Genomic DNA, 57,671 nt, shown 5'->3' with positions numbered 1-57,671 from the left:
GGCTCCTCGACTTCGGCCCCGGCAACCGAACTCCACACGATGGTGTCACCCTCCCGCCAGAGCTCCCGCTGGCCGTGCGAGTCGCGGTGCATGCGCAGCACCGCCGGGTTGGTGAGCAGGGCCAGGGTCTGGGATGGGGTGGACGGCAGGTCGCCGCCGAACATCAACGGGGACCGGGCCAGGCACCACAGCGTGAGCATGGTGCGCTGTTCGTCCGGCGTGAGCCGGCTCATCCGGTCGTCGCCGCGTTCGGCCCGGATGCCGATGCGCCCCAACGGCAGCATGTCGGCGTCGGCCCAGGCTCCGGGGCGCTGGTGCGGTGCCCAGCGCGCGAGCCGGCCGAACTGGTCGAGGATGTCCTCCCAGCGGTCCCAGAGATCGTCGGACACCCGCCAGAGCTCGGCGTTTGCGGCCAGGTGCTCGCGGTGGGCCTGGGAGAGATCGGTGCCGGGGGAGAGGCTGAGGGTGATCGGGCGTCCGGAGCGGGCGATGGCCAGGGCGTAGGCCGCAATTTCGCGGGAGTGGTACGGCGCGAGCATGTCGTCGGCCTTGATGAAGTCCACGCCCCAGGTCGCGAACTGGGCCACCTGGGCGTCGTAGTAGGCCTGCGCGCCGGGGTGGTCGTGGTTCAGGCCCACGTTGTCCGGGTTCCAGGTGCAGGCCGAGGCCGGGTCGGCGATGTCGGCGGCGGTCACCCCGGCACGCTCGAAGACGGGCAGGGCCCGCTCCACCGCGGCGCGCGGGATCCCGCGCATGATGTGCAGCCCGAAACGCAGGCCGAGCGCGTGCACCCGGGCGGCGAGCGGGGCGAAGCCGGCGCCGGCGGCCGCCGACGGGAACCGGTTGGTGGCGGGCAGCTGGCGGCCCCAGGCATCCATCTCGATGCCGGGCTTCTCGTTGTAACCGCCCGCGCGGGCGGCGGGGTCGTACCAGGCGATGTCGACCACGATGGTGTCCCAGCCGAAGCGCAGAAGGTGTTCGGCCATGAACTCGGCGTTGGCCAGCACCTCGGCCTCGGTGACGGTGGTGCCGTAACAATCCCAGGAGTTCCAGCCCATCGGAGGCCGGTCGGCGAGTGGGGCGACGGTGTCGTGCATGGCCAGGTCAGCGGGGAATTCGAGGGACATCGGGAGGCTCCGGTTCGGTGGGCCGCCCCGGCCACGGCCGGTAACGGGACGATAACATTTATTGCAACGTTGGAATTTTTTACCGGGATTCGTTGCGTATGCACCGAGCCTGTCATACTGTTACAACGTTGTAAAACACTCAGGACGCGGATGTCCGACCCGACGGGCCGTGGCATCCACCACTCACAGCACAGCCAATCGGGAAGGAACTACGTGATGAAGAGGTCACGTTTTATCGCCGCCTCCGTAGCAATGATCGCTACGACCGGCCTTCTGCTCAGCGGATGCTCGGCAGGAGCAGCAGACACCGGTGAGAAGCAGCTCACATTCATGTTCCGCGGCGGCGAAGACGAGAAGGCCGCATACACGACGGCCATCAAGGCCTTCGAAGAAGCCAACGACGTCAAGGTCAAGATCATCTCGACCACCGCAGACGACTACGCCACCAAGCTCAAGGCGGCCATCGCCGGCAAGCAGATCCCGGACGTGTTCTACATCGCGCAGGGCGACATCCAGGCCTACGTGAACAACGGTGTCGTCCTCGACATCACCGAGTACGTCGAAGGGTCGGACACCCTCGACCTCGACAACATCTGGGAATACGGCGTCGACAGCTACCGCTTCGACGGCAGCCTGGTCGGCGAAGGCGCCATCTACGCTCTGCCGAAGGACGTCGGACCGTTCTCGTTCGGGTACAACAAGACCATGTTCGAGGCCGCCGGTATTCCGCTGCCCGACGTGGACGTTCCCCTGACGCTCGAGGAGTTCGTCAACATCTCCAAGCAGCTCACCAAGGACCTCAACGGTGACGGCGAGCTGGACCAGTGGGGCACCGGCCTCAACGTGCAGTGGAGCCTGCAGTCGTTCGCATGGTCGAACGGCGCCGACTTCCTCAACGAGGACCGCACCAAGGTCACCGTTGACACGCCCGAGTTCGCCGAGGCGCTGCAGTGGTTCGCGGACCTGTCCAACGTGGAGGGCGTCACCCCCTCCACCGCGCAGGCGCAGACCCTTGACACCTACCAGCGTTGGATGAGTGGCCAGATCGCGTTCTTCCCGGTGGGCCCGTGGGACGTCTCCACGTACGCCGAGCTCGACTTCGACTGGGACCTGATTCCCTACCCGGCCGGGAAGACCGGTGAGTCCGCCACCTGGGTCGGCTCGCTCGGCATCGCCGTCGGCAGCACCACCGAGGACCCTGAGCTGTCCGCCAAGCTTGTCGAGTACCTCTCTGCCGACGTCACGGCGCAGCAGACCTTGGTCGACGCCGGGGTGCAGATCCCGAACCTCAAGGACATGGCCGACACCTGGGTGGCCGACTCGACCACCAAGCCGGCCAACAAGCAGGAATTCCTCGACATCGTCAACGACTACGGTCGTGCGCTGCCGGCGAACAACACCTACAACGCCGAGTGGTACGACGAGCTGTTCACCAACATCCAGCCGGTCCTCGACGGCAAGCAGACCGCCGCCGACTACCTCAAGGAGGCGCAGCCCAAGATGCAGGCCTTCCTGGACGACGCCAACGCCCAGGCCGGTATCGGCTAACACCGCCCGGATGCCGCGGCCGCGCTCTCTACGCGTGGCCGCGGCATCCGCCCCCGGCCCCGGCCGGCCCCCCGCTCATGGAATCACGTCAAGGAAGATCACTGATGTCCACCACAGCTCTTCGCACCAAGCCGCGCCGCTCTCGACTGCACAGGCGCGAGCACCAGGTTGCCCTCGCGTTCATCGCGATCCCCCTGATCGGCTTCCTGCTTTTCACGCTCTACCCGCTGCTGTTCTCCGTCTACGCCTCCTTCACGGCCTGGAATGGGCTGGCCGCTCCGAAGTTCAACGGGATCGACAACTACATCAAGATGTGGAACGACCCGTATTTCGCCAAGGCCATGTGGAACACCTTCTTCATGATGATCGGTATCCCGATCGGCCTGGTGCTCTCGATGGCGTTGGCCCTCGGGCTCAACCGTAAGATGCGCGGCACCACGTTCTTCCGCACCGTCTACTACGTGCCGGTGATCTCTTCGATCGCCGCAATCGCCATCCTCTGGCAGTGGGCCTACAACGGCGACTTCGGCCTGGTCAACCAGGTTCTGGACCTGTTCGGCATTCAGGGACCCAACTGGCTGGCGAACAAGGACACCGTCAAGCCGGCACTGATCATCATGGCCACCTGGAAGGGGCTCGGCTACTCGATGCTGCTCTACCTGGCTGCCCTGCAATCGGTGCCGCGCTACCTCTACGAGGCCGCAGCGCTCGACGGCGCCGGCACCTGGGCTCAGTTCCGCCACATCACCCTCCCGATGGTTCGACCGGTCACCTTCTTCCTCGTGGTGACGAGCATCATCGGCGGCTCGCAGATCTTCATCGAGGTCAACATCATGACCCCGACGGGCGGTCCGGAATTCAGCTCGGCGACCATCGTCTGGTACATCTGGCGGCAGGCCTTCAACAACCTGCACATGGGCTACGCGTCATCGATGTCGATCGTGCTCGGTCTGATCATCTTCGTGATCACCGTCATCCAATTCAGGCTCAACCGCCGCAACCAGTTCTCGATCGACTGAGGCCGCCACCGTGACTACATCAACCTCCCTGCCCGGCTCCATTCCGAGCGCAGCTCCCCTCCTGGCCCCCGACGGGGCACTCCCACCGACCTCAGGTGGCCGCCGTCTCCCGGCGCCGAACCGCAAGCGCGGCGTCTCGCGCACCACCAGCTATTCGATCGGCAATGTGATCGTCACGATCATCCTGTCCATCGGCGCTGTGGTCATGATCGGCCCGTTGCTCTGGACGTTCTCCACCTCCATCAAGACCCAGGAAGCGATCTTCTCGCTGCCGCCGCAGTGGATCCCCGACCCGATGGTGTGGGAGAACTACCTGCGGGTCTGGTCGGCCGGTCCGCTGCTCAGCGGCATCCGGAACAGCCTGATCGTGGCGGGCACCGTCACCGTGGTCGGATCGGTCACCTCCTCGATCGCCGCGTTCGCTTTCGCGAAGATGCGGATGCCGTTCAAGAACGCCGCATTCCTGATGCTGCTGGCCGGCCTGATGATCCCGTTCCCGACCATCATGATTCCGCAGTTCATGGTCTTCGCCGAGATCGGTTGGGTCGACACCCTGCTGCCGTTGATCGTGCCCGGCCTGTTCGGCAACATCATCATGATCTTCTTCCTCAAGCAGTACCTCGAGAACGTGCCGGACTCGATCATCGAGGCCGCCAAGCTCGACGGCGCTTCCTACCTGCAGATCTTCTTCAAGCTGATCTTCCCGGCCATCCGGCCCGCCATGGCGGCGCAGTTCATCCTCTGGTTCATGGCCGTCTGGAACGACTACCTGGCCCCGATCATCTACCTGAACACGCCGGAGAAGCAGACCCTGCAGCTGGTGATCGCGAGCTTCAACGCCCAGTACGCCAGCCAGACCGACTACCCGCTGATCATGGCGGCGTCCTTCATCGCCCTGCTGCCCGTGCTGATCGTGTTCATCATCTTCCAGCGCCAGATCATCGAATCCGTCGCCCTCACCGGCGGGAAGGGCTGATCATGTCGGTTCTCGACCAGACCCTGCCCGGCCAAGCGCGACCCGGCCAGGCGCTGCGCAGCCTGACCCCGGCGCCCGCCGGCGACCCGGCCGACTGGGGCACCCGCAACGCCCACGACCCCACCGTCGTGCGCGACACCGACGGCACCTGGTACATGTTCTCCACGGATGCCGCCGCCGGCGCCGATGCGGTGGCGGCCGGCGTGCACGTGCGCCGGTCGCCCGACCTCGTGCACTGGTCCTTCGTGGGCACCGCCCTGGACGGCGTGCCCGGGCCCGCTTTCGAGTGGAGCCAGGCGCCCGGGCTCTGGGCTCCGGAGGTCGTGCGCTGGCCGACGGGCGGCGCCTCGACCGCCGCCGCATCCGATGTGAAGTGGCACATGTACTACTCGGCCTCCACCTTCGGTTCGAGCACGTCCGCCATCGGCCTGGCCGTGGCGAGCCGGCTGGCCGGACCGTGGGAGGACCGCGGCATCGTCGTGGCCACCCGCGCCGGAACCGACAGCCAGAACGCGATCGACGCGGCCGTCACCGTCGACAGGTCCGGCACCCCGTGGCTGACCTACGGGTCGTTCTTCTCCGGCATCTACACGCTGCCGCTGAACCCGGCGACCGGCCGACCACAGACGCCGGGCGACCTGGGCACCGTCATCGCCCGCCGGCCGGTGTCGGTGGACCGGGCGATCGAAGGCGCCTTCATCGTCTACCGCCGAGAGGAGGACCGCTACGTGCTGTTCTCCTCCTACGACTCGCTCTTCGACAGCTACAACGTACGGGTGGCCGTGGCCGAGGAGATCACCGGCCCGTACACCGACCTGCTCGGCCACTCGATGACCGACCTCGACACCGATCCGGCCCTGATCGGCACCAAGGTGCTCGGCAGCCACCGGTTCGGCGACGACACCGGCTGGCTCGCCCCCGGGCACAACTCGATCCTGACCGAGCCGGGCCTGCCCGGCACGAGCCCTGCCGCCGATGCAACAGCGTCAGCCTGCCGCGCCGACGAGTACTTCATGGTGCACCACGTGCGCTTCGCCGACGACCCCAGCCAGCACGTTGTGCAACTGCGGCGCACCTTCTTCACCGAAGCGGGGTGGCCCGTCGTCTCGCCGCAGCCGTTCGCCGGCGCCGATGCGGAGCGCCTGGCCGCGCCGGTGAGCCTGGCCGGCCCGTGGCGCGCGGTGCGTCTGGTTCCGGAGTCGACCGCGCTGGTGAATGCCGACCCGGTCACCGTCGCAGTGGCGCCCACGGTTCTGGTTCCCACGGATGCGCCTGAGCGGCTCTTCGACGGGCGCACCGAACGCGTGCGGCTGGTGGTCGGGGGCGCATCCGGCACCGAACTCGACGCCGTGGTCTTCACCAGCTGGGACTGGGCGAACGCCCGGCCCGCCCTCTCCTTCAGCGGTCTCACCGCCGACGGGGTGGCCTGGTTCGGCACGAGTGGCGCCTGAGATGGACGACTACGCCATCGGCTGGGCCGGGAAGGTGATGCACTGGCTGCGGTTCGCGATCGCGCTCGTGGTGATCAACCTGCTCTTCCTCGCGGGCACTCTCGCCGGGCTGATCGTGCTGGGCGTGTTCCCGGCGGCCACGGCCGCGGCGATCCTGCTCGGCCGGCTGCGCGCCGGCCAGCCCAGCGACAGGCTGGTGCGGGACTTCATCACCGCCTACCGCGCCCAGTTCTGGCACCTCGCGGTCGTCGCGATCCCGTTCCAGCTCGCCACGGTACTGGTGTTCCTCGACCTGGTGGCTTTCCAGACCACTGCGGTGGCGGGCAGCCCGGTCAGCGCAGTGCTGCTCGTGCTGCTGGTCGTGGTCTCGGTCGGCACCCTGCTGGCGGCGTTCTCCGCGATCATCATCTGCACCCGCTACCGCGACTCGGCCCGCTCGATCTGGCGGTACGCGTTTGTGCTGCCGTTCGTGTCCCCGCTGCTGAGCCTGTCGCTGATCCTGGCGCTGGGCGCGCTCACGCTGGCCCTGTTCCAGTTCGGCGTGCTGGTGCCGCTGATCGGCGCCTCGGCGCCGCTGTTCGTGGCGGGCTGGCTCATCGACCACCGGCTCGCCGCCCTCGACGCGGCGCACCCCGCGCACGGCGCGGTGCGCAACGAAGACGGCGCACTGTCACTCGCGCCCAGCCGGCGTGCGTCGCCGGCCTGAACAGCCCACCCCACCGCCTTTTCTCGTTTCACTCGACTTCGCCCCACCTCGTCAACGCTGCACAGATAGGACACGATCTCCATGACCACCGCACGAATCAGTATCGACCGCACCAATGTGGTCGCCACCATCAACCGGCGCATCTTCGGCTCCTTCGTGGAGCACCTCGGTCGCTGCGTCTATGACGGGATCTACGAGCCCGACCACCCCACCGCCAACGAGGACGGCTTCCGCCTCGACGTGGTCGACCTGGTCAAGGAGCTGGGCTCCACCACCATTCGCTACCCCGGCGGAAACTTCGTCTCCGGCTACAAGTGGGAAGACGGCGTCGGACCCCGCGACCGGCGCCCGGTGCGCCGCGACCTGGCCTGGCACTCGCTGGAAAGCAACCAGGTGGGCCTGGAAGAGTTCGGCCGCTGGTGCGAACTGACCGGCTCCGAACTGATGATGGCCGTGAACCTCGGTACCCGCGGCATCGAGTCGGCGCTCGACCTGCTCGAATACGCCAACGGTGAGGCCGGCACCGCCCTGGCCGACGAGCGCGTCGCCAACGGCAAGACCGAACCGTACGACATCCGCATGTGGTGCCTCGGCAACGAGATGGACGGCCCCTGGCAGGTCGGCCACATGTCCTCCGACGACTACGGCAAGATCGCGGCCCGCACCGCCTCGGCAATGAAGACCGCCGACCCGTCGCTGGAGCTCGTGGTCTGCGGATCCTCCGGCTCGGCGATGCCCACCTTCGGCGAGTGGGAGCGGGTCGTGCTCGAGCACAGCTACGAGTCGGTCGACTACATCTCCTGCCACGCCTACTACCAGGAACGCAACGGCGACCTGGCCTCCTACCTGGCGTCGTCGCTGGAGATGAAGTACTTCATCGACACCGTCGTGGCCACCGCCGACCACGTCAAGCACAAGCTGCGCAGCAAGAAGACCATCCAGCTCTCCTTCGACGAGTGGAACATCTGGTACCTCGACGAGCACCAGGCCTCCGAGGAGGTCAACGACGAGTGGCGTTTCGCGCCGCGTCAGCTCGAGGACGTCTACTCGGTGGCGGATGCCGTCGTGCTCGGCAACCTGCTGATCACCCTGCTGCAGAACCACGACAGGGTCGGCTCGGCCTCTCTGGCACAGCTGGTGAACGTGATCGCCCCGATCATGACCGAACCAGGCGGAGACTCCTGGCGCCAGAGCACATTCTTCCCCTTCTCGGTGACCTCCAGGCTCGCCCGCGGCGAGGTGCTCACGCCCCGCATCACCGTCGACACCTACGACACCGCGGTGTACGGCGCCGCACCGCTGGTGGACTCGGTCGTGACCGCTGACGCCGAGACCGGCACGAGCGCGGTGTTCCTGGTGAACCGCAGCCAGACCGAGTCGATCGAGGTGGCCATCGACGTGTCCGGGCTCGGCGCATCCGCCATCACGGAAGCCGTCACCCTGAACGACGCCGACCCGTACGCGAAGAACACGCTGGCCGACCAGAACCGGGTGGGCCTGAAGGACCTCACCGGTTCGGTCCTCGCCGACGGCACGCTCACCGTGACGTTGCCGCCCGTCTCATGGTCGGCGATCGCGCTCGGTTAGGACGAGCGGGTCAGGCGGGCACGCCCGCGGGCCTGTTCGTCCTGACCCTGGCCGCGGTCGTCCTGTTCGTGCTGAGCGGATGCTCGGCCGAGCAGGGCGCCCGCGAGCTCAGCGGTGACATCGCCACTCACGACCCCGCCTACGTGGCCGGGGTCGAGGGGGACGCGTCGTACGTGTACTCGACCGGCAACGGGCAGGTCGCGGACGGCAACATCCAGATCCGCCGGTCCATGGACGGGCTGGATTGGGAATACGTCGGCGAGGTCTGGCAGGAGAAGCCGGACTGGCTGGTGGAGGCGGTGCCCGGGGTGGACAACCTGTGGGCGCCGGAGCTCTACCAGCACGACGGCACCTGGTACCTCTACTACTCGGCGTCGCTATTCGGCACGAACACCTCGGTGATCGCGCTGGCGACCAACAGCACCCTCGATCCGGATGCGGCCGACTACGCCTGGGTGGACCGGGGCGAGGTGATCACCTCCGTGGGCACCGACTACAACGCGATCGACGCCGGGGTGGTCGAGGATGCCGAGGGCACGCCCTGGCTGAGCTTCGGCTCGTTCTCGTCCGGGCTGCACCTCGTCGAACTCGACTGGCCGAGCGGGCTGCGCGCCGACGACGCCGACCCGGTGCTGATCGCGGACCGCAACTTGGCCGTGAACGCTCTCGAGGCGCCGTTCCTGCTCGCGCACGACGGCTTCTACTACCTGTTCTTCTCGCGGGATTTCTGCTGCCGCGGCGTGGACAGCAGTTACAACATCGCCGTCGGACGGTCCGAGACCGTGGACGGACCGTACTTGGACGCCAACGGCGCCGCGCTGCTGGCTGACGGCGGCACCCCGGTGCTCTCCGGCGACGGGGACCGGGTCGGCCCCGGTGGCCAGTCGGTGTCCGGCGGCACCCTCGCGTTCCACTACTACGACGCCAGCCTGGACGGCGCCTTTCAACTCGGCCTCATCCCGCTGCGCTGGGACGACGGCTGGCCGGTCGTGGCCTGGGAATAGCCGCCCATTTCTTCCGAACTAGCCACAGGAGTCCTCATGCCCATCACCGGACCCGTCAGCCCCCTCGCCAGGGCACACAGCGTCCTCCGTCCGCTGCCCCTCGACGCGGTGAGCCTCACTGGAACCGGGCAGCTCGCCAGCTGGCAGCGGGTGAACCGGGACGCCACCCTGGCGCACTGCGTGCGGCAGCTCGAGGAGTCGGGGGCGCTGGCCAACCTGCGGATCGCGGCCGGCTTGGAGAGCGGGGTCTTCCGCGGCTTCGTCTTCGCCGACTCCGACGTCTATAAGGTGCTCGAGGCCATCGGCTGGGAGGCCGGGCGGGCCGGTGGCGGCGCCGAGGTGTTCGTCTCCTTCGTCGATGACACCGTGGCGCTGCTGCAGGCGGCGCAGCAGGACGACGGTTACCTGGACTCGTTCTTCCAGGTGGCCAAGCCCGACGAGAAGTTCGCCGACCTTCGTTGGGGCCACGAGCTGTACTGCCTCGGGCACCTGCTGCAGGCCGGGGTGGCGTGGCAGCGCACCCGTGCCCGCACCGACCTGCTCGAGGTGGGGCTGCGGTTCGCCGGCCTGGTCGAGCAGCGCTTCGGCGCCGGCGGCGTGGACGCGGTCTGCGGGCATCCGGAAATCGAGACAGCCCTGGTCGAGGTGTACAGGGTGACCGGGCAGCGGCGCTGGCTTGAGCTGGCCCAGCGCTTCATCGACCTCCGCGGCCACCGGAGCGTGGGCGAGGACCGGTTCGGCTACGGGTACTTCCAGGACCACGAACCCGTGCGCACGGTGCCCGGCGCCACCGGGCACTCGGTGCGCCAGCTGTACCTGGCCGCCGGCGTGGCCGACGTCTATGCCGAGAACGGGGAGCCGGAGCTGCTCGCCGCCCTCGAACGCATCTGGTCCGATGTGCACCGGAGCAAGATGTACGTCACCGGCGGGCTCGGCTCCCGGCACCGCGACGAGGCCTTCGGCGACCCGTTCGAGCTGCCGCCGGATCGGGCATACTCCGAAACCTGCGCCGCGATCTCCAGCGTGCAGTTCAACTGGCGGATGCTGCTGCTCACCGGCGAGGGCCGGTTCGCCGACGAGATCGAACGCGCGATGTACAACGCCGTCGCCGGGTCGACCACGAGCGACGGCACCGCGTTCTTCTACTCCAACCCGCTGCAGGTGCGCACCCACCGGGACGGCGCACACGAGCAGGCTCCGGCCCGCCGGGTGGGCTGGTACGACTGCGCCTGCTGCCCGCCCAACCTGGCCCGACTGGTCTCGTCGCTGCAGCACTACGCGGCGACGACGGCTGCGGGCTCCCTGCAGCTGCACCTCTACGAAACCGGCACCATCGACCTCGGCGGGGTCGGCGGGGCGGCCACCGTGGCCCGGATCCGCACGGGTTACCCGGTCGACGGTGTCGTGGCGATCGAGTTCGACGCGCCGTTCACCGGTGGCGAGGTGGCGCTGCGGGTGCCCGCCTGGGCGGAGTCCTGGCGGCTGACCGTGAACGGGGAGGCGGCTTCTGGGGCGGTGTCGGCCGGCTACCTGCGGGTGCCGGGGGCGGGCATCCGCTCGATCGAGCTGGTGCTGGACATGCCCGTGCGGCTGCGGCGGGCACATCCGCAGGTGGATGCGGTGCGCGGCTGCGTCGTGGTGACGCGCGGGCCGCTGGTCTACGCGCTCGAACAGGCCGACCTACCCGGGTCGCTGGTGCTCGAGGACTTCGTCGTGGATGCCGCCGCCGCCGCCGAGCTGGGCCCGGTCGACGCGGATCTGGGCGTGCCGCTGGTGCGAATCACCGGGGCGCGGCGGGCGCCGGACGCGGGGGAGCTCTACCCGGTGGCCTCTGGCGACCGCTCTCCCGGCGGCGATGCCATCACCGTGACCGCGGTGCCGTACTACCGGTGGGGCAACCGCGCGCCCGGGGGCATGCGCGTCTGGATCCCCACCAGCTAGCCGTACCCCGCCATCCGCGCACTCGGCCCACCTCGCGAAAGCGGTGATGTGGTTGCTTCAGCTCGCGCGAGCTGACCGTTTCCCCGCTTTCGCGAAACAACCGCACCCTGCCCTCGGCCAATGAGACCCCAAGTAGGTCGCGAAAGCGGTGATGTGGTTGCTTCGGGTCGCGCGAAGTGACCGTTTCCCCGCTTTCGCGACACAGCGAACGGACGAAAGCGGGGTGCGGAGCTAGGCGCGGTGCGCGGCGTACTGGGCGCGGATGACCGGGCGGAAGTCCGGGGTGGGGTGCGCCTCGACCGCCACCGACCAGGCCGGGCGGGTGCCCGTGAGCGACCAGGCCGCCTGGGCGGCACCGCCGTCGGCGACGTACTCGCCGGGGGTGGGCACGGCCACCGGTGCATCGAACACCTGCGCGGCGATGAACTGCACGGCCGGGTTCTGCGCCGCTCCGCCGATCAGCAGGATGCGTTCGACGCTGACTCCCTGCGCGCGCACGGCGTCCAGCCCGTCGGCGAGGCCGCACAGCAGCCCCTCGATCGCAGCCCTGGCCAGGTTCGGCCGGGTGGTCGAGGTCAGGGTCATCCCGAACAGGGAGGCCGTGGCGTCGGGCAGGTTGGGGGTGCGTTCGCCCTCGAAGTACGGCTGCAGGACCAGGCCCTGCGCGCCGGGCTCGGCCTCCAGCGCGAGCCGGCCCAGTTCGTGGTGGTCGACGCCGAGCAGGCCGGCAATGGAGTCCAGGATGCGGGCGGCGTTGAGCGTGGCGATCAGCGGCAAGTGCAGCCCGCTGGCGTCGGCGAACCCGGCGACGGCGCCGGAGGCATCCTCGCTGGGCACCGCGGTAACGGCGAAGACCGTGCCGCTGGTGCCGATCGACACGATCACGTCGCCGGCCGTAGCGCCCAGGCCCAGGGCGGCTCCGGCGTTGTCGCCGGCTCCCACACCCACGACGAGACCGGCGGGAACCCCGGGCAGGGCCACCGTGGTGCCTGCGGTCTCACCAGGGCCGAGCACCCGGGGGAGCACGGCGTCGTGGCCGAGCCCGCGCACGAGCAGCTCACGGTCGTAGTCATCGAGGGCGGCCGAGAAGTAGCCGGTGCCGCTGGCATCCGACCGGTCGGTGGTCAGCGCGGTCAGCACGGGGCCGAGCTCGCTCTCACCGGCCGGGCCGTAACCGCGCAGCCGCCAGCTGAGCCAGTCGTGCGGGAGGGCGACGGCGGCGACCCTGGCGGCGTTGGCCGGTTCGGCATCCCGCAGCCAGCGCAGTTTGGTGACGGTGAACGAGGCCACCGGCACGAGGCCGGTGCGGCGGGCGTATTCGGCGGCGCCGACCTCATCGATCAGGTCGGCGGCGGCCTGCGCGCTGCGGGTGTCGTTCCAGAGCAGGGCCGGGCGGATGACGCGGCCGTCCTCATCGAGCACGACCATGCCGTGCTGCTGCGCGGCCACCGACACGGCGGCGACGTCGTCGAGACCGCCGGCCTTCTCGACGGCGGCCAGCAGGGCATCCCACCAGGCGGCCGGATCGACCTCGGTGCCCACGGGATGACTCGCCTTGCCGGTGCGCACCAGCGCGCCCGTCTCGGCATCCCGCACCACAATCTTGCAACTCTGCGTCGACGAGTCGACTCCGGCAACCAGCGCCATGGCGCACTCCAAACCTCAAAAATCCGCGGTGGGTCGGCGGCGTCCTCGCCGTCGCCCGGGGGCTCACACATAAAATGTTCTGGGTCTAAACATATTCGGTCTAGCGGGGATGTTCAAACGCTTGCGGGCCCCCGCGGCATCACGCAAGGGGCTCCGTGCCGCCCGCAGCGGGCGGGCGGCAACCTCAGGACAGGGTGAGCAGTCGGCAGACGGTGGCGACCGCGCGCTCCAAATTTGCCGCGCCATCGGCGAGGGCGCTGGGCAGGTCGGAGACACCCGGCAGGATGGGCACCAGGGCGGCGAAGCCGTGGTCGTAGAGCACCTCGGCGCCGGGGCCGATCCGGCCCGCGAAGGCGACGACCGGGACACCGTGCACGCCGGCGGCCTCCGCAACACCCAGCGGGGTCTTTCCGCTCAGGGTTTGGGCGTCGAGGCTGCCCTCGCCCGTGAACACGAAATCGGCACCGGCGATCCGGTCGGCCAGGTGCACGGCATCCATCACGACATCCACACCGCGGCGCAGCTCGGCCGGGAAGAACGCCAGAAAGGCGGCCCCGAGTCCACCGGCAGCTCCGGCGCCGGGCTGGTTGGACACATCCGTGCCGGTCAGGGCGACGATCACGGTGGCGTACACGCCCAACGCGGCGTCGAGCTGGTGCACGGTGGCGGGGTCGGCGCCCTTCTGCGGGCCGAAGACGGCGCTGGCGCCGGCGGCTCCGAGCAGCGGATTCGTGACGTCACTGGCGATCTGGAACGTGCTGCCGGCCAACCGCGGGTCGACGGCGGACAGGTCGATCCGGTGCAGCCGCGCCAGGGCCGCACCGCCGCGCGGCAAGTCCGCACCGGCCTCATCGAGCAGGCGGGCGCCGAGGGCCTCGAGCATCCCGGCGCCACCGTCGTTGGTCACCGAGCCGCCCAGACCCACGATGAACCGCGTCGCACCACGGTCCAGGGCGTGGCGGATCAACTCGCCGACCCCGTAGGAGCTGGTGATCTTCGGGTCCCGGTCGGCGACGGCGACCAGGTCGATCCCGGCGGCGGCGGCGATTTCGATGATGGCGAGGTGCTCGGAGCCGACGTAGCCGTACCGGGCCCGAACGGAACGTCCGAGGGCGTCGTGCACCGGGGCGCTGACGAGCACACCGTCGAGGGCATCGGTGAGGGCCTCCGTGGTGCCTTCCCCACCGTCGGCCATCGGCGCGGCCACGCAGTCGGCGTCGGGAAACACCGACAGCACACCGCGTCGCATGGCGGCGACGGCCTCGGGCGCGGTCATCGATTCCTTGAACGAGTCGGGGGCCAGAACGAATTTCATGGGATCGATCCTCTGTGGAAGCGACGAACGCAGGGACGAGGGCGACCCTCTTCCCGCCCGGACGCCCGGTTCTCGACACGGTACCGCATGCCGATCCCCGGTTCGTCAGTGGGTTGTCGCTCCACGCCCCTCGGCAGAAACGGACTAGCCTCGCCTCATGGTTTCCCTTGATCCCCGGCCCACCGGCTCGCAGGCGCTCCTCCTGTCTCCTCTCACCCTCGGCACGTCCGGCTGGTCGCCGCGGAGTGCTGCCGAGACCAGCGCCACGGATGCCCTGGCCGCGTCCTGGGCGGCCGGCCGGCTCAGCACGAACGTCATCGACACCTCCAACATCTACGGCGACTCACACTCGGAAGGGGTCATCGGCAAGGCGCTGGCCGGCACTGTCGGCCCGGGACTGGTCGTGCAGACCAAGCTCGACCGCGACGTGGCGCGCAACGACTTCTCGGCGGCGCAGATGGAGAGATCTCTGCAGCAGTCGCTCGACCGGCTCGGCCTCGAATCCGTCGACATCCTTTTCCTGCACGATCCCGAAAACGTCGGCTTCGAGAGCGTCATGCAGCCCGGCGGTGCCGTGGATGCGCTCGTCGCCATGCGGGACCGCGGTGTGGCCCGGTACATCGGTATCTCGGGCGGACCTGTCGCGATGATGCGCCGCTTCGTGGACACCGGCCTCTTCGACGTCCTGATCAATCACAACCGCTTCACCCTGGTGGACCGCTCGGCGCTGGGCCTGTACCAGGCGGCCAGGGACCGGGGCATGATCGTGGAGAACGCGGCCCCGTTCGGCGCCGGGATCCTCACCGGCGACCCCCGGTTCGCCGGCACCTACGCCTACGGCCCGATCCGGCCGGAGACCCAGGCCGCCGTGGACGCCGTCACCCGCATCGCGGCCGACGCCGGGATCCCGCTGGCCGCGCTCGCCTTGCAATTCAGCCTGCGGCATCCGCTCGTCGACACGACCGTGCTGGGCGTGCGCACGAGGGCGCGCTTCGACGAGGCCGTCGCCCACGCCGCGATCGACGTGCCGGATGCGGTCTGGGCCGAGCTGGACACCATCCTCGCGAACTGAGAGAAAAGCACCCACAACTCGCGCGAAGGTGCTTACCTCACGGTTCGCGGGTGGGGGATGCGAGAAAGCCCCGGCCGGGAGAACCCGGCCGGGGCAGATGGTGCGGGTGGAACGGTCGAACGAACCTGCTGGTTAGCGGGCGCCGAGCAGGTGCTCGAGGGCCAGCTGCTGCAGGCGAACGAAGCCGAAGCCCTTGCCGCCGAAGTACTCCTCCGGAGCGAAGTCCTCGTAGGCGCTCTTGTCGGCCAGGAAGTCGTCGTAGCTCTCGCCGTCGGACAGAGTGGTCTGCGACAGTTCCGGCACGCGCGATGCGGCCAGCTGCTCCTGCACCTCGGGGTCGGCGCGGAAGGCCGCGGCACGCTCCTTGAGCAGCAGGTAGGTGCGCATGTTCGCGGCGGCGGAGTCCCAGACGCCGCTGATGTCCTCGGTGCGGCTCGGCTTGTAGTCGAAGTGACGCGGGCCGTCGTAGGACGGGCCACCGTTCGGGCCGCCGTTTTCGAGCAGGTCCACCAGCGAGAACGCGTTCTGCAGGTCGCCGTGGCCGAAGACCAGGTCCTGGTCGTACTTGATGCCGCGCTGACCGTTGAGGTCGATGTGGAACAGCTTGCCCTGGTAGAGCGCCTGGGCGATGCCGGCGGTGAAGTTCAGCCCGGCCATCTGCTCGTGACCGACCTCGGGGTTGACGCCGACGAGTTCGGGGCGCTCGAGGGTGGTGATGAACGCCATGGCGTGGCCGACCGTGGGCAGCAGGATGTCGCCGCGCGGTTCGTTGGGCTTGGGCTCGATGGCGAAACGGATGTCGTAACCCTTGTCGGTGACGTAGTCGCCGAGCAGGTTGACAGCCTCGCGGTAGCGGTCGAGGGCGGCGCGGATGTCCTTGGCCGCGTCGTACTCTGCGCCCTCACGGCCGCCCCACATGACGAAAGTCTTGGCGCCGAGCTCAGCGGCGAGGTCGAGGTTGCGCATGACCTTGCGCAGGGCGAACCGGCGCACGGCGCGGTCGTTGGAGGTGAAGCCGCCGTCTTTGAAGACCGGGGCGCTGAACAGGTTGGTGGTGATCATCGGCACGATCATGCCGGTGTCGGCGAGGACCTGCTTGAGACGGTCGATCTCCTTCTGGCGGGCGGCATCCGTGGAGCCGAAGGCGAAGAGGTCGTCGTCGTGGAAGGTGAGGCCGTATGCGCCGAGCTGAGCGAGGCGGGTGACGGCTTCGACGGTGTCCAGCTGCGGGCGAGTGGGTCCGCCGAACGGGTCAGACCCGTTGTATCCGATGGTCCACAGGCCGAATGAGAACTTGTCGGCGGGGGTGGGGGTGAGTGACATGACTGTGCTCCGATTCAGCTTCATTGGCGATTTGTTGCTATGACCAACATATTACACACCCGCGGCCCATCCGTACAGTTGCCCGCACGGGCCGCAGGAAAACCCCCGGCCACAACATATTCGCCGGAAGTCCGTTTTTGCGCCTCCTCCCGCCACTGACCCTGTCGAACGGTTTCGACGATTCCCGTCGCAATTAGAGCCCTCGAGGGGGTGCGTCATCATGCCAACCCCCCAAACAGGGGCATTTCCTGTTTTGCCCCTAGGCAAACCGAGAAGGTACGAGATAAGTTCTGTCCGTCAACAAAGGCCGCATTTGCGCGGTGGGTCAATCACAGCGATGTCCCGTTACAAGGAGGTAACCCTGACACGCGTTCGCCCAGTGCTGGGGGAGCGGGCGACAAGATTTCCTCCTCTGGCAGTCCACCGGCATACCGGTGACTGCGGTGACTGGCAGCTCTCAGAGAGGAAAGCTCCAACTATGTCCAAGACCAAGAAAATTCTCGCCCTCGCGGCCACAGGCATTTTCGCCCTGTCGCTCGCGTCCTGCGCCAGCGACGGTGAAACCACCGGAGGCGGCGATGCAGCCGCCGGCGGTACCGAGTGCAACGTCGGCATCTCGATGCCGACCCGCAGCCTGGAACGCTGGATCAACGACGGTGAGCAGCTCAAGGCGCTGCTCGAAGAGGCCGACTGCACCGTCGACCTGCAGTACGCCGACAACAAGACCGACCAGCAGATCAGCCAGATCCAGAACCAGGTCGCCGGCGGATCGAAGATCCTCGTTGTGGCCGCCGTCGACGGCCAGGTGCTCGCGCCGGTGCTCGCCGAGGCCAAGAAGCAGGACGCCACCGTCATCGCCTACGACCGCCTGATCAACGGCACCCCTGACGTCGACTACTACGCCACCTTCGACAACTACAAGGTCGGCCAGCTGCAGGGCCAGTTCCTGGAGACCCAGCTCGACCTGGCCAACGCGACCGGGCCGATCTCGATCGAACCGTTCGCCGGCAGCCCCGACGACAACAACGCCAAGTTCTTCTTCTCCGGCGCCTGGGACGTTCTGCTGCCCTACGTGGAGAGCGGCGTCCTCGTCGTTCCGAGCGGCCAGTCACCCGCCTCCAACGACGACTGGGCCTCGATCGGCATCCAGGGCTGGGCCAGCGACAAGGCGCAGTCCGAAATGGACAACCGTCTGTCGTCGTTCTACACCGGCGGCGACAAGGTCGACGTGGTGCTCTCCCCGAACGACAGCCTGGCCATCGGCATCATCGCCTCGCTGAAATCGGCCGGCTACGCACCGGGCACCGACTACCCGCTGATCACCGGACAGGATGCCGACAAGGCCAACGTCAAGGCGATCCTCGACGGTGAGCAGTCCATGACGGTCTGGAAGGACACCCGCACGCTCGGCGAGCAGGTGTTCACCATGATCGAGGAGATCGTGGCCGGCGACGAGGTCACCGTCAACGACACCGAGACCTACGACAACGGCGAGAAGGTCGTGCCGTCGTTCCTGCTCGACCCCGAGGTCGTCGTCAAGGACGATGTGCAGACCAAGCTCGTCGACTCCGGTTTCATCAAGGCATCGGATGTCGGCCTCTAACGAGCCGACCCTGGCCGGCCTGTTCGTTCCGAGCAGGCCGACCTCCTAGCCGGGCACCCGGGAAACCGGGTGCCCGGCCCATCAGCAAACAGGAGAGCGCAGTGGAGCATTCGATCATCCTCAGGATGAACAACATCGTGAAGGACTTCAATGGGGTGAAGGCCCTCGACGGTGTTTCCCTCGAGGTCACGAGGGGGCAGGTGCACGGCATCTGCGGGGAGAACGGCGCCGGCAAGTCCACGCTGATGAAGGTCCTCAGCGGGGTGTACCCGGCCGGCAGCTTCGACGGCAGCATCGAGTTCGAGGACCACGAGGTGGCCTACAAGACCATCAACGACAGCGAGCACGACGGTATCGTCATCATCCACCAGGAGCTGGCGCTGAGCCCGTACCTGTCAATCGCGGAGAACATCTTCCTCGGCAACGAGAACGCCACCCGCGGGGTGATCGACTGGAACAAGACCAACCGTGAGGCCGCCCTGCTGCTGGCCCGGGTGGGCCTGGACGAGAACCCGGCCACCAAGATCCTCGAGCTCGGCGTGGGCAAGCAGCAGCTCGTGGAGATCGCCAAGGCGCTCTCCAAACGGGTCAAACTGCTCATCCTTGACGAGCCCACCGCGGCCCTGAACGACGAGGACTCCACCCATCTGCTGGGCCTGATCGACCACCTGCGCACGCAGGGCATCACCTGCATCATCATTTCCCACAAGCTCAAGGAGATCAAACGCATCGCCGACACCGTCACGGTGATCCGGGACGGCAAGACCATCGAGACCATCGACATGGCAGGGCCGGATGCCACGGAGGCTCACATCATCCGCGCCATGGTCGGCCGGGACCTGAACAACCTGTTCCCGCCGCGGGAGCCCGCCGTGGGCGCCGAGGTGCTCAGGGTGGAGAACTGGACAGTGCACCACCCCGTCGACGTGGCCCGCAAGGTCGTCGACGGCGCCTCCTTCACCGTCAACGCCGGCGAGATCGTCGGCTTCGCCGGGCTGATGGGCGCCGGCCGCACCGAATTGGCGATGAGCATCTTCGGCCGCTCCTACGGCACCAACATCTCCGGGCAGGTCTTCAAGGACGGCACCGAAATCCAGATGCGCACCGTGGGGGAGGCCATCGAGCACGGCTTCGCGTACGCCACCGAGGACCGCAAACGCTACGGCCTCAACCTGATCGGCGACATCACCGTCAACGTGTCCGCGGCCGCCCTGGCCAAGCTGGCCAAGTACGGCGTGATCGACAAGCACCGCGAGTACAAGGTCGCCGACTCCTACCGGCAGAAGATGAACATCAAGGCGCCGTCGGTCACCTCGATCACCGGCAAGCTCTCCGGCGGTAACCAGCAGAAGGTGGTGCTGTCGAAGTGGATCTTCTCCGGCCCCGACGTGTTGATCCTGGACGAGCCGACCCGCGGCATCGACGTGGGGGCCAAGTACGAGATCTACGGAATCATCAACGAGCTCGCGGCGCAGGGCAAGGCGGTCATTGTGATCTCCTCCGAACTGCCCGAGCTGATCGGCATCTGTGATCGCATCTACGCGATCTCGGAAGGAAAACTCACCGGCGAGGTCGCCAAGGCCGACGCGTCGCAGGAAACACTCATGCACTACATGACCGCAGGAAAGGACTGAGCGCGATGACCACCACCACGCCAGCGAGCAAGGCGCCCACAGAACCACCCGTCAAGCGCCGGATGCCCAAGCTCTCGATCAACCTTCGCCAGTACGGCATCGTCGCCGCCCTGGCCGTGATCGTCATCCTGTTCCAGATCCTCACCGACGGGCGCCTGTTGCTGCCCGGCAACGTGAACAACCTCATCCAGCAGAACGCCTACGTGCTGATCCTCGCGATCGGCATGGTCATCGTGATCATCGCCGGCCACATCGACCTGTCCGTCGGCTCTGTCGTGGCCATGGTCGGCGCTGTCGCCGCGATCAGCATGAACAACTGGGGTCTGCCCTGGTGGGGCGCGGTCCTCGTGTCGCTGCTGGTCGGCGCCCTGGTCGGCGCCTGGCAGGGCTACTGGGTGGCGTTCGTCGGCATCCCGGCGTTCATCGTCACCCTGGCCGGCATGCTCATCTTCCGCGGCCTCACCCTGGTACTGCTCACCGGCGGAACCATCAGTGGCCTGCCCGCCGAATTCACCGCGATCGGCGCCGGCTGGCTACCGTCGTACCTGGGCGAACTGGCCGGGCGCGACGTGCTCACCCTGGCGCTGGGCATCCTCACCGCCGTGGCCCTGATCGTCTTCCAGCTGCGCACCCGCGCTACCCTGGCCCGGCTGGACCTGCCGCGCGAACCGCTCGCCTCGATGTGGACCAAGAACGGCATCGCCGCCATCGCGATCGTCTGGTTCGCCTGGTTGCTCAGCGACTACAGCGGCACCCCGATCATCCTGATCGTGCTCGCCGCCCTGATCCTGATCTACAACTTCGTGCTCAACCGCACGGTGTTCGGCCGCCACGTCTACGCCATGGGCGGCAACCTCTTCGCCGCCGTGATGAGCGGGGTGAAGACCAAGTGGGTCAACTTCTACATCTTCGTGAACATGGGCGTGCTGGCCGGCCTGGCCGGTGTGGTCTCGACCGCGCGAGCCGGCGGCGCCGTCGCCTCGGCGGGCCAGAACTACGAGCTCGACGCCATCGCCGCCGTCTTCATCGGTGGTGCGGCCGTGCAGGGCGGCGTGGGCACCGTGGTCGGTGCCGTGGTCGGTGGTCTGGTGATGGGCGTGCTCAACATGGGCCTGTCGATTCTCTCGGTGGATGCCGCCTGGCAGATGACAATCAAGGGCCTGGTGCTGCTGCTGGCCGTCGCGTTTGATATCTTCAACAAGCGGCGCGCCGGAGGACGATAGCACTGACGCCACCCGGCGGTCCTCTGTCGGGCCCGCACCCGAAAGGACCGTGACCCACCCGTGAGCCAAGCGTCACCCACCCTGGGTGTTCGGGGCGGCACCAGCAACGACCAGCTCCGGCGGTACAACCTGTCGATGGTCATGACGATGCTGCACCACGCCGGTGGCTGCTCCCGAGCCGAGCTCACCAAGCGCACCGGACTGAACCGGTCGACGATCGCGGCCCTGGTGGCCGAACTCGTCGACCTGGGCATGGCGTTCGAGGTGGAACCGGAGAGCGTGGTGGGCCGGGTGGGCCGGCCCAGCCCGCAGGTGGTGCCGAACCCGGGGCTGGCCGCGATCGCGGTCAACCCCGATATTGACGCCATCACCGTGGGACTGGTGGGACTCGGCGGTGAGGTGATCCGGCGCATCCGTTTCGACACCACCCGGGTGCCCACCGTGGCCGAGGCCATCAACGCGGTCAAGGCCATCGTCGACGGCATGCGCGGTGAGATCGACCAGAGCTACAGCATCGCCGGGGTCGGCGTGGCGGTGCCGGCGCTGGTGAACTCCGCGGACGGCCGGGTGCTGATCGCCCCGCACCTGGGCTGGCGCGACGTCAACCTGGCCCGCGATCTGGCCCGGGTGCTGGACTACCCGGTCTTCGCCGGCAACGACGCCAGCCTCGGCGCGATCGCCGAGAGCATGTTCGGCGCGGCCCGCGGCATCAACGACCTGGTCTACCTCAACGGCAGCGCCAGCGGAATCGGCGGCGGCCTGATCATCGGCGGCACACCGCTCCGCGGCACCAGCGGCTACGCGGGGGAGCTGGGCCACACCCTGGTGAACAGCGCGGGGGTGCGTTGCCACTGCGGCCGGATCGGCTGCCTGGAGACCGAGGTGAGCATGGCCAGGCTTCTCGCGGTGCTGAAGCTGCCGCGCGCCGACCTGGACGACCTCGACATCGCGCTCGGCGTCTCCCGCGACCCGGCCGTGCTGGCCGAGGTGCGCCGGCAGATCGAGCTGCTCTCCGAGGCGATCTCCAACTTCGTGAACCTGTTCGACCCCGAGATGGTGGTGCTCGGCGGGTTCCTCGGCTCGCTGCTCTCGGTGGGCCGGGAACAGCTGACCGCGGCGATGATCGTGCGCTCCATGAGCAGCATCGGCCACACCGTGGCCATCGAGCGGGCCAGCCTGGGCTCGCACCTGATGCTCGTGGGCGCCGCCGAGCTGGCCTTCGCCGACCTGCTCGACGACCCGGCCGGCTTCGTGCGCGGTCGTGCCGCTCGTCGCTAGTTCGCTGATCTGACATTTGTCGTCAATCACCACAAACTACTTGCGGAAGCGAGGAAGTCTGCCGTAGGCTCCCTTGCGAGGCGGTCGAAACGTTTAGACACTTCGCTCGCCGCTCGGCTGCGTTTCCGCAATCGATCCCGCACTATCCGACCGACGATGGAGTCCAGGTGGCCAACATTCACGACGTGGCACGTGTCGCCGGAGTGTCGATCAGTACGGTGTCCTACGCCCTCAGCGGTAAGCGTTCGATCGCGGCATCCACCAAACAGCGCATCGACCAGGCCGTTCTCCAGCTCGACTACCGGGCCAACGCCGGCGCGCGGATGCTCAAGGGCGCGCGCACCCAGATCCTCGCGTTGAGCGCTCCGCTGCATGCCGGCACCCACGCCCCGGCCCACATGGCCTTCGTGCTCTCGGTGGTCACGGCCGCCCGCCTGTACGACTACGACGTGCTTCTGCTGACCCAAGACGAAGCAACCGTGGGTCTCCGCCGGGTGGCGCGCAGCTCCCTGGTCGACGGCATCGTGCTGTTGGACGTCTCCACCGCCGATCCCCGTACCGACCTGGTGCGCGAGCTCGGCCTGCCGGCCACGGTGATCGGCATCCCCAGTGACACCGCCGGCCTCACCTGTGTCGACCTCGACTTCGAACAGGCCGCGGTGCTGGCCGTTCGCCGGCTGGTCGACCTCGGCCACCGCGAGATCGGCCTGATCGGCCAGGCGCCGCTCGTCTATGAGCGTGGCTCGAACTTCCCGCCGCGTTTCCGGGACGCCTTCCTGGCCGAAGCCGCCCGGCTGGGCGTCACCGTGGCCTTCACCCCGGCCGCCGAGGAGTCGGCCGGCGTGCGCGCGGCCGTCGAGCACGTGACGGCCGCTCTGCCCGGAATGACCGGGCTCGTGTTGCACTGCAACGAACCCGTGCAGTCCATGGTTCTCGACGTGCTCAGCCAGCGCGGCATCAGCGTGCCGAACGACCTCTCGGTCATTTCGGCCTGCTCCAGCTTCTCCACCGACCATCTCAACCCGCCGCTCGACGTGATCCCGCTACCCGCTGACCAGTCCTGCACCCGAGCAATCGAGCTCACGATGGCCCAGTTCGCCGGAGACGGCGAGCCCCACGTCGAATACATCGAGCCGACGTACGTCGAGCTCGGGTCGACGGCCCCCGGCCCGCATCGATAGAACCTCGGAAAACCCCTCAGAGCCTTCGTGCCGTCGAAACGTTTCGAAATGCGATCGAGAACCGTAGTACCCAGCAGCACCACCCAACGCACCCTCACCAGGGGCATCACCGCAGGAGCAGTCAAGTAGACATGAAATTCACCGATGGTTTCTGGCACACCCGTCCCGGCGTCACCGCGTTCTACGCGCAGGAGGCCTACGACATCGAACAGGTGGGTGCCGCCCTGCGGGTCTCCGCCCCGACGAAGGTGATCGAACGTCGCGGTGATGTGCTCAACCGCGCCATGCTCACCGTGACGCTCTCCTCGCCGCTGGAGGGCATCGTCAAGGTGCGCGTGGAACAGCACACCGGGACCACAACCGGCCCGGGTTTCGAGCTCGTCGGCGCCGAGCCGGATGCCGGCGACATCGCGATCGACGCCACGGGCGGCACCCTCACGGCCGGCCCGCTCACCGCACGCATCGCCCCGGGCGCTCCGTTCAATCTCAGCTTCGAGGCCGACGGCCGCACCCTCACCGAGAGCGGCCACAAGTCGATCGGGCACATGCAGCTCGCCCCCGGGGCCCCCATCGCCGCCGAACCGGCCGGCGTCTCCGGCGTCACCACCACCGGGCTCGCACCGGCACCCAGCTACACGCACGCACAGCTCTCCCTCGGCGTGGGCGAACTGGTCTACGGCCTGGGCGAACGCTTCGGCCCGCTGATCAAGAACGGCCAGACCATCGACATCTGGAATGCCGACGGCGGCACCTCCAGCGAACAGTCCTATAAGAACGTGCCGTTCTACCTCACCAACCGCGGCTACGGCGTGCTGGTCAACCACCCCGAGCACGTCTCCTTCGAGGTCGGCACCGAGGCCGTCGAACGGGTGCAGTTCTCCGTCGCCGGTCCGGCCATCGAATACCTGGTGATCTACGGGCCCACTCCCAAGCAGATCCTCGAGCGTTACACCCGCCTCACCGGCCGCCCCGCGCGGGTGCCGGCCTGGTCGTACGGCCTATGGCTGTCGACCTCGTTCACCACCCAGTACGACGAGGCCACCGTGAACAGCTTCATCGACGGTATGGCCGAGCGCGACCTGCCGCTTTCTGTCTTCCACTTCGACTGCTTCTGGATGCGCGAATTCAACTGGACCGACTTCGAGTGGGACCCGCGGGTGTTCCCGGACCCCGAGGGCATGCTCGCCAGGCTGCACGAGAAGAACCTGCACGTGAGCGCCTGGATCAACCCCTACATCGCCCAGCGGGCCGGCATCTTCGCCGAGGCCGCCGCCGCCGGCTACCTGGTGAGGAAGGCCGACGGCGACGTCTGGCAGTGGGACCTCTGGCAGGCCGGCATGGCACTGGTGGACTTCACCAACCCCGCCGCGGTCACCTGGTTCCAGGACAAGCTGCGCGGCCTCTTCGCACAGGGCGTCGACGCCATCAAGACCGACTTCGGCGAACGCATCCCCACGGATGTGGTCTGGCACGACGGCTCGTCGCCCGAGGTGATGCACAACCTGTACACCCAGCTCTACAACAAGGCCGTCTTCGAGGTGCTCCAGGAGCACCGCGGCGAGGGCGATGCGGTGCTGTTCGCCCGCTCCGCAACCGTCGGCGGCCAGATGCAGCCCGTGCACTGGGGCGGAGACAACTCCTCCAGCTACGAGTCCATGGCCGAGACCCTACGCGGCGGGCTCTCGCTGGCCTTCAGCGGCTTCGGCTACTGGAGCCACGACATCGGCGGCTTCGAGGGCATGCCCGACCCGGCCGTGTTCAAGCGCTGGCTGGCGTTCGGCCTGCTGTCCAGCCACTCCAGGCTGCACGGGTCCACCAGCTACCGGGTGCCGTGGCTCTTCGACGAGGGCCGGGAGGAGCCCGGCCAGAGCGCCGTCGACGTCACCCGGGTGTTCACCAAGCTGAAGCTGACGCTGATGCCCTACCTCTACCAGGTGGGCCTGGAGGCACACCGTCTCGGTGCCCCGTTCATGCGGCCGATGCAACTCGAGTTTCCCGGCGACCCCGCCGTGGACTACCTCGACCGGCAGTACCTGCTCGGCGCCGACCTGCTCGTGGCCCCGGTCTTCAGCGAAGCCGGCGACGTGCAGTACTACCTGCCGGCCGGCACCTGGACGAACTACCTGACCGACGAGGTCGTCACCGGTCCCGTTTGGCGCCGGGAGACGCACGCGTTCGACAGCATCCCGCTGTGGGTGCGTGGGGGAGCGGTGCTGGCCACCGGTTCCCGCGACGACAGGCCCGACTACGACTACACCGACCAGACCCTGCTCACGGTCTACCCGGGCGAGTCGGCCGGCATCCGCACCGTCGAAGTCGCCAACCCGCTCGACGGCAGCTTTGTCACCTTCACCATCACAGTTTCCCGCGACGACACCGTCGTGACCAGCGATTCGGATGCCCCCTTCCGGGCCCGCCTCGCCGGCGGCGACATCCTCTCCTCCACCGACCGAAAGGCCACCCTCCGATGAGCATCATCGAGCAGAGCACCACGCAGGCCTCACCCGACTACCGCGACGCCGGCCTCACGTTCCCGGACTCGTTCATCTTCGGCTCCGCCACGGCCAGCTACCAGATCGAGGGCGCCTTCGACGAGGACGGCCGGGGCCCCTCGATCTGGGACACCTTCAGCCACACCCCCGGCAAGATCTGGAACGGCGACACCGGCGACGTCGCCTCCGGCCACTACCACCGGCTCGAGGAGGACCTCGACATGATGGTGACGCTGGGCCTGCAGGCGTATCGGTTCTCCATCGCCTGGTCACGCATCCAGCCCACCGGCCGGGGCCCGGCCAACCAGGCGGGCCTGGACTTCTACGGCCGGCTCATCGACGGGCTGATAGCCCGGGGGATCAGCCCGATCGTCACCCTTTACCACTGGGACCTGCCGCAGGCCCTCGAGGACGAGGGCGGCTGGACCAACCGGGCCACCGCGTACGCGTTCGCCGACTACGCGGCGATCCTGGGCGCGGCATTCGGCGACCGGGTGGACACCTGGACCACCCTGAACGAACCGTGGTGCTCCGCTTACCTGGGCTACGGTTCCGGCTCGCACGCGCCCGGCCGCACCGACGGCGCCCAGGCGCTCACCGCCGTGCACCACCTCAACCTGGCGCACGGCCTGGCGATCCTGGCGCTCAAGCCGCTGGTGACCAACGACCCCGACTTCTCGATCACCCTCAACCTGCACGTGCTGCGCGGCGAGGGCGAGACCGGGCCGGAGGCCGTGCGGCAGATCGACGCCCTCGCCAACCGGGTGTTCCTGGGCCCGCTGCTGACCGGCGCCTACCCGGCGGATGTCTTCGAAGACACCAAGGACGTCACCGACTGGGCGTTCATCCTGCCCGGCGATACCGAGATCATCCACCAGCCGCTGGACGTGCTCGGCGTCAACTACTACTCCACCACCCTGGTTCGGCTGTGGGACGGGGCGGCACCGCGCCAGAACGCCGACGGGCACAAGGATGTCGGTGCCTCGCCGTGGCCCGGCGCCGACAGGGTCGAGTTCCTCGCCCAGCCCGGCCCGTACACCGAGATGGGCTGGAACATCGAACCGGCCGGCCTCGAGGAGCTGCTCGTGGCGCTGCACGAGGAGTTCCCGGCGCAGCCGCTGATGGTCACCGAGAACGGTGCGGCGTTCGCCGACACGGTCGTGCAGACGGAGGACGGACCCCGCGTGCACGACGTGGACCGCACCGACTACCTGCGCCGGCACTTCACCGCCGCGCACCGGGCACTGGCCCGCGGCGTCGACCTGCGCGGCTACCAGGTGTGGTCACTGATGGACAACTTCGAATGGGGCTACGGCTACTCCAAGCGGTTCGGCATCGTGCACGTGGACTACGACACGCTGGTGCGCACCCCCAAGGACAGCGCCCGCTGGTACGCGGCCCTGGTCGCCACCCGCACCCTGCCCCTCCCCTAACCCCACACACCAGCCCGCGAACTGTGAGCTTTGCCCCAGAAATCCTCGTTTTTCGAGGTACAGCTCACAGTTCGCGGCACGTACGGATGGATATACCTTGAGCGAGTTCGTGTACGGCGGCGACTACAACCCCGAGCAGTGGCCCGAATCGGTGTGGGCGGAGGATGTGCGCCTGATGCGTGAGGCGCACGTCAACCGGGTCACCGTCGGGGTCTTCTCCTGGTCGTCGCTCGAGCCCGAAGAAGGCCGGTACGACTTCGGCTGGCTCGACAGGGTGATGGACCTGATGCACACCAACGGGATCGGGGTGGTGCTCGCCACCCCCACCGCGTCGCCGCCGCCGTGGTTCACCTTTGCCCACCCGGAGGCCCTGCCGGTCACCGCGGACGGCGTGCGCCTGGTGCACGGCAGCCGGGACACCTACAACCCGGCCGCCCCGGCGTACCGGGATGCCGCGCGGCGGATCGCCGGCGCGCTCGCCGAACGGTACGGCCGGCATCCGGCGCTGCGAATGTGGCACGTGCACAACGAGTACGGCACGGTCTCGTACGGCCCCGAGACGGACCGGGCGTTCAGGCTGTGGCTGGCCGAGCGCTATGGCACCGTGGCCGCGCTGAACAGCACCTGGAACAGTGCGTTCTGGTCGCAGAGCTACGCCACCTTCGAGCACATCCTGGCGCCGCAGGCTACCCAGTACCTGCCGAACCCGGCGCACCTGCTCGACTTCAAACGGTTCTCCGCCGACACTCTCCGCGACGCGCTGCGCGAGCAGGTCGCGGTCATCCGCGAGCTGAGCCCCGGCGTGCCGGTGACGACCAACTTCATGCTGCCCAGCTGGAACCACTACGACCAGTGGGATTTCGCCGCCGAGATCGACGAGGTGTCGATCGACCACTATCCCAGCGCCCGCGACATCGAAGGGGAGACCCACGTGGCGTTCGGCGCCGACGTGGCCCGCTCGTTCAACCAGGGCCGACCCTGGGTACTGATGGAGCAGGCCACCAGCCTGATCTACGACTACGCCGCCGCGCGCCTGTTCGCCAAGGACCCAGGCCGGCTCGAGCGCAACACCCTGCAATACCTGGCCAGGGGCGCCACCGGCAGCCTGTTCTTCCAGTGGCGTTCGCCGCGGGTCGGCGCGGAGTTCTTCCACTCGCCGATGGTGCCGCACGCGGGGGAGGACACCCGGGTGTTCCGCGAGATCGTCGCCCTCGGGCACACCCTCACGTCGTTAGCCGAGATCGCAGAACCGCCCGCGGACGGCCGCCGGGTGAACGACGCCCGGGTCGCCATCGTCTGGGATTCCATCGCATGGTGGGCCGCCGAGACGCGCGCCTTGCCCTCCGACGACCTCGCCTTCCTGCCCGCCGTGCGCGCCGTGCACCGGGCGCTCTGGTGGCAGGGCGTCTCCTGCGACGTGGTGCGGCTCGATCAGGACCTCTCCGGCTACGACCTGGTGCTGGTGCCGAACAAGATCGCCGCCTCCGACGCCGAGGCCGAGACGCTGCGCGCCTTCGTCACGGCCGGCGGTCACGCGGCGGTCTGGTTCTTCTCCGGCAGCACCGACGAAAACCTCAGCGTGCGCCCCGGCGGCTTCAGCGGCGCCTTTGCCCCGCTGGCGGGCATCCGCGTCGAAGAGCACCACCCGCTCGCCGCCGGCGAGACCGTGCAGCTCTCCGACGGGTCGCTGGCGGATGCCTGGGCCGAAGACCTGCAGGTCACCGGCGCCGAGGTGCTGGCCACCTTCACCCATGCTCCGCTGGCCGGCGGGCCGGCGATCACCCGCAACCGGTTCGGCGCCGGCACCGTGCACTACCTGGCCACCCGGCTGGATGCCGCGGCGCTCGGCGACCACATCGGCCGCATCCTCGCGGAGGCCGGCGTGACGCCGGAACACCCGCAGGCCGGCGACGGGGTCGAAATCGTACGCCGCTACGCCGGCACCCGCAGCTACCTCTTCGTCTTCAACCACGGAGAGAGTCCCCGCACGGTCGACCTGAACGGCTACGACCTGCTCACCGACGCGCAGCTCTCCGGCGACATCGAGTTGGCCCCCGCCGCCTCGATCGTGCTCCGCGAGGATGCCCTGCCGGATGCCCCGCACCACCCCTGATGTCACCCAGCCAGGCGGTTCGCGGCCGAACCGCCTGGCACAGCCACAGTCCCGTGGCACACCCAGAAAGGATGCCAATGATGGCACTCAACCGCTCTCTTCGAACCTTCGGCTCCGCCGTCGCCCTCACGGCAGCGTCCGCGCTGCTGCTGGCCGGCTGCTCCTCCTCCGCCGGCTCCGACACCGGCGCCGTCACCCTCGAATTCTGGGGCTGGGCCCCCGGCCTTGAGACCGCGGTCGAAACCTGGAACGACACCAACCCCGACATCCAGGTCGAATTCTTCCGGATGACCGGCGACGACGGCGCGAAGATCCCGCCGGCCATCGACGCGGGCACCGCACCGGATGCCGTGCAGATGTCCGTTCACTCGCTGCCCGGCCACATCATCAACAACCGGCTGATCGACATCGGTGAGTACACCGACGGCCTCGACGCGTCGTTCACCGCCAGTTCCTGGAAGGGCGTCGAGTTCGGCGACGGCGTCTACGCCATCCCGCAGGACTCCGGCCCCACCGGTCTGATGTACCGCTCCGACATCTTCACCCAGTACAACCTCGCCGTGCCCACCACCTGGGACGAGTACCTGGAGACGGCCCGCGCGCTCAAGGCCGCCAACCCCGACATCTACATCGGCCAGTTCTCGCCGAACGAGATCGGCCTCTGGACCGAGCAGGTCTGGCAGAACGAGGGCACCTTCAACACCATCGACGGCGACGCGTGGACCGTGGAGGTCGACAACGACAAGAGCCAGGAGGTCGCCGCCATCTGGCAGACCCTCGTCGACGAGCAGCTGGTCAAGGTGGTCGACATGTGGACCCCGGAGTACTGGGCCGAGGTCAACGCGGGCACCATCGCGAGCATCAACTACGCCGCGTGGTTCCCGGCCCTGCTGGCCGAGAACGCCGCAGACCTGACCGGCAAGTGGTCGGTCGCACCGTCGCCCACCTTCGCGGGAAGCGATGCCGCCGGTGAAACCGGTGGCAGCGTCGACGTGGTTCCCACCGGAACCGAAAACGTGGAGCAGGCCGTGGAGTTCCTCACCTGGCTGAACAGCTCGGACGAATCCCTCGACATCCTGATCAAGGAGGGTGGGCTGTTCCCGACCGCGCTGGCCGGTCTCGACAATCCCGCCATGCTGACCGAGCAGGAGTTCTTCGGCGGTCAGGTCATCAACGAGGTCTTCATCGACGCGGCCAAGAACGTGCCGAGCAGCTGGGTCGACGGTCCGAACTACGACATCACCCAGGATGCCCTCAAGGACGAGTTCGCCAAGGTCGGCACGGGTGCGCAGACCTTCGCCGAGGCCCTGGACGCGGTGCAGGCGCTGACCGTGACCAACCTCAAGGACAGCGGTCTGAGCGTCAAATGACCTCCTCGACCCTGACGGCGCCTCCCGGCGCCCCCGCAGCATCCCCCCGCCGGCGCGGCACCCGCGCCGGCGGGGGGATGCGGGTGGCCCCGTATATCTTCCTCGCGCCCTTCATGCTCTCGTTTGTGGTCTTCATGATCCTGCCGATCGTGGTGGCGCTGTACACGAGCTTCTTCCAGGTCAAACGCAGCGGCCTCGGCTTCGGCGGCGACAACGACTCGATGTTCGTCGGCTTCGACAATTACGTGCAGGCGTTCGCCAACTCGGCCTTCATGGACAGCTTCGGCCGGGTGCTGCTCTTCGGCGTCGTGCAAGTGCCGATCATGCTGGCACTCTCCCTCCTGCTGGCGCTCCTGTTCGACTCCGCCGTGGTCAAGGCCAAACGGTTCTTCCAGCTCGCGGTGTTCCTGCCGTATGCGGTGCCGTCCGTCGTAGCCGCCCTGATCTGGGGATTCCTGTACCAGCCGCGGGTGAGCCCGATCGTGGAGGGTCTGGCAGACCTCGGCGTCTCGGTGGACTTCCTCGGCCCGGGCACCGTGCTCTGGTCGATCGCCAACGTGGCGGTCTGGTCGGTCACCGGCGTCAACATGATCATCCTGTTCTCCGCCCTGCAGACGGTTCCCCGCGAAATGTACGAGGCCGCCCGCCTCGACGGGGCCAGCGAATTCCGGATGGCCATGCAGATCAAGCTGCCGATGATCTACCCGGCCCTGATGCTCACCACGCTGTTCTCGATCATCGGCACCCTGCAGCTGTTCAACGAGCCGATGACCATGCGCTCGGTGACCTCGAACATCTCGGGCAGTTACACGCCGAACATGGCGATCTTCTCGGCCACCACCCTCGGCGGAAACATCAACCTCGGTTCGGCGATGGCCATCATCCTCGGGCTGGCGACCTTCGTGCTCTCGATCGTGGTGTCCATCATGACCAACCGAAAGAAAGGGAAGGCATGATGACGCAGGTCACAGTCACGTCCTCGCCGCCGCCCGTGCGTGAGACACGCTCCCGGCGGGCCGCCCAGAAGGCCGGCTCCTCCCGGCCCTCGGTCCTGGCCGAGGGCGAACGCCCCAGTCGGGGCGCCCGCATCGCCGCCTGGATCTTCATGGGCGCGATCACCCTGTACTTCCTGGTGCCGGTGTACTGGCTGATCGTGGCATCCACCAAGAGCACGGCCGAACTGTTCAGCACCCCGGGTTTCGTGTTCTCGAACTTCAACCTGATGGAGAACCTCGTTGACCTGAGCACCTACAACGACGGGATCTTCTGGCGCTGGATGGGCAACTCGATGATCTACTCGGGACTCGGCTCGATCGCGATGACGTTCGTCTGCCTGATCTCCGGCTACGCGCTGGCGATGTACCGCTTCAAGGGGCGCACCATGGTGCTCGGTGCGGTGCTGGGCAGCATGCTCATCCCTCAGACCGTGCTGGCCCAGCCCACCTACCTGTTGCTGGTGGAGCTCGGGTTGAACAACACCATCTGGGGCATCTTGCTGCCCAGCCTGGCCTACCCGTTCGGCGTGCTGCTCGCCTTCGTCTTCGCGCAGTCGGCTATGCCGATGGAGTTGCTCGAGGCCGCCAGGCTCGACGGTGCCAGCGAGTGGCGGGCGTTCTTCTCGATCGCCCTCAAACTGCTCAGCCCCGGCGGCGTCACCATCTTGTTGTTCGCGTTCATCGGCAGCTGGAACAACTTCATGCTGCCGCTGCTGGTGCTCAGCGACGCCCGGCTGCAACCGGTCACCGTCGGGCTGTCGGGCTGGAGCCAGGCCTCCATCACCATCCCCGGCCTGCAGACCCTCGTGGTGATCGGCTCCCTGGTGTCGATCATCCCGATCATCGTGGTCTTCGTGTCGCTGCAGCGGTACTGGAAAACCGGCCTGGCCGCCGGCGGGGTGCGGTTCTAGGGATGAGCGTGCTCTCCTACACCGACCAGAGCGGGAGCTGGCTGGACGCCCTCCCGCTCGGCAACGGCAGCCTGGGCGCCATGGTCGACGCCACCGACAGGTGCACCCGGCTGCACCTGAACGACGAAACCGCCTGGTCGGGCTCGACGGCCAGCGAACATCACCACGGGCAGGTGGATGCGGCGGTTGCCGCGGCCGCGCTGGCCGCGGCCCGTGCGCACCTCGCCGAGGACCGCGCGACCGAGGCCGAGGCAGAACTGGCGGTGCTGAGCGCCGAGTACACCCAGGCCTTCCTGCCGTTCGGCACCGTGCAGATCGACCTACCCGGCGGCCACGCCCTCACCAGGCGGTGGCTCGACCTGGCCGACGCCGTCCACCACATCCAGGGGGCCGGCCTCGAACAGACCAGCTTCGCCAGCCACCCCGACGGGGTGCTCGTGCACCACATCGTGGCCGACGCCGCCCTGTCCGACCCGGTCTTCACGGTCTCGGTCAGCAGCCCGCTCGCCGAACTCGGCCGCACGGTCACGACCGACGGCCTGAGTCTTCGGCTGCAGCTGCCGGCCGACGTGGCGCCGGGGCACCGGCCCGACCGGCCCGCCGCCATCTGGGAACTGGACGGCATCCAGCCGCTGAAGGGCGCCATCGTGGTGTCTGTGCGGCATGACGGTCACGCCGCACCCGACGGGTCAGGGGCCCTCCGCATCGAGGGTGCCAGGGAGATCCTGGTCTGCGCGGCCACCGAGACCACCTTCACCGCCGCCGGCCGGCCGGCCTCCGGCACCGCAGCGGATGGCGCCGCCACCGCCTCGGCCCGCCTGGGCGCTGTCGCCGGGGCATCCGTCGACGACCTCGCCGGCCGGCACCGGCTGGACTACACGGCCCTGTTCGACAGGGTCAGCCTGGACCTGCCCGGGCCGGCCGGTGCCGACGGCTGGACCGCTCCCGACCGGCTCGACCGCGCCGCCATCGACCCCCGCCCGGCCGCGCTGACCGATCCCGGCCTGTTGTCGCTCCTCTTCGACTACGGCCGCTACCTCTTGATAGCGTCCTCCCGACCTGGCGGGTTGCCCGCCACCCTGCAGGGCCTCTGGAACGACTCCATGCAGCCGCCGTGGAGCAGCAACTACACCCTCAACATCAACACCCAAATGAACTACTGGGTCGCCCACGTGGCCCGGCTCGGCGAGACCGCTGAGCCCCTGCTCACCTTTGTGGAGGCCCTCGCCGAGCGGGGCGCGAACACCGCCGACCGGCTCTACGGCTGCCGGGGCTGGGTGGCGCACCACAACTCCGACGGATGGGCGTTCAGCTCGCCGGTCACCGGCGACGCCTCCTGGGCGCAGTGGCCGATGGCCGGGGTCTGGTTGGTGCGGCAGCTCGACGAGGTGCGCCGGTTCGGCACCGCCACGCCCGACCAGCTAGCCCGGCTGTGGCGCCTCGCGGCCGGGGCCGCCCGGTTCTGCCTCGACTTCCTGGTGGAACTGCCCGGCGGCAGCCTGACCACCCGGCCCTCCACGTCGCCAGAGAACCAGTTCCTGCAGAACGGCCGGCCGGTCGCGGCCGGCACCGGGTCGACCATGGACCGCACCCTGCTGCGCGAACTGTTCGCGCTGCTGCCCGGCCTCGCCGCCGACAGCGGGCAGGGCGACGACCCGATCCTCGCCGAGGCGGCGGCCGCGCTGGTGCGCATCCCCGGCCCCCGAATCGGCAGCGACGGCACCCTGTTCGAGTGGGACCGGGAGCGCCTCGAAACCGACCCGCAGCACCGGCACCTCTCGCACCTGGTGGGGCTGTACCCCGGCGACGGTCTGAGTGCCGAGCACGCCCGGGCGGCGTCGGCCACCCTCGACCGCCGCGGTGACGACTCCACCGGCTGGTCGCTGGCCTGGAAACTGTGCCTACGCGCCAGGCTGCACCAGCCCACCAAGGTCGACGACCTGCTCGAGCTGGTGCTGCGGCCGGCCCGCGACGACGCCGGTCCCCATGTCGGCGGGCTGTACCCCAACTTCTTCGCCGCGCATCCGCCGTTCCAGATCGACGGCAACCTGGGCTTTGTCGCCGCGGTCTGCGAGCTGCTACTGCAGTCGCACACCGGCACCCTCGAGCTGCTGCCCGCGCTGCCCGCGTCACTGCCCGAGGGCCGGGTGACCGGGCTGGCCGCCCGGGGCGGCGTGCTCGTCGACCTGACCTGGTCCGCCGGAACCCTGGTGAGCGTGACACTGCGCGCCCGCGCGGAGCGCTTCGCGGGCGCCAGGCTCGTCGGCTACCGCGGCCGCCGGCACGAGGTCGTTGTGCCCACCACGGGCATCCATCTCTTCAGGGCACCCGACGGCACCCTCTCGTGACCGGGACGGGGGTTAGGGCTTGGGCTTGTCGAGCGTCGTTGCGGCGGGGGCGGTGGCCGGCTTCTCGTCGGGCACGGCGGCGTCGGTGGGCGCCAGCTCGGTCTTGAGGATCTTCATCGACTGGCCCATGCTGCGCGCCAGTGCGGGCAGTTTGGGTGCGCCGAAGAGCAGGAGAACGACGAAGAGGATGATGATGAAGTGCCATCCGGTCAGATTGCTGAGCATGATGTCCCGTCTAGTCGGTGATGCTGATGGTGAATGGATGCGGCGAATCTAGGAAAGCGCGATGTGCGGCCCGCCGAGGAACGCGAGCTGCACCCCCCGCGACAGAGTGACCCGAAGGTCGGCCGGTGCGGCGTTGGTGCCCGCACCCTCGAGACGAATCGACACGGTCTTCCAGTCGAGCGTACCGACCTCGGCGCTGCCGAGCGGTGACCACAGTCCATCGCGGCGGCTCTCCAGGTCGATCCGGCCGGTGCCGCGGGCCTCGACCGCGAGCACCCCGGCCAGGGCGGCCAGGTCCACCGTCAGGTAGACCAGGCGGGCGCGCCGCGCATCGGCGGCCACCGCCACGGCGGTGCCGGCCAGCGGTGTGTACGCCACCAGCTCGCTCCGCACGGTGTCGCTGTGCCCGGTGTGGTCGAAGGAATCGGCGCCGAACCCGGCGACAGGGTTGCGGGGTGCGACGGAGACACCGTCGACGTGCAACAGCAGCCGGTGGTCGATGCTCTCGGCCGAGCGGCCGACGAGCATCTCGTAGTCGCCGGTTTCCACGATGAGGCGTTGGGTGGTCACGTCCCAGACCATCAACGCGGCAGGGTCGAGGGCGATGGTCAGCTCTGCGGCACCGCCGGCCGCGACGCTCACCCGACCGAAGCCGGCCAGGCGGCGGCGGGGGAACGGCAGCCGGTGCGCGTTCGCCGCGACGTAGAGCTGCACGGTGGCAACGGCCGGCCCCGCGGGCTGCGCGTCGCCGGGGTCGCCGATCACTCCGACGGTCACGGTGACCGGAGTCAGTCCGGTCTCGTCGGTCCACCGAACCCGGCTGGCGGACAGCGTGGCGGCCGACACGGATGCCCTGGCGTAACCGAGCCCGTGGCCGAAGGCGAAGTCGGGTGTTGCCGAGGAATAGAGGTAGGTACTGGCGCTGGTGATGATGTCGTAGTCGAGCACGTCGGCGAGGTCGGACTCGCCGGACCACCAGGTCTGTGCGAGACGCCCGGTGGGCTCCACCGCGCCGGTGAGCACGTCGGCGAGGCCGTGGCCGAGCGCTTCGCCGGCGTGCGACGACCACAGGATGGCCGGGGCCTTCTCGAGTGCCCCGCCGAGGGCGAACGGGTAGGAGGAGATCACCAGCAGCGCCAGGTGCGCATTGGCATCGGCGGCCGCGCCGACAAGTTCGGCCTGGTGCTCCGGCAGCGCGAGGGCCGGACGGTCCTCGGTCTCGCGGCCGCCCAGGTGCGGGTCGTTGCCGACGGTGACGATCACGGTGTCGGCCTCGGCGGCCACATGGGCGGCGTGGGCGAGCCCGGAGCGCAGCACCCGGAGGCCGAATCTGTCGGCCGTGGCCTCGGAGGCCGGCTGGGCCAGGATGGCGCCGTTGCCGAGGTCGGCGTGCAGCCAGAGGCCGGAGCCGCGGTGCTGCAGCGACACGCTGCCGTCGTCGTGGCGGAGCAGGCGCAGGTCTTCCTGGGCGACCCAGCCGCCCACCCGGGTGGCGGTGTCCTCAAGATAGCCGTGCGCGCCGCGGGTGACGAGGCGGTCGGTTGCGGTGTTCCGCAGGGTGACGTGGCCATGACCCCACTCGGTCAGTTCAAAGGTCTGCGCGTCGCCGACGGTGTCGCTCGCGGCGTGCAGACGCCCGCCGTCGGGTCCGCCGGAGGTGAGGTAGCGGCCGGTGCGCGGGTCGCGGAGCGCGATCAGGTCGCTGCCGCTGGCGACGGTGACGCCACCGCCGGTGGCGGCCAGCGCCGTGGCCAGCCCATCTGTGAGGCTCACCGGGGCGATCAGACTGCCGCTGTACCAATCGGCCAGGACCCGGTCGGCGAGCGGCCCGAGGAGGGCGACCCGGGACGCCGGGGCCAGCGGCAGCACCGGGGTGCCGGCGACAGGGTCGTTCTTCAGCAGCACGGTACCGGCCGCGGCTGCCTCCCTCGCCAGGGCCAGGTGGGCGGGTGAGCCGATCACGTCGGCGGTGATGCCGGCGTATTGATGCGGTTCGGTGTCGAATTCGCCGGTGCGGGCGCGGGCCGTGAGCAGGCGCAGCACCGCGGCATCCACGTGCTCGATGCCGATGAGTCCCTCAGCGAGGGCTTGGCGTATGGCCGAGACCGTGGGTTCGGTGTTGGTGTCGTTGTCGGTGAAGCTGTCGACGCCGGCGATCAACGCGGCGGCGTGAGCGGCCACGGGTCCGTCGAAGAACTCCTCGGACACGAAGAGGTTGGTGGGGGCGGCGGCGTCGCTGACGATGAACAGGTCGGCACTGTCGGCCACCCAGGTGCGCAGGTGTGCCGCGACGAGGTCGGAGACGTGCGCCGGGTGGCCGTTCACCAGGTTGTAGGAGAGCATCGCGGCGCCGGCGGCGCCCTCTTCGATGGCCGGGCGGTAGGCCGGCAGCTCATACTCGTGCAGCACTCGCTGGCGCAGCTGCGAATTGGTCGTGGAGCGGTCGACCTCGTTGTTGTAGCCGAGGAAGTGCTTGAGGGTGGGCACCGTGCGCCAGCGCACGGGATCGTTCCCGCGCAGGCCCCACGAGTAGGCGCAGCCGAGCAGACCGGTCAGCCAGGAGTCCTCGGAGTAGCCCTCCTCGTTGCGGCCCCAGAGCGGATGCCGCAGCGGGTTCACCACCGGCGCCCACACGTTCAGGCTCACCGCGGGGGAGTCGGCGTGCTTGCCCCGCACCTCGATGCCCACGGCTTCGCCTACCCGACGCACCAGGTCCAGGTCCCAAGAGGCGGCGAGGCCGACCGGCTGCGGGAACAGCGTGGCCTCGCCGAGCCAGGACAGGCCGTGCAGGCCCTCGGTGCCGGTGGAGAAGGCGTCCAGCCCCAGGCGCTCGATGGCGGGATTGGCCTGATGCAGCAGGCTGAGCTTCTCCTCGACGGTGAGCTGGTCGAGTAGGTGGTGTGCCGTTGCGGCGTCGGTGCCGTGCGTCATCAAGTTCTTCCTGGTTCGGTGACCGTCGAAGCGTTTCGACAGTTGTCGCGAAAACTACGTCGACATGCCGAGTCTAGGTCACAATTCACGATTTGTGGTTGCCTCCGCGTAATTCCTCCCTGTACACTCCCGATTGTCGAAGCGCTTCCGCAGGGAGTTGGACTTGGGGGCAAATCTTGCTTTTCCAGGCCTCGGCAAGAACAGCAACTTACGAAGAAGTGAGGCAGCATGAGCATCCAAACGGCCAGTTCTGATCTGAGAGCATTCGCCAAGAAGCCGCTGAACCGGAGGTCCTTCCTGGGCTTCGTAGGTGCCGGAGCGGCCGCAGCCACTCTCGCCGGCTGCAGCACAGGAACGGCCAGCACGTCGGGCGGCTTGTTCAGCGCCGAGGACATCGCCGGCGTCATCCCGAACTACTATCCGGTGGACTTCGCGGTCCCGGACCTGGTCAGCGTCAACGGCTCCACCGCCGGCTACCTGAAGCTGCCCACCACGCTGCGCAAGTCCGTGGCGAAGGTACCGGGCGCCGGCGGGTCGTACACCGCGCTCTCCCCGGCCTGGTGGACCATCCCCAGCTCGAACAACGACTACTTCAAGGCCGTGAACAAGGAACTGGGCGCGACGATCAAGTTCCAGGTCTCCGACGGCAACACCTACGGCGAAAAGATCCAGGCCGTGCTCGCCTCGCCGAACAACGTGCCGGACATGGTGGTCATCCCGTCCTGGAACCTGCCGCCCAAATTCGACCAGGCCGTCACCTCCCTGTTCGCCGACCTCAGCCCCTATCTCGCCGGCGACAAGGTGAAGGACTACCCCAACCTGGCCAACATTCCGACCGACTCGTGGAAGTACTCGGTCTTCCAAGGCAAGCTCTTCGGGCTTCCGTACCCGGGTGAGGTCATCCAGAACGCGTTCTTCTACCGCAAGGACATCTTCGACGAGCTCGGCCTGCCGCTGCCCACCGACGCCGAGAGCTTCATCACCATCCTCACCGAGGCGACGGATGCGTCCAAGAACCGCTGGGGTGCCGATGACCTGTGGAACGCCGGTCAGATCATGTTCGGCGTGCCAGACAAGTGGACCGTCGCCGACGGCAAGCTGGTGCACAAGTTCGAGACCGACCAGTACCGCGAGGCCCTGGACTGGCTGACCCGCCTGTTCAAGTCCGGTGCGGTGCACCCGGACGCCATGGCCGGCAATGACCAGCAGGCCAACAGTCGCTACGAGGCCGGGAACACTCTGGTCAAGAGCGACGGCGTGGGCGGCTGGGCCGAGTCCCTCGCCAGGGTGCTGCCGTCCAACCCGGGTTACAACACCCAGGCCATGGACTTCTTCGCGGCCGACGGCGGCGACCCCACCCTGTACAAGGGCAGCCCCACCAACATCTTCAGCTTCATCAACAAGAAGGCCGACGAAAAGGCCATCAAGGAGATGCTCGCCGTGGCCGACTTCATCGCGGCACCGTTCGGCACCGCGGAGTACCAGCTCCTCAACTCCGGGGTTCAGGGCACCCACTACGACCTGGACGCGAACGGCGCCCCGGTGCTCAACGCCAAGGGCCAGGCCGAGGTCACCTCGACCTACTCGTTCCTGGTGCACCCGCCGGTCGTGCAGGCGCACGTGGAGTACCCGCAGTTCGTGACCGACTACTGCAACTGGAGCGCCCGGATGAGTGCCTTCGCGGCCGACCCGGTGCTCTACGGGGTGCAGATCCAGGAACCGGCCAAGTTCGGTTCGCTGGGCAAGCCCTTCGACGACCTCAAGGCCGACGTGGCCAACGGGCGCAAGGAACTCTCGGCCCTGGACGGCGCGATCGAGACCTGGAAGTCCAACGGTGGCAACGAGCTGCGCAAGTTCTACCAGAAGTACCTGGACGCGTAGGCCGGGCCGATGACCTTAACCGACGAGCGGCGCCCCACTCCGGAGGCGCCGCCCGCAGACCCCGCCACCCTGAAGGCCGCGACGGCGAAAAAGCGGAAAAAGCGCCGCGCCCTGTTCAAGCGCGACCGCACCCTGTTGATCATGGTGCTGCCGGCGCTGCTGCTCACCGCGTTGTTCGCCTACGTGCCGATCGTCGGCAATGCGATCGCCTTCCAGGATTACTCGCCCTACGTGGGAGCGTTCGAGAACCCGTGGGTCGGCTTCGCCAACTTCGAACGGGTGCTGGCCGACGAGGCCTTCTGGTCGGCGGTGCGCAACACCCTCACCATCACAGCGTTCCAGCTGGTCTTCTTCTTCCCGGTGCCGATCATGCTGGCGATCCTGTTGCAGGGGCTACTCAGCCCGCGGGTGCGGTCGCTGTTCCAGTCGATCGTCTACCTGCCGCACTTCCTGTCCTGGGTGATCGTGATCTCGATCTTCCAGCAGATCCTCGGCGGGGCGGGGCTGCTCAACCAGTTCCTGCGCGACAACGGCATCGAGGCGGTCAACCTGATGACCCAGCCAGACACCTTCCTGATCCTGGTCACCTCTCAGGCGCTCTGGAAGGACGCCGGCTGGGGAATCATCGTGTTCCTCGCCGCGCTCAGCGCCATCGACCCGAGTCAGTACGAGGCTGCGGCGATGGATGGCGCCGGCCGGCTCAAGCGGATGTGGCACATCACCCTGCCCGCCCTGCGGCCGATCATCATCCTGCTGCTCATCCTGCGCCTGGGGGATTCCCTCACCGTGGGCTTCGAGCAGTTGCTGCTACAACGTGACGCGGTCGGAGCGGGTGCGGCGGAGGTGCTGGACACCTTCGTCTACTACTCAGGCATCCAAAACGGCGACTGGAGTTACGCCGCCGCCGCAGGCCTGATCAAGGGCGTGATCAGCGTGATCCTGGTACTGGGCGCCAACAAACTCGCGCACCTATTCGGAGAAGCCGGGGTCTACCAGAAATCATGAGTATCACCACCAAACCACGCGCCTCAGCGCGCTCCCGTCCTCCCCGGGTCATCCGGCCCGCCTGGGAGGAGCCCCGCGCTCCGCTCGAAGCCGGTGCCCGCGGCATCGTGCTCTTCGGCATGGCCGCCCTGATCGTCATACCCCTCTACATCGTCGTGCTCACCAGCTTCTCCTCGCAGGCCACCATCACGGCGGCCGGCGGCATGGTGATGGTGCCCGGCGAGCTCACCTTCTCCGCCTACGAACAGATCCTCTCCGGCGGAGTGGTCACCCGGGCCGTCATGGTCAGTGTCGGCATCACCGCGGTGGGCACCCTGATCAGCCTGGTGGTGTCGGTGATGGCCGCCTACGGGCTCTCCAGGCCCGGCTCATACGCGCACCGGCCGATCCTGTTCTTCCTGCTGATCACCATGTTCTTCGGTGCGGGCATGATCCCCAGCTACCTGCTGGTGAGCAACCTGGGCCTGATCAACTCGTACTGGTCGCTGATCCTGCCCAGCTGCATCAGCGTGTTCAACATCTTCCTGATGCGCGGCTTCTTCATGGGCATCGACCAGTCGATCATCGACAGCGCGCGCATCGACGGCGCCGGCGACTGGCGTATCCTCACCAAGATGGTGCTGCCGATGTCACGCTCGGTGATCACCGTGATCGGCCTGTTCTACGGCGTCGGCTACTGGAACGCGTTCTTCAACGCCACCCTGTACATCAACGACAGCGAAAAGCTGCCGCTGCAGGTGATCCTGCGCTCCTACGTGCTCCAGGGCGTCTCAGTGCCCGGCCAGGTGAGTGTGGGCAGCGGTGAGGTCGCCACCCTGGCGGTGCAGATGGCCGTCGTGATCATCGCGCTGGTGCCGGTGCTGATCGTCTACCCGTTCCTGCAGAAGCACATCAGCTCCGGAGTCATGATCGGCGCCGTCAAGGGCTGATTCCAGTACCCAGCGCCCGGGCGGCAGCCGGCCGGGCGCTGGGTATTCTTAGCAGTGACGCACTGACGGCTCCATCCAGGTATCAGAGGACGCATGGCAACTATCAACGACGTAGCCCGTCTCGCCGGGGTGTCGATCAGCACGGTGTCGTACACGCTCAGCGGCAACCGCTCCATCGCCGAGTCCACCAGGAACCGGGTGGTCAGCGCCATCCAGGAGCTCGGCTACCGGCCCAATGCCGGGGCAAGGATGCTAGCCGGCACCCGCACCCGCATCTTCGCCCTGACCGCCCCGGTGCGCCCCGACACCCAGGCCGGGGTGCTGATGTCCTTCGTGCTCGCCGTCGCCACGGCGGCCCGCAAGATCGACTACGACGTGCTTCTGCTCACCGCCGACGAGGCCTCCACCGGGCTGGAGCGGGTGACCTCGAGCCGACTCGCCGACGGCATCATCGCGCTGGATGTCTCCCTGGACGACGAGCGGATGCCGCTGCTGCGCGCTCTCAACATCCCCGCCACGGTCATCGGCGTGCCGGCCGACACCTCCGGGCTGGTCTGCGTCGACCTGGACTTCGAGGAGGCCGCGCACCTGGCCGTCGGCCGGCTCGCCGACCTCGGGCACCGTTCGATCGGACTTCTCGGCATGTCACGCCTGACCTATGACTGGGGTGCGAACTACCCGCTTCGGTTCCGGGACGGGTTCTTCGCCGCGTCTGACGACCGTGACATCGCGACGGCCTTCGTGATGCCGGACGGCGACATGGACAGCATCCGCCGCGGTATCGACGAGCTGTTCAGCGCCATGCCGACCATGACGGCCCTGGTCATGCACGCCGGCGAATCCGTGCAGGTCACGGTGCTGGAGATCCTCGCCGCCCGGGGAATCTCGATTCCCGGCCAGCTGTCGGTGATCTCGGCCTGCGCGGTCTTCGACACCTCGGCGTTCAGTCCGCCGCTGGACGAGATCCCTTTGTCCGCGGAGGACTCCGGAGTACGTGCGGTGGAACTGACCATCCGCCAGATCACCGGCGACCGAACCCCGCACGTCGACCTGCTGCCGCCGCGTTACGTCGAGCGGGGTTCGACCGGCCCCGCCCCGGTCCGCGAACCGTGAGTAAAGCCCCAGAAATCGAGATTCTGGGGCTTTTTCTCACAGGTCACGAGGGGTCAGCGGGGGTCTTGCCAGGAGTGCTCGGGGGAGTAGCCGAGCAGGCGCCGGGCCTTGTCGATGGAGAGCAGGGTGTCGGTCCCGGGGACCAGGCGGGTGAGCTGCACGTTCGGGAAGACCTCGGCGGCGAGTTCGGCGCTGGGCCGGCGCATCACGGTGTCCGCGGCGGCGATGATGAAGCGTTCGAAGCCGGGCGGGGCGGTCTGCAGCGCCTTGAGCACGGCTTGGGCACCGTCGCGGCCGTCGATGTAGCCCCAGAGGTTCCACTTGCGCAGCGTCGCATCCGTCTGGAACCCGTCGAACCTGGCATAGTCCTCCGGGTCCATCACATTGGAGAACCGCAGCGCCGTGATCGAGAGCTCGGGATCCCAGCGCACCAGCTCGATGGCCATCTGCTCCTCGAGGTGCTTCACCAGCGAATATGTGCTCTCCGGCCGGGCCGGGTACTCCTCGTCGACCGGGATGTAGGGCGGGTCGACGTCGAACGGCAGGCCGAGCACCGTCTCGCTCGACGCGTACACGATGCGCTTGATGCCATTGCGGCGGGCGGCCTGGAACACGTTGTAGCTGGAGAGCATGTTGTTGTGGAAGGTGGCGACATCGGGCGCCAGGCCCGGCGCCGGGATTGCGCCCAGGTGCACCACGGCGTCGAAGCCGTTCACCTGGTCGTTGACGCCGGCGAAGGCGTCGACCACCTGTCCGAAGTCGGTGAGATCGATGCGCACGAAGCCGGCTTCGCGGCTGCCGGCCAGGTCGAAGTTGATCACGTGATGGCCCTCGGCGCGGAGCCGGGCGAGCACGGTCCTGCCGAGCTTGCCGCTTCCGCCGGTGAGGGCGATTCTCATGCTGGGGAATTCCATGGACTTCCTTGTCTGGGTCGATTTGTAGCGTTCTGCAACGTATCACGCCGGGTCGGGGGAGATGCCGGGTATTCTGGGGGCCAGAGTGACTCACGCTCGCAGAATCGGGCGTCAGCCAGACGGAGGAACCGTGCAGGGCAGCAGCCATGACGACGTGCGCAGACACAACCTGTCTGTGGTGTTGCGACTCGTGCACCGCAGTGGGGCGGCGTCGCGGTCCCAGCTGACCAGGGTCACCGGACTGAACCGGTCCACCATCGCCGCCCTCGTCGCCGAGCTGGTCGATCGCGGGCTGGTCGTCGAGCGCGAACCGAGCTCCACCAATCAGGTCGGCCGGCCCAGTCCCATCGTCAGTGTCAGCGAGCAGGTCGTGGCGCTCGCCGTGAATCCGGAGATCGACGCCGTCACCATCGGCATCGTCGGCCTCGACGGTCAGGTGCACCGCCGGGTGCGCTACCCCACCGACCAGTCCCCGAGCGTGCTCGAGGCCGTCAACATCGCCGCAGCCGTGATCGACGGCATGCGCGGCGAACTCGAGGCCAGGTTCAAGGTCGTGGGAATCGGCGTGGCCGTGCCCGGCCTGGTGCGCGCCCACGACGGACTCGTACGGCACGCGCCGCACCTGGGCTGGATCGACGAACCCCTCGCCGAAATGCTCGAGGCCGCGACTGGCTACCCGGTTCTCGCCGCCAACGACGCCAGCCTGGGCGCCATGGCCGAGCGGTTTTTCGGCGCTGGCAAGGGCATCACCGATCTCATCTACCTCAACGGCGGTGCGAGCGGCATCGGCGGCGGCATGATCGTCGGGGGTGCGCCTGCCGGCGGCATCGCCGGATACGCGGGCGAGTTCGGGCACACCAGGGTCAGTGACAGTGAACGGGTCGACTCCGCCGGCATCCGCGGCACCCTGGAGGCCGAGGTCACCCGGCGCGAGCTGCTCGAGGTGCTCGGCCTGGCCGGAGCGGATGCCGACGAGCTCGAACAGGCGCTGCGGGCATCCACGTCACCGGAGGTACGCGCCGAGGTCAACCGTCAGATCGACCACCTCGCGGTGGCGCTGGCCGGGGCGATCAACATCCTCAACCCACAGGTGGTGGTGCTCGGCGGGTTTCTTGCCGCGCTGCTGGCGGTGGATGCCGACAGGTTGCGCTCCGCCGTGGCGAAGCACTCGCTCGACGCCGCCTTCGGCACCGTGCGGCTCAGCGCCGCGGAGCTCGGTTCGAACCTGCTGATGATCGGCGCCGCGGAGCTGGCCTTCGAGGGCCTGCTCGACGACCCGGCCGGACTCCCGGCCACGGCGCCCGCCGGTGCGCCCGCCGAGTCTCCCTGACCCTGCCCCCTCCCTACCGGACCCGGGACGGACCAGGGTTCACCAGGCCGGGCGGATTCAGACGCACCCGGCGCCCGGGAACGTGCAGAAAAGGCCGGATCCGCGCAATCTTTGCCGGGATGCCGCTGAGGTGGAATAGAACCGAGCGGCGCACGCTTTTCGCTACTGGGCGATCGCCCGCACTCCTTTCGCACGACTCCGACCGAGGACTCTTCAACGTGACTACTGCCGTCATCCCCGTGATCTCTGAGGCGCAGCTCGCCTCCACCGCCCGGCACCCGGGTGACGCACTTTCCCGCGGGCAGCGCATCGTCTATATCATCATCCTCGGCGCGCTCACGGCCCTCGGCCCGTTCACCATCGACCTGTACCTGCCCGCGTTCCCCACCCTTGAAAGCGAACTCGGGGTCTCGGCCGCCGCCATCCAGCTCACCCTGACCGGCACCATGATCGGCTTCGGCTTCGGCCAGCTGATCGTGGGCCCGTGGAGCGACAAGGTCGGCCGCCGGTTGCCGCTGCTGCTGGCCACGGGTTTCCACGTGCTCGCCTGTGTCGGCGCGGCACTGTCGACCGAGATCGTGACGCTGGGCATTTTCAGGGTGCTGCAGGGCTTCGGCGCCGCGGCCGGCGCGGTGGTGGCCATGGCCATGGTGCGCGACCTGTTCGGCGGCAAGCCGCTGGTCAAAATGCTCTCCCGCCTGGCCCTGGTCAGCGGCCTGGCGCCGGTGATTGCCCCCGTCGTCGGCTCGCAGCTGCTGCTCGTGATGCCGTGGCGCGGCATCTTCTGGGTGCTCGCCGGTTACGGCATCGTGGTGATGGTGGCCGTCGCGATCTGGATCGTGGAAACCCTGCCGCAGGATCGTCGCACGGTGCCGGGCCACTCGAGCCTGGGCCAGCGCTACCGGGCCGTGCTCAGCGACCGCACCTTCGTGGGCGTCGCGATCATCGGCGCGATGACCTTCACCGGGCTGTTCTCCTACCTTTCCTCCTCACCGTTCCTGTTCCAGCAGGTCTACGAGTTCAGTGCCCAGCAGTACGGGGTGCTTTTCGCCGTCAACTCTCTCGGCATCGTCGTTGGCGTGCAGACCAGCTCGCGGCTGATGCACCGCTACAACGTGGGGCCGCAGAACATCCTGATCGGCGCCACCACGGTACTCGTGATCACGTCGGCAACGATTCTCACCCTCGACCTGCTGGGCGCGGGCCTGTGGGGCACCCTCATCCCGCTGTGGTTCTTCATCGCCGGTTGCGGGTTCACCTTCCCCACCGTGCAGGTCATCGCCCTCAACTCGCACGGCAGCGAGGCCGGCACCGCCGCGTCCGTGCTCGGCGCCGCCAACTTCGGCATCGCCGGGCTGATCTCCCCGGTCGTGGGCCTGCTCGGGGTCGGCACCGCCGTCCCGATGGCCTCGGTGATGGGTGTCTGCGCGATCATCTCCATCCTCAGCCTCTGGTTCATCGTGCGCCCGCGAACGGTGTCGGCGCTCACGCACTGACCCGGCTGCGGCACCCGAGGCCGCACTGCTCATCGGCCAAGCGGAGACTCGCCCGCTTTCGCTAGTTGCAGCGCCTGCTGCACTGGCGAATCCGGGCAACTCACCACTCGCTTCAGCAAGGCTGCCCCATTTTTGCTAGTTGTCGGGGTCGGGCACTAGCGAAAGTGGGCCAGTCATGGGGTGGCCGGGCAGGCGGGCGGTCCGGGGCAGGGCGCCCCGCCCGCGGCGTCCGATCTACCATGGGTTGATGGACCCCTCCCGAAACCCCGAGACTGAGCCCACCCCACCCGCCCCCGGCCGGGCCGAGGCCGCGGCGGATGCGCCCGCCCGCCGGGTCGCCCGGCGGTGGCCGCTGATCAGCGGTGCGGTCGCCGTCGTCCTCGCGTTCCTGCTCGGCGCCCTGATCCTCACCCGCGGCAACGGCCGCCCGATCGAGGCCGACGCGGAGTGGATGGAGGAGATCCTCGAGCACCGGTCCCCGGTCTGGGAGGTTCCGGCGCTGGTGATGAACTTCCTCGGCGCCGGCATCGCCGGGGTGTTCGTGATCCCGATCGCCATTGTTGTGCTCCTGCTCGTGTTGCGCCGGCCCTGGGCGGCCGGGTACTTCGTGATCGCCACCATCGTCAGCGCCGGTCTCGTCCAATTGCTGAAGACCCTCTTCGGCCGGGCGCGCCCCGAAGACATGTTGATCACCTCCGACTTCGGATCGTTCCCCTCCGGGCACGTCGCCAATGCCGCCACCATGGCCGTCGCGCTCGGGATCATCTTCCCGTGGCTGTGGGTGTGGATAGCCGGCGCCGTGTACACCGTCGCCATGATGGTCAGCCGCACCTACCTCGGCGCGCACTGGCTCACCGACACCATCGGCGGGCTGCTGCTCGGAGCGGGCGTGGCCGTGGTCCTGTGGGCACCGCTGGCCGCCAAGCTCGACGGCGAGAACACCATCGCCAGGCGGCGGGCCGCGTCGCCGAACGAGCGAACGCGCCCGGCACCCCGGTGACCCGCCGCGACCGACGAGCACCCACCCGGTCCGACGGATGACCGAACCCGGTACCGACGCGTCCGACCAGTTCGACGACTCGCTCACCAATCCCTCGGGCATCTACGTCTTACGCGAAAGGAACGTACCCGGCGGCCGCATGGAGGTCTCCGGGTACGCCAATTTCCAGGGCATGCGGCTGCGGGTGCGCGGTGTCAGCAGGGATGGCCGGGTCTCGGTGGCCGGTGACCTTCCGCTGTCCGGGGTGTTCGGGCGTGAACAAGACCCCCGGGTGGGCGTGGCGTTCGGCCGGGTGGACTTCGGTTGGCTGAGCCGATTCTGGCTGACCCGCACCACCAGCTTCGACCTGATCGACGAGACCACGCCGCAGCCCGGACTGATGGCATCCATCGGCGGGCTGACGGTGGGCCTGGTTGACACCGACGGCACCGTCAGCGCGGCCGGGGTGCCTCAGCTGCAGCTGATCTGGTTGGGCGCGGTCCTGCCCACGGGCGAGGGCTGGGCGCCGGATGGCTATGGCATGTTCACGAGGCTGGTGGACCGGAGCCTCGTCGCCGTGGTGCATCGGGTGGAGTGGACGGCGATCTGGCGGGATTTCACGGTGCAGATCGCCGCGGTCCGCAACGGGCGGGCGGTGATCTTCGTCGGGGGAGGCGGGGAGCCGCCGCTGAACGCGCCGGAGGTTGTGCTCGGAGGAGGCCACCGCACGAACGGTTGGTCTGCCGTGGTGCCGCTGGCGCAGCTGAGCCTGCGCGGCTGGACCCTCACCGAGAGCCCGTTGGGCGTCGGCGTCGTGGCCGCCTGCGTGGGAACGTTGCGCGGCCGCACCGCGTCGATGGTTCGAGTGGCGGGGCCCCATGTGGCCGGCGAGGAGCCGGTGGCTGCCCCGGGCAGAGCAATCGTCGTCAAGAAAGACCGGGGTGACACCGTGACCGACGAATTCGTCCTGGCCGCGTCTTCCCTGCACTTCTGGACGTGGCGGGTGACCGTCGATGAGAGCGAGGTATCCGACCTCCGGCAGGTGACCGCCACCACCACCTGGAACGGGCAGACTCATCCCGTCCAGTGGCGCGATGACGGTGCGGGACTTGTGTACCTTGACAGCTCCACGGTGGACATTGCGGACACAACCCCCTTCATCTACACGGTCCAGCCCATTGATCGGAGCGCGCTGCCCGTCGACTCCAGGGCGTTGTAGCCCCGACGAGCCCGGGCTCGCGGGGCACGGATGTTGGCTGTGGGGCTGACATTCGCGGTGGCCGCGCGCTAGCGTCGGGTCATGAGAATCCTCCTCGTAGGTGCGGGTGGCGTCGGTGACGCCTTCGCGAAGATCATTGCCCGCCGTTCCTTCTACGAGCACGTCGTGGTGAGCGACTACGACCTGGGCCGGGCGGAGCGCACGATCGCGTCGATCGCCGCCCGCCACGGCGGGGAGACCGCCGCCCGGTTCACAGCGGCGCAGATCGACGCATCCGACCCCGAGGTGGTGACCCGGGTGGCACGCGAGCACGGGGTCACCCACGTGATGAACGCCGTGGAACCGAAGTTCGTGCAGAGCATCTTCACGGGTGCGCTGGCCGCCGGCGCCGACTACCTCGACATGGCGATGAGCCTGAGCGAGCCGCATCCGACCGACCCGCACGCGCAGACCGGCATCAAGCTCGGCGACGACCAGTTCGAACAGGCGAGTGATTGGGAGACCAGCGGCCGGCTCGCGCTGGTGGGCATGGGCGTGGAGCCCGGCCTGAGTGACGTCTTCGCCCGGTACGCGTCCGATCACCTGTTCAGCGAGATCGACGAGCTCGGCACCCGGGATGGCGCCAACCTGGTTGTGCGCGACGAAGCCGGAAACGAGATCTTCGCGCCGTCGTTCAGCATCTGGACCACCATCGAGGAGTGCCTGAACCCGCCGGTGATCTTCGAGAAGGACCGCGGCTGGTTCACGACGCCGCCGTTCAGCGAGCCCGAGGTGTTCGACTTCCCGGAGGGCATCGGCCCGGTGGAGTGCGTGAACGTGGAGCACGAAGAGGTGTTGCTGATGCCCCGCTGGCTGGACGCGAAGCGGGTCACCTTCAAGTACGGGCTCGGTGAGGAGTTCATCGGGGTTCTGCGCACCCTGCACCTACTCGGCCTGGACAGTGTGGAGCCGGTGCGGGTGCGCACCGCGGACGGCCCGGCGATGGTCGCCCCGCGCGACGTGGTGGCCGCGAGCCTGCCCGACCCGGCCACGATCGGCCCACGGATGACGGGCAAGACCTGCGCCGGCGTCTGGGTGACCGGTACCGGCCTGGATGGCGCGCCGCGGGAGGTCTACCTCTATCACGTCAGCGACAACGAGTGGACGATGGCGGAGTACGACGCCCAGTGCGTGGTTTGGCAGACCGCCCTGAACCCCGCGATCGCCCTGGAGCTGCTCGCGACCGGAGTGTGGACCGGCACCGGGGTGCTCGGCCCGGAGGCGTTCGACGCGCAGCCCTACCTCGACCTGATGGCCGCTCCCGAACCCGCCGGCTACGGCCAGCCCTGGGGCTTGGAGGAACGTACCCCCGCCGCCTGACCCGCCCGGGCTCGCCGGCATCCGCAAGTCAATCGCAGCAGGCCGCGGATGCCGGGGCCGGGGCCGGTTCGGCGCCGCTGCTAGGGTGATCCCCTGCGGTCGTCCCCTCTGGAAGGCCCATCCAATGGGGGATTTGAGAACACCATGCTGACTCCGCAAGCGGCCATTAAGTCTGTTTTCCGCAACTACGCCACCCTGGCCGGGCGGGCTCCGCGCAGCGAATTCTGGTGGTTCGCCCTGTTCCAGGCCGTGCTGTTCACCGTCGTGGTCCTGCTCGGCGGTCTCGGCATCGGCATCGGCACACCCGAGCGCGGCGAGATGCCCGTGTCGATGGGTATCGCCATTGGCGTCACCCTGCTCCTGAGCCTGGGTCTCGCCATCCCGAACATCACGGTGTATGTGCGTCGCCTGCACGACGGCGATTTCTCCGGTTGGCTCTACTTCCTGGCCTGCATCCCGTACGCCGGTGTTCTGGTCGTGCTCATCTTCGCCCTGCTGCCCAGCCAGCCGGCCGGCGTCCGATTCGACGCCGTCGAAAACACCGGCAGCGCCACGCCGGCGTGGAACCCGAGCAAGACGCTCTCCTGACGTCGGCCGCACAGGCCACGCCCGAGCTGCGGCGCTAGAGTCGCCCCATGAATGACAACGACGACTACGACGGCCGCCCGGTCGGCTTCATGGGCAAACTCCGAAACTTCAAGGGGCTCACCTGGGTGTTGATCCTCTCCCTGGTCGCCATCACCGTCGGAGCCACGACCCTGCTGTTCCTCTTTCAGTAGACCGGCTACCGGTAGCCTGAGCGTGGGGGCGCACGGCCTCCGTCGGCCTGCGCCGACTTCTTGAAGCCGACGAAAGAGACCCCCATGCTGACACCCGCCGCGGCGATTGCCTCCGTTTTCCGCAAGTACGCCGACTTCACCGGCCGGGCGCCGCGCAGCGAATACTGGTGGTTCGGGCTGATCCTCTGGGTCGTCTTCGTGGCGCTTTCGCTGCTGCAGCTGATCCCGACAGGCACCGACCGCAACGGGTACCCCTCGCACAACTTCGAGCTCGTCTTCATGCTGGTGGCCCCGATCGTCGCGATCGGCGTGCTGCTGCCCAGCCTCGCGGTGCTCGTGCGGCGGTTGCACGATGCGAACTTCTCCGGCTGGTTCGCCCTGCTGGCCCTGGTCCCGCTCGTGGGAGCCGTCGTTGTGCTGGTCTTCACGCTGCTGCCCAGCAACTCCGTCGGCGCCCGGTTCGACCGACAGCCCAGCGTTCCCGGTCTCTCCTTCCAGGGCTCGGGCCTGCGCTAATTCGCTGGGCTCGGGGTTCGGCTCGACCTGATCGGGCAGTCCGTCGCCGCATCGCCCGACAACGCCGCACTGCGGATGCATCTGGCCGGCCTGCTCCTGGATGCCGGCCGTGCCGCGGAGGCGCGGGTGCACCTCGCGGAGGTGCGCCGGCTCGACCCCGCCGACGCCGCGTTGCCCGCCCTCGAGGAGCGTGCCGCTGCCAGCGGCGACGCGTTCGACTGGGCGGATGCGGAGGCCCAGATCGGCGACATGGCGCGGCCCGCCTTCGTACAGAACAGCTCGTCTGACAGCCCGGCCGCAGCTGCCGGCGCGAGCGTGTCGGAGGAGCCGGAGACCTAATCCGCACCCGTGCCGCCGACGGCACCCGAGGCGGCGCGGCGATAGCACTGGTCCTACAGGGCATCGTGGCCCTCGCTGCGGTCGGCGCTGTCCTCGTGGGGCATCCGCTGCTGCTGGCGCCGGCGATCTTCGTGATCCCGTTCGCCGGCTGGATCTTCCAGCAGTCGATGTTCCCCATGGTCGAGGCGGGCGAGAAGGCGTTCGGCCTGCCGGCCGACCTGGACTGAACTGCGCGTCGGCGCCACCGCGCGGCGCGCGGGCTGATGCCCTGCTAGGGTGAGCCACGCGATCGCCTCGTCCGAGGCACAGCGCGACATCCTGGGGGATTCACAATGCTCACTCCGAAAGCGGCCATCGTGTCGGTTTTCCGCAACTACGCCACCTTCGCCGGACGGGCCACACGCAGCGAGTACTGGTGGTTCCAGCTCTTTCAGGTCGTGGTAGTTCTGGTGATCTTTGCCGTCGGGTTCCTCCCCGTGATCATCAACCCGCCGCCGTTCGAGGAACCGAAACCCACCGCCATCGTCGGCGGCCTTCTCATCCTGGTGTTCGGCCTGGGCGTGATCATCCCCAACATCTCGGTCTTCGTGCGACGGCTGCACGACAGCGATTTCTCCGGCTGGTTCTACTTCCTCACCGTCATCCCCGGCTTCGGCCCCCTGGTGGCCCTGGTTTTCGCCCTACTCCCGAGCAAGCCGGCCGGCGCCCGGTTCGACCCCGTCGAGAAGCTGGGCTCCAAAACCCCGGCCTGGCAGCCCACGCAGACCCTGTCCTGAGCCCGGCCCCGGTCAACGGATGCGGTGAACGGCGCGGCCATGATCAACGGAGACGTCTCCTTCTGGTGGAACCAGATCGGCCGGCCGGCGCCGCGGCCGCCGCTGCCCGGTTCCACCCGCGCCGACGTGTGCATCGTCGGCGCCGGGTACACCGGCCTGTGGGCCGCCTACTACCTCAAGAAGGCTGCCCCGCAGCTGCGCATCGTGATCCTCGAGCAGCGTTTCGCCGGCTACGGCGCGTCCGGCCGGAACGGCGGCTGGCTGACCAACTCGGTCACCGGTGGGTGCGAACAGTACCTGCGGAGCCACGGCCGTGACGCGGTCGCCGGTTTCCAGGCCGCCATGAACGACACCGTCGACGAGGTGATCAGGGTCGCCGCGGTCGAGGGCATCGACGCGGACATCGTCAAGGGCGGCGAGTTCACCGTCGCCTACGACAGGCCGCAACAGCGACGCCTCGAGGCCGCGGTGCGGGCCGAGCAGGCCTGGCCGCACACGGGTGTCGAGCTACTGAGCGCCGAGGCCGCCACGGCGCGCATCAATGTCGCCGGCAGCACCGGCGCGATGTGGCACCCGCACTGCGCGCGCATCCAGCCGGCCAAGCTGGTCGCCGGGCTCACCCGCGCCGTCCTGGCGCTGGGCGTGGAGATCTACGACGACAGCCGGGTGAGCGAGATCACCCCGCAGACCGCCCGCACCCAACACGGCACCGTGCAGGCCGAGTTCATCGTGCGCGCCACCGAGGGCTTCACCGCGGGCCTGGCCGGACTGCACAGGGCCTGGCTGCCGATGAACTCCTCGTTGATCGTCACCGAACCGCTGCCCGCCGCCGTCTGGGCCGGCATCGGCTGGGACGACCGGGCCACCCTGGGCGACATGGCGCACGCTTACATGTATGCCCAGCGCACAGCGGATGACCGCATCGCCATCGGCGGCCGTGGGGTGCCGTACCGGTTCGGCTCCCAGACCGACTCCGACGGCCAGACCCCGGCGAGCACCATCGAGGCGCTCACCGGCATCCTGCACAGGTTCTTCCCCGGCACCGCGGATGCGGCCATTGAGCATGCCTGGAGCGGCGTGCTGGGCGTTCCCCGCGACTGGGCCGCGACGGTGGGCCTGGACCGGCAGACCGGTCTGGCCTGGGCGGGCGGCTACGTGGGCACCGGCGTGGCGACCACCAACCTGGCCGGCCGCACGCTCACCGACCTGATCCTCGGCCGCGAGAGCGCCCTGACGGCGCTGCCGTGGGTGAACCACCGGGTGCGCAACTGGGAGCCGGAGCCGCTGCGCTGGCTGGCCGTGACCGCCCTGTACCAGGCCTACACGCACGCCGACCGGGCCGAGCTCACCCGCCGCCGCAGCACCTCGCCCCTGGCGACCCTCGCCGACCGGGTCTCCGGCCGCGGCCACTAGCTCGGCATCCGCCCGCTGCCCGCGCCGCCGAACCCTCGATTCGGGCGCCGTCCTGTGGTGTACTCGTGGAATGAGCGTTGCTGAGCAGAGCGTGACCGAGGCCTACAGGCTGGCCACCATTGCCGCGGCGTCGGCCGCGGTGACGGTGCGGACGGCGGAACCGCGCGACCTCGACAGCATCATCGGCCTCTTCGAACGCACCTGGGGGGTAGGCCGCAGCCCCGACCGGGCGATGCTGCTCGCGCTCGACTTCGCGGGAAACCCGGTGCTGCTGGCCACCCAGCACGGCAAGCCGGTCGGCGCGACGCTCGGGTTCCTGGGCTGGACCGACGGGGTGCACCTGCACTCGCACATGGCCGCGGTGGTGCCGTGGCACCGGGGCGGCGGCGTGGGCTACGCCCTCAAACTCTTTCAGCGTGCACTGTGCCTGGAGCAGGGCATCACCGAGATGCGCTGGACCTTCGACCCGCTGATCCGCCGCAACGCGCACTTCAACCTGGTCAAGCTCGGGGCCGAGGTGACCGGGTTCCTACCCGATTTCTACGGCCGGCTCGACGACGTCATCTCGGGCAGCGACCGCAGCGACAGGTTCGAGGTGCGCTGGAGTCTGGACTCCCCGAGGGTGCTGCACGCGCTCGCCGGCGGACCCGTCCGGGACTGGACCGCCGTGACCAGCTGGCCGCTCGACGTGGATTTCGAGCAGCTGCGGGCCGACGACCCTGTCAGCGCCGCCCGACGCCGGGAGGACTCCAGGCTGGTCTTCGCCGAGGCGCTCGGCCGCGAACTCCGCCCAGAGCTCACAGCGGACAACGACTACGTCTTCACCACCGACGCCAGCGACCCGCTCGGCTAGGGTCCGGCCGCCGGGGGAGTCGGCGGTCAGGAACCGTCAACGGCCGAGGTCGGCGCCCGGGTCGAAGTCTTGCGGTGCCCGGCCGGTGATCCGGCGTTCGAACCAGTACAGGAGTTCGGGGCGCAGCCGGTTGAGCTCGGTGAGGGTCATCGGGTCCGGCACACGCACCACGGGGGCGCCCAGCTCGTCCACGACCGTGTCCATCGCGCCGCGAGAATAGAACTGTCCGCGCATCCGCACCAGGAGTTGACCGTCGGCGCCGGTCACGAAAAGCTGCGGGTGCGTGTCGATCGCGCCGCTCTGGTACAGCTCGAGAACCACGACACTGGCGACCTGCTCCACCGGAAAACTTGTCACCTGGCCGAAGAAGCCCCGCTCGGAGATGCCGGTGTCGTCGACCCAGACGCAGGTGCGCAGAAAACCGACGATGCCGACGGCGGCCCCGAGCATCACCAACAGCTGCACGATGAGGACCGGAATCCACTCCCCGAGGGGGATGGTGAGCCAGTATAGGACGGCGAAAACGGGGGCGAAGAAGGCCAGTATCGAGAGGGTCGTCTGACGCAGCAGATGCCCGTGGGGTCGCAGCACTTGCACACGCAAGGCCGTACCCGTGATTTTGCCCACCCTCGTATCCCCTCCCCCCGGTGTACTACAGAGTATGCCCCATGCCCCGGCATCCCAGTAGACACCGTTCGGGGGGTACGCGCGATAGGGCAGGGCGAAAATCTCGTGCGCACGGGGTCGCCCAAGGGTCGTAGAGTGACACAGTGAACTCGCGGGCGAAAACGGGGCCGGGCCTCGGCCGGCCGAGATTCCGCCTGCACCCCGCCCAGGCGGTGGCCGCGGGTTTCGCCCTCACGATCCTGCTCGGCACCGGACTGCTCTCATTGCCGATCGCCAAGGTCGGCCCCGGCGGGGCGTCGTTCGCGGAGGCGATCTTCACGGCCACCTCCGCGGTTTGTGTCACCGGGCTCACCGTGGTCGACACCGAAACCTTCTGGACCCCGTTCGGCCAGGTCGTGATCCTGGTCCTGATCCAGATCGGCGGATTCGGCGTGATGACCTTCGCGTCGGTTATCGGGCTGGCCGTGGTGCGACGGTTGTCGTTGCGCTCCCGCGTCACCGCCGCATCCGAGGTGCGCAGTGTGGGCCTCGAGGACGTCAAGGGCCTGGTGCTCGGTGTCGTCACCATCTCGCTGATCGTGGAGGGTGTCGTAGCGGTGCTGCTCAGCCTGCGGTTCCTGTTCGGCTACGGCGAGCCGCTCGGCCGGGCGATCTGGTTCGGGGTGTTCCACGCGGTGTCCTCGTTCAACAACGCCGGCTTCGCGCTGTTCAGTGACAACCTGATCAGCTACGCCGTCGACCCGTTCATCTGCCTACCGATCGCGGCGGCCGTGATCCTGGGCGGGCTGGGCTTCCCGGTGATCGTGCAACTGCGGAAGCACCTGCGGTCGCCGCTCCTGTGGAGCATGAACACCCGCATCGTGCTCGCCGGCACCATCACCCTGCTCGTGGCCGGCACGGTGTACATCACCGCCGTCGAATGGTCCAACCCGGCCACGCTCGGCCCGATGGACTGGCCGGCGAAGATCCTGGTCGGCTTCTTCCAGTCTGTGCAGACCCGCACCGCCGGGTTCAACAGCGTGGACATCGGGGCGATGGACTCCGCCAGCCTGCTCGGCATGGATGTGCTGATGTTCATCGGTGGCGGCCCGGCCGGCACCGCCGGTGGCATCAAGATCACCACCTTCGCGGTGCTGTACTTCATCCTCGTCGCCGAGATCCGCGGCGACGGTGTGGTGAACGTGTTCGGCAAGCGGCTGTCCAGGGCCGTGCACCGACAGGCCATCTCGGTGGTGCTCCTGGCCGTGTTCGTGGTCGTCGCGTCGACGGCCGTTCTGATGGTGCTCACCGACCTCACCCTCGACGTGCTGCTGTTCGAGGCGATCTCGGCGTTCGGCACCGTCGGGTTGTCCACCGGCATCACGGCGAATCTGCCGCCGGCCGGTCAGGCCATCCTGATCATGCTGATGTTCATCGGCCGGCTCGGGCCGATCACCTTCGCCTCCGCCCTCGCCCTGCGCGAGCACCCGGTAACGTACGAACTCCCGAAAGAGAGGCCCATCATTGGCTAAGTTCAGGTCGTCATCGTATTCCCTGTTCGGCCAGCGGCAGACCGCCCGCCTGGCCGAGGAGGACTCCGTGGTGGTCATCGGCCTCGGCCGATTCGGCAGCGCCCTCGCGCTGGAACTGATGGACAGCGGCACCGAGGTGCTCGGCATCGATGGCGACGAGGAGATCGTGCAGGCGCACA

General features: G+C 68.4%; 48 protein-coding genes (2 of these 48 only partly in view). 40 read left to right on the top strand and 8 right to left on the bottom strand.

What is annotated here, in order from left to right; translation table 11 throughout:
- Nucleotides 1–1,127 carry the 5' portion of a glycoside hydrolase family 27 protein gene (locus E3T22_RS17625; RefSeq protein ID WP_370291595.1) on the bottom strand. It extends 253 nt beyond the left edge of the window, so only the first 1,127 of its 1,380 coding nucleotides appear in the window; the start codon lies at nt 1,125–1,127; its stop codon lies off the left edge, out of view.
- A 216-nt stretch (nt 1,128–1,343) separates the two neighbouring features.
- Between E3T22_RS17625 and E3T22_RS17620 the strand changes: the two genes are divergently transcribed.
- From E3T22_RS17620 to E3T22_RS17585, 8 genes are all read left to right on the top strand, one after another.
- Entirely contained in the window at nt 1,344–2,675 is a 1,332-nt protein-coding gene (locus E3T22_RS17620) for a sugar ABC transporter substrate-binding protein (protein ID WP_088455093.1), read from the top strand.
- A 104-nt stretch (nt 2,676–2,779) separates the two neighbouring features.
- The gene (locus E3T22_RS17615; protein WP_165791122.1) at nt 2,780–3,694 is read left to right on the top strand and encodes a carbohydrate ABC transporter permease; all 915 of its coding nucleotides are present in this window, start codon (nt 2,780–2,782) and stop codon (nt 3,692–3,694) included.
- 10 nt (nt 3,695–3,704) lie between these two features.
- Nucleotides 3,705–4,670 carry a carbohydrate ABC transporter permease gene (locus tag E3T22_RS17610; RefSeq protein WP_240632350.1) on the top strand — a complete coding sequence of 322 codons (966 nt, stop codon included), beginning with the start codon at nt 3,705–3,707 and terminating at the stop codon, nt 4,668–4,670.
- Between the two features lie 2 nt (nt 4,671–4,672).
- A complete protein-coding gene (locus tag E3T22_RS17605; RefSeq protein ID WP_134481072.1) occupies nt 4,673–6,121 on the top strand; it encodes an arabinan endo-1,5-alpha-L-arabinosidase in 1,449 nt (482 codons plus the stop codon).
- A gap of 1 nt (nt 6,122) precedes the next feature.
- Nucleotides 6,123–6,827 carry a YesL family protein gene (locus tag E3T22_RS17600; RefSeq protein ID WP_088455096.1) on the top strand — a complete coding sequence of 235 codons (705 nt, stop codon included), beginning with the start codon at nt 6,123–6,125 and terminating at the stop codon, nt 6,825–6,827.
- 81 nt (nt 6,828–6,908) lie between these two features.
- Entirely contained in the window at nt 6,909–8,414 is a 1,506-nt protein-coding gene (locus E3T22_RS17595) for an alpha-N-arabinofuranosidase (RefSeq protein ID WP_134481073.1), read from the top strand.
- A complete protein-coding gene (locus E3T22_RS17590) occupies nt 8,390–9,418 on the top strand; it encodes an arabinan endo-1,5-alpha-L-arabinosidase (RefSeq protein ID WP_134481074.1) in 1,029 nt (342 codons plus the stop codon). Before E3T22_RS17595 ends, E3T22_RS17590 begins: the two co-directional genes overlap by 25 nt.
- Before the next feature lie 36 nt (nt 9,419–9,454).
- Entirely contained in the window at nt 9,455–11,359 is a 1,905-nt protein-coding gene (locus tag E3T22_RS17585) for a glycoside hydrolase family 127 protein (RefSeq protein WP_134481075.1), read from the top strand.
- A 231-nt stretch (nt 11,360–11,590) separates the two neighbouring features.
- Here E3T22_RS17585 and xylB read toward each other — a convergent pair whose 3' ends face one another.
- Complete coding sequence (gene xylB / locus E3T22_RS17580) at nt 11,591–13,006, bottom strand: xylulokinase (RefSeq protein WP_134481076.1); 1,416 nt, start codon at nt 13,004–13,006, stop codon at nt 11,591–11,593.
- 184 nt (nt 13,007–13,190) lie between these two features.
- Nucleotides 13,191–14,321: a glycerate kinase gene (locus E3T22_RS17575; RefSeq protein WP_134481077.1), complete on the bottom strand. Its 1,131-nt coding sequence runs from the start codon at nt 14,319–14,321 to the stop codon at nt 13,191–13,193.
- Between the two features lie 157 nt (nt 14,322–14,478).
- Here E3T22_RS17575 and E3T22_RS17570 point away from each other — a divergent pair, with 157 nt between their 5' ends.
- The gene (locus E3T22_RS17570; protein ID WP_134481078.1) at nt 14,479–15,393 is read left to right on the top strand and encodes an aldo/keto reductase; all 915 of its coding nucleotides are present in this window, start codon (nt 14,479–14,481) and stop codon (nt 15,391–15,393) included.
- A 132-nt stretch (nt 15,394–15,525) separates the two neighbouring features.
- Here E3T22_RS17570 and xylA read toward each other — a convergent pair whose 3' ends face one another.
- Entirely contained in the window at nt 15,526–16,716 is a 1,191-nt protein-coding gene (xylA, locus tag E3T22_RS17565; protein WP_088455103.1) for a xylose isomerase, read from the bottom strand.
- A 478-nt stretch (nt 16,717–17,194) separates the two neighbouring features.
- Between xylA and chvE the strand changes: the two genes are divergently transcribed.
- The 12 genes from chvE to E3T22_RS17505 all read left to right on the top strand — a co-directional run bounded on the left by chvE (nt 17,195) and on the right by E3T22_RS17505 (nt 35,297).
- Complete coding sequence (gene chvE, locus E3T22_RS17560; protein ID WP_088455104.1) at nt 17,195–18,319, top strand: multiple monosaccharide ABC transporter substrate-binding protein; 1,125 nt, start codon at nt 17,195–17,197, stop codon at nt 18,317–18,319.
- 125 nt (nt 18,320–18,444) lie between these two features.
- On the top strand, nt 18,445–19,953 hold the full coding sequence (gene mmsA / locus E3T22_RS17555; protein WP_088457834.1) for a multiple monosaccharide ABC transporter ATP-binding protein: 1,509 nt from the start codon (nt 18,445–18,447) through the stop codon (nt 19,951–19,953).
- Between the two features lie 5 nt (nt 19,954–19,958).
- Complete coding sequence (mmsB, locus tag E3T22_RS17550) at nt 19,959–21,176, top strand: multiple monosaccharide ABC transporter permease (protein ID WP_088455105.1); 1,218 nt, start codon at nt 19,959–19,961, stop codon at nt 21,174–21,176.
- A gap of 60 nt (nt 21,177–21,236) precedes the next feature.
- Nucleotides 21,237–22,454 (top strand): ROK family protein, encoded by a 1,218-nt coding sequence (locus E3T22_RS17545; protein WP_241980254.1) that lies wholly within the window; start codon nt 21,237–21,239, stop codon nt 22,452–22,454.
- 167 nt (nt 22,455–22,621) lie between these two features.
- Nucleotides 22,622–23,635, top strand: coding sequence for a LacI family DNA-binding transcriptional regulator (locus E3T22_RS17540; RefSeq protein ID WP_134481079.1), 1,014 nt, complete (start codon nt 22,622–22,624; stop codon nt 23,633–23,635).
- Between the two features lie 131 nt (nt 23,636–23,766).
- Complete coding sequence (gene yicI / locus E3T22_RS17535) at nt 23,767–26,106, top strand: alpha-xylosidase (protein ID WP_103479840.1); 2,340 nt, start codon at nt 23,767–23,769, stop codon at nt 26,104–26,106.
- The gene (locus E3T22_RS17530) at nt 26,103–27,560 is read left to right on the top strand and encodes a GH1 family beta-glucosidase (protein WP_134481080.1); all 1,458 of its coding nucleotides are present in this window, start codon (nt 26,103–26,105) and stop codon (nt 27,558–27,560) included. The genes yicI and E3T22_RS17530 overlap by 4 nt, the downstream gene beginning before the upstream one ends.
- Before the next feature lie 97 nt (nt 27,561–27,657).
- Nucleotides 27,658–29,673 (top strand): beta-galactosidase, encoded by a 2,016-nt coding sequence (locus E3T22_RS17525; RefSeq protein WP_134481081.1) that lies wholly within the window; start codon nt 27,658–27,660, stop codon nt 29,671–29,673.
- 80 nt (nt 29,674–29,753) lie between these two features.
- Entirely contained in the window at nt 29,754–31,043 is a 1,290-nt protein-coding gene (locus E3T22_RS17520) for an extracellular solute-binding protein (protein WP_166790340.1), read from the top strand.
- Nucleotides 31,040–31,999 (top strand): carbohydrate ABC transporter permease, encoded by a 960-nt coding sequence (locus E3T22_RS17515; protein WP_134481083.1) that lies wholly within the window; start codon nt 31,040–31,042, stop codon nt 31,997–31,999. The genes E3T22_RS17520 and E3T22_RS17515 overlap by 4 nt, the downstream gene beginning before the upstream one ends.
- The gene (locus tag E3T22_RS17510) at nt 31,999–32,949 is read left to right on the top strand and encodes a carbohydrate ABC transporter permease (protein ID WP_134481084.1); all 951 of its coding nucleotides are present in this window, start codon (nt 31,999–32,001) and stop codon (nt 32,947–32,949) included. The genes E3T22_RS17515 and E3T22_RS17510 overlap by 1 nt, the downstream gene beginning before the upstream one ends.
- A gap of 2 nt (nt 32,950–32,951) precedes the next feature.
- Nucleotides 32,952–35,297 (top strand): glycoside hydrolase N-terminal domain-containing protein, encoded by a 2,346-nt coding sequence (locus E3T22_RS17505; RefSeq protein WP_134481085.1) that lies wholly within the window; start codon nt 32,952–32,954, stop codon nt 35,295–35,297.
- Nucleotides 35,298–35,309: 12 nt separating this feature from the next.
- On the opposite strand, the gene E3T22_RS17500 is transcribed toward E3T22_RS17505, so the two are convergent.
- The gene (locus E3T22_RS17500; protein WP_103459695.1) at nt 35,310–35,522 is read right to left on the bottom strand and encodes a twin-arginine translocase TatA/TatE family subunit; all 213 of its coding nucleotides are present in this window, start codon (nt 35,520–35,522) and stop codon (nt 35,310–35,312) included.
- A gap of 48 nt (nt 35,523–35,570) precedes the next feature.
- Nucleotides 35,571–38,453: a glycoside hydrolase family 3 C-terminal domain-containing protein gene (locus tag E3T22_RS17495; protein ID WP_134409183.1), complete on the bottom strand. Its 2,883-nt coding sequence runs from the start codon at nt 38,451–38,453 to the stop codon at nt 35,571–35,573.
- A 228-nt stretch (nt 38,454–38,681) separates the two neighbouring features.
- Here E3T22_RS17495 and E3T22_RS17490 point away from each other — a divergent pair, with 228 nt between their 5' ends.
- The 4 genes from E3T22_RS17490 to E3T22_RS17475 all read left to right on the top strand — a co-directional run bounded on the left by E3T22_RS17490 (nt 38,682) and on the right by E3T22_RS17475 (nt 43,381).
- Nucleotides 38,682–40,334 (top strand): extracellular solute-binding protein, encoded by a 1,653-nt coding sequence (locus E3T22_RS17490; RefSeq protein ID WP_103459697.1) that lies wholly within the window; start codon nt 38,682–38,684, stop codon nt 40,332–40,334.
- Nucleotides 40,335–40,343: 9 nt separating this feature from the next.
- Nucleotides 40,344–41,339, top strand: a complete 996-nt coding sequence (locus tag E3T22_RS17485; RefSeq protein ID WP_134481086.1) for a sugar ABC transporter permease — start codon at nt 40,344–40,346, stop codon at nt 41,337–41,339.
- Complete coding sequence (locus tag E3T22_RS17480; RefSeq protein WP_103479835.1) at nt 41,336–42,268, top strand: carbohydrate ABC transporter permease; 933 nt, start codon at nt 41,336–41,338, stop codon at nt 42,266–42,268. The genes E3T22_RS17485 and E3T22_RS17480 overlap by 4 nt, the downstream gene beginning before the upstream one ends.
- Before the next feature lie 93 nt (nt 42,269–42,361).
- A complete protein-coding gene (locus E3T22_RS17475; RefSeq protein WP_103459700.1) occupies nt 42,362–43,381 on the top strand; it encodes a LacI family DNA-binding transcriptional regulator in 1,020 nt (339 codons plus the stop codon).
- A 53-nt stretch (nt 43,382–43,434) separates the two neighbouring features.
- Here the strand turns inward: E3T22_RS17475 and E3T22_RS17470 are convergent, their stop codons facing one another.
- Nucleotides 43,435–44,280: an NAD(P)-dependent oxidoreductase gene (locus E3T22_RS17470; protein WP_134481242.1), complete on the bottom strand. Its 846-nt coding sequence runs from the start codon at nt 44,278–44,280 to the stop codon at nt 43,435–43,437.
- A gap of 145 nt (nt 44,281–44,425) precedes the next feature.
- On the opposite strand from E3T22_RS17470, the gene E3T22_RS17465 reads away from it, so the two are divergent.
- From E3T22_RS17465 to E3T22_RS17415, 13 genes are all read left to right on the top strand, one after another.
- Nucleotides 44,426–45,625 carry an ROK family transcriptional regulator gene (locus E3T22_RS17465; RefSeq protein WP_241983722.1) on the top strand — a complete coding sequence of 400 codons (1,200 nt, stop codon included), beginning with the start codon at nt 44,426–44,428 and terminating at the stop codon, nt 45,623–45,625.
- Nucleotides 45,626–45,843: 218 nt separating this feature from the next.
- Entirely contained in the window at nt 45,844–47,121 is a 1,278-nt protein-coding gene (locus E3T22_RS17460) for a multidrug effflux MFS transporter (protein WP_241983721.1), read from the top strand.
- Between the two features lie 247 nt (nt 47,122–47,368).
- Entirely contained in the window at nt 47,369–48,121 is a 753-nt protein-coding gene (locus tag E3T22_RS17455) for a phosphatase PAP2 family protein (protein ID WP_134409188.1), read from the top strand.
- A gap of 37 nt (nt 48,122–48,158) precedes the next feature.
- Nucleotides 48,159–49,319 carry a hypothetical protein gene (locus E3T22_RS17450; protein ID WP_134481087.1) on the top strand — a complete coding sequence of 387 codons (1,161 nt, stop codon included), beginning with the start codon at nt 48,159–48,161 and terminating at the stop codon, nt 49,317–49,319.
- An 81-nt stretch (nt 49,320–49,400) separates the two neighbouring features.
- Nucleotides 49,401–50,678, top strand: coding sequence for a saccharopine dehydrogenase family protein (locus E3T22_RS17445; protein WP_134481088.1), 1,278 nt, complete (start codon nt 49,401–49,403; stop codon nt 50,676–50,678).
- A 144-nt stretch (nt 50,679–50,822) separates the two neighbouring features.
- Nucleotides 50,823–51,266, top strand: coding sequence for a DUF805 domain-containing protein (locus tag E3T22_RS17440; RefSeq protein ID WP_134481089.1), 444 nt, complete (start codon nt 50,823–50,825; stop codon nt 51,264–51,266).
- A 47-nt stretch (nt 51,267–51,313) separates the two neighbouring features.
- Nucleotides 51,314–51,457 (top strand): hypothetical protein, encoded by a 144-nt coding sequence (locus E3T22_RS19165; RefSeq protein WP_166788890.1) that lies wholly within the window; start codon nt 51,314–51,316, stop codon nt 51,455–51,457.
- Nucleotides 51,458–51,541: 84 nt separating this feature from the next.
- Nucleotides 51,542–51,973, top strand: a complete 432-nt coding sequence (locus E3T22_RS17435) for a DUF805 domain-containing protein (RefSeq protein ID WP_134481090.1) — start codon at nt 51,542–51,544, stop codon at nt 51,971–51,973.
- 27 nt (nt 51,974–52,000) lie between these two features.
- Nucleotides 52,001–52,312, top strand: coding sequence for a tetratricopeptide repeat protein (locus E3T22_RS17430; protein ID WP_370449240.1), 312 nt, complete (start codon nt 52,001–52,003; stop codon nt 52,310–52,312).
- Between the two features lie 65 nt (nt 52,313–52,377).
- Entirely contained in the window at nt 52,378–52,539 is a 162-nt protein-coding gene (locus E3T22_RS19160; RefSeq protein ID WP_166788891.1) for a hypothetical protein, read from the top strand.
- A 105-nt stretch (nt 52,540–52,644) separates the two neighbouring features.
- Nucleotides 52,645–53,088, top strand: coding sequence for a DUF805 domain-containing protein (locus tag E3T22_RS17425; RefSeq protein WP_134481092.1), 444 nt, complete (start codon nt 52,645–52,647; stop codon nt 53,086–53,088).
- A 39-nt stretch (nt 53,089–53,127) separates the two neighbouring features.
- Nucleotides 53,128–54,501 carry an FAD-binding oxidoreductase gene (locus tag E3T22_RS17420; RefSeq protein WP_134481093.1) on the top strand — a complete coding sequence of 458 codons (1,374 nt, stop codon included), beginning with the start codon at nt 53,128–53,130 and terminating at the stop codon, nt 54,499–54,501.
- 70 nt (nt 54,502–54,571) lie between these two features.
- Nucleotides 54,572–55,354, top strand: coding sequence for a GNAT family N-acetyltransferase (locus tag E3T22_RS17415; protein WP_134481094.1), 783 nt, complete (start codon nt 54,572–54,574; stop codon nt 55,352–55,354).
- 36 nt (nt 55,355–55,390) lie between these two features.
- Here E3T22_RS17415 and E3T22_RS17410 read toward each other — a convergent pair whose 3' ends face one another.
- Nucleotides 55,391–55,945 carry a hypothetical protein gene (locus tag E3T22_RS17410; protein ID WP_103459712.1) on the bottom strand — a complete coding sequence of 185 codons (555 nt, stop codon included), beginning with the start codon at nt 55,943–55,945 and terminating at the stop codon, nt 55,391–55,393.
- Between the two features lie 179 nt (nt 55,946–56,124).
- Between E3T22_RS17410 and E3T22_RS17405 the strand changes: the two genes are divergently transcribed.
- Together E3T22_RS17405 and E3T22_RS17400 are read left to right on the top strand one after the other, a co-directional pair.
- Nucleotides 56,125–57,492, top strand: a complete 1,368-nt coding sequence (locus E3T22_RS17405; RefSeq protein ID WP_174776278.1) for a TrkH family potassium uptake protein — start codon at nt 56,125–56,127, stop codon at nt 57,490–57,492.
- Nucleotides 57,485–57,671 carry the beginning of a TrkA family potassium uptake protein gene (locus E3T22_RS17400; RefSeq protein WP_240632356.1) on the top strand. It continues 527 nt past the right edge of the window, so only the first 187 of its 714 coding nucleotides appear in the window; its start codon is at nt 57,485–57,487; its stop codon lies beyond the right edge, outside the window. Before E3T22_RS17405 ends, E3T22_RS17400 begins: the two co-directional genes overlap by 8 nt.

The sequence above is a fragment of the Cryobacterium sp. TMB3-10 genome (genome assembly GCF_004402305.1).
GTDB lineage: Bacteria > Actinomycetota > Actinomycetes > Actinomycetales > Microbacteriaceae > Cryobacterium > Cryobacterium zongtaii.
This window is presented reverse-complemented; position numbering and strand designations above follow the sequence as displayed.

Coding starts and splice junctions, on each gene's coding strand:
- E3T22_RS17590 (WP_134481074.1), top strand. CDS start 8,390: ATGGTCGGCGATCGCGCTCGGTTAGGACGAGCGGGTCAGGCGGGCACG.
- E3T22_RS17530 (WP_134481080.1), top strand. CDS start 26,103: ATGAGCATCATCGAGCAGAGCACCACGCAGGCCTCACCCGACTACCGC.
- E3T22_RS17475 (WP_103459700.1), top strand. CDS start 42,362: ATGGCAACTATCAACGACGTAGCCCGTCTCGCCGGGGTGTCGATCAGC.
- E3T22_RS17595 (WP_134481073.1), top strand. CDS start 6,909: ATGACCACCGCACGAATCAGTATCGACCGCACCAATGTGGTCGCCACC.
- E3T22_RS17445 (WP_134481088.1), top strand. CDS start 49,401: ATGAGAATCCTCCTCGTAGGTGCGGGTGGCGTCGGTGACGCCTTCGCG.
- E3T22_RS17600 (WP_088455096.1), top strand. CDS start 6,123: ATGGACGACTACGCCATCGGCTGGGCCGGGAAGGTGATGCACTGGCTG.
- E3T22_RS17420 (WP_134481093.1), top strand. CDS start 53,128: ATGATCAACGGAGACGTCTCCTTCTGGTGGAACCAGATCGGCCGGCCG.
- E3T22_RS17455 (WP_134409188.1), top strand. CDS start 47,369: ATGGACCCCTCCCGAAACCCCGAGACTGAGCCCACCCCACCCGCCCCC.
- E3T22_RS17510 (WP_134481084.1), top strand. CDS start 31,999: ATGACGCAGGTCACAGTCACGTCCTCGCCGCCGCCCGTGCGTGAGACA.
- E3T22_RS17495 (WP_134409183.1), bottom strand. CDS start 38,453: ATGACGCACGGCACCGACGCCGCAACGGCACACCACCTACTCGACCAG.
- xylA (WP_088455103.1), bottom strand. CDS start 16,716: ATGTCACTCACCCCCACCCCCGCCGACAAGTTCTCATTCGGCCTGTGG.
- E3T22_RS17490 (WP_103459697.1), top strand. CDS start 38,682: ATGAGCATCCAAACGGCCAGTTCTGATCTGAGAGCATTCGCCAAGAAG.
- E3T22_RS17435 (WP_134481090.1), top strand. CDS start 51,542: ATGCTGACACCCGCCGCGGCGATTGCCTCCGTTTTCCGCAAGTACGCC.
- yicI (WP_103479840.1), top strand. CDS start 23,767: ATGAAATTCACCGATGGTTTCTGGCACACCCGTCCCGGCGTCACCGCG.
- E3T22_RS17470 (WP_134481242.1), bottom strand. CDS start 44,280: ATGAGAATCGCCCTCACCGGCGGAAGCGGCAAGCTCGGCAGGACCGTG.
- E3T22_RS17485 (WP_134481086.1), top strand. CDS start 40,344: ATGACCTTAACCGACGAGCGGCGCCCCACTCCGGAGGCGCCGCCCGCA.
- E3T22_RS17425 (WP_134481092.1), top strand. CDS start 52,645: ATGCTCACTCCGAAAGCGGCCATCGTGTCGGTTTTCCGCAACTACGCC.
- mmsA (WP_088457834.1), top strand. CDS start 18,445: ATGAACAACATCGTGAAGGACTTCAATGGGGTGAAGGCCCTCGACGGT.
- E3T22_RS17585 (WP_134481075.1), top strand. CDS start 9,455: ATGCCCATCACCGGACCCGTCAGCCCCCTCGCCAGGGCACACAGCGTC.
- E3T22_RS17505 (WP_134481085.1), top strand. CDS start 32,952: ATGAGCGTGCTCTCCTACACCGACCAGAGCGGGAGCTGGCTGGACGCC.
- E3T22_RS19165 (WP_166788890.1), top strand. CDS start 51,314: ATGAATGACAACGACGACTACGACGGCCGCCCGGTCGGCTTCATGGGC.
- chvE (WP_088455104.1), top strand. CDS start 17,195: ATGTCCAAGACCAAGAAAATTCTCGCCCTCGCGGCCACAGGCATTTTC.
- E3T22_RS17520 (WP_166790340.1), top strand. CDS start 29,754: ATGGCACTCAACCGCTCTCTTCGAACCTTCGGCTCCGCCGTCGCCCTC.
- E3T22_RS17575 (WP_134481077.1), bottom strand. CDS start 14,321: ATGAAATTCGTTCTGGCCCCCGACTCGTTCAAGGAATCGATGACCGCG.
- E3T22_RS17615 (WP_165791122.1), top strand. CDS start 2,780: ATGTCCACCACAGCTCTTCGCACCAAGCCGCGCCGCTCTCGACTGCAC.
- xylB (WP_134481076.1), bottom strand. CDS start 13,006: ATGGCGCTGGTTGCCGGAGTCGACTCGTCGACGCAGAGTTGCAAGATT.
- E3T22_RS17415 (WP_134481094.1), top strand. CDS start 54,572: ATGAGCGTTGCTGAGCAGAGCGTGACCGAGGCCTACAGGCTGGCCACC.
- E3T22_RS17480 (WP_103479835.1), top strand. CDS start 41,336: ATGAGTATCACCACCAAACCACGCGCCTCAGCGCGCTCCCGTCCTCCC.
- E3T22_RS17500 (WP_103459695.1), bottom strand. CDS start 35,522: ATGCTCAGCAATCTGACCGGATGGCACTTCATCATCATCCTCTTCGTC.
- E3T22_RS17450 (WP_134481087.1), top strand. CDS start 48,159: ATGACCGAACCCGGTACCGACGCGTCCGACCAGTTCGACGACTCGCTC.
- E3T22_RS17515 (WP_134481083.1), top strand. CDS start 31,040: ATGACCTCCTCGACCCTGACGGCGCCTCCCGGCGCCCCCGCAGCATCC.
- E3T22_RS17570 (WP_134481078.1), top strand. CDS start 14,479: ATGGTTTCCCTTGATCCCCGGCCCACCGGCTCGCAGGCGCTCCTCCTG.
- E3T22_RS17620 (WP_088455093.1), top strand. CDS start 1,344: ATGAAGAGGTCACGTTTTATCGCCGCCTCCGTAGCAATGATCGCTACG.
- E3T22_RS17605 (WP_134481072.1), top strand. CDS start 4,673: ATGTCGGTTCTCGACCAGACCCTGCCCGGCCAAGCGCGACCCGGCCAG.
- mmsB (WP_088455105.1), top strand. CDS start 19,959: ATGACCACCACCACGCCAGCGAGCAAGGCGCCCACAGAACCACCCGTC.
- E3T22_RS17440 (WP_134481089.1), top strand. CDS start 50,823: ATGCTGACTCCGCAAGCGGCCATTAAGTCTGTTTTCCGCAACTACGCC.